This is a genomic window from Staphylococcus americanisciuri (assembly GCF_024814435.1).
Classification (GTDB): Bacteria; Bacillota; Bacilli; order Staphylococcales; family Staphylococcaceae; genus Staphylococcus; species Staphylococcus americanisciuri.
On the sequence record NZ_JANUXY010000001.1, the window covers coordinates 230,686 to 288,356 of the forward strand.

At 36.4% G+C, this 57,671-nt stretch carries 62 protein-coding genes and 1 riboswitch (2 of these 63 only partly in view); of the genes, 11 read left to right on the top strand and 51 right to left on the bottom strand.

The window, feature by feature from the left end; all coding sequences use genetic code 11:
* Positions 1-340, bottom strand: the 5' portion of a protein-coding gene (gene fur, locus NXS11_RS01090; protein ID WP_259197912.1) for a ferric iron uptake transcriptional regulator. 119 nt of this gene lie to the left of the window's left edge; only the first 340 of its 459 coding nucleotides appear in the window; its start codon is at positions 338-340; the stop codon falls past the left edge of the window.
* A 96-nt stretch (positions 341-436) separates the two neighbouring features.
* Positions 437-979, bottom strand: coding sequence for an NUDIX domain-containing protein (locus NXS11_RS01095; protein ID WP_259197914.1), 543 nt, complete (start codon positions 977-979; stop codon positions 437-439).
* A 76-nt stretch (positions 980-1,055) separates the two neighbouring features.
* Between NXS11_RS01095 and NXS11_RS01100 the strand changes: the two genes are divergently transcribed.
* Complete coding sequence (locus tag NXS11_RS01100; protein WP_259197916.1) at positions 1,056-1,964, top strand: aldo/keto reductase; 909 nt, start codon at positions 1,056-1,058, stop codon at positions 1,962-1,964.
* 346 nt (positions 1,965-2,310) lie between these two features.
* On the opposite strand, the gene NXS11_RS01105 is transcribed toward NXS11_RS01100, so the two are convergent.
* Positions 2,311-3,078 carry an SDR family NAD(P)-dependent oxidoreductase gene (locus NXS11_RS01105; protein WP_259197918.1) on the bottom strand — a complete coding sequence of 256 codons (768 nt, stop codon included), beginning with the start codon at positions 3,076-3,078 and terminating at the stop codon, positions 2,311-2,313.
* 83 nt (positions 3,079-3,161) lie between these two features.
* Here NXS11_RS01105 and proC point away from each other — a divergent pair, with 83 nt between their 5' ends.
* Positions 3,162-3,980, top strand: a complete 819-nt coding sequence (gene proC, locus NXS11_RS01110; RefSeq protein WP_259197920.1) for a pyrroline-5-carboxylate reductase — start codon at positions 3,162-3,164, stop codon at positions 3,978-3,980.
* Positions 3,981-4,037: 57 nt separating this feature from the next.
* Here the strand turns inward: proC and rnz are convergent, their stop codons facing one another.
* Positions 4,038-4,955: a ribonuclease Z gene (gene rnz, locus NXS11_RS01115; protein WP_259197922.1), complete on the bottom strand. Its 918-nt coding sequence runs from the start codon at positions 4,953-4,955 to the stop codon at positions 4,038-4,040.
* A gap of 160 nt (positions 4,956-5,115) precedes the next feature.
* On the opposite strand from rnz, the gene zwf reads away from it, so the two are divergent.
* Entirely contained in the window at positions 5,116-6,600 is a 1,485-nt protein-coding gene (zwf, locus tag NXS11_RS01120; RefSeq protein ID WP_259197923.1) for a glucose-6-phosphate dehydrogenase, read from the top strand.
* 131 nt (positions 6,601-6,731) lie between these two features.
* On the top strand, positions 6,732-7,586 hold the full coding sequence (locus tag NXS11_RS01125) for an AraC family transcriptional regulator (RefSeq protein ID WP_259197925.1): 855 nt from the start codon (positions 6,732-6,734) through the stop codon (positions 7,584-7,586).
* Between the two features lie 94 nt (positions 7,587-7,680).
* Here the strand turns inward: NXS11_RS01125 and gnd are convergent, their stop codons facing one another.
* Together gnd and NXS11_RS01135 are read right to left on the bottom strand one after the other, a co-directional pair.
* Entirely contained in the window at positions 7,681-9,084 is a 1,404-nt protein-coding gene (gene gnd, locus NXS11_RS01130; protein ID WP_259197927.1) for an NADP-dependent phosphogluconate dehydrogenase, read from the bottom strand.
* A gap of 80 nt (positions 9,085-9,164) precedes the next feature.
* The gene (locus tag NXS11_RS01135) at positions 9,165-10,274 is read right to left on the bottom strand and encodes a M20/M25/M40 family metallo-hydrolase (protein ID WP_259197929.1); all 1,110 of its coding nucleotides are present in this window, start codon (positions 10,272-10,274) and stop codon (positions 9,165-9,167) included.
* Positions 10,275-10,428: 154 nt separating this feature from the next.
* On the opposite strand from NXS11_RS01135, the gene prli42 reads away from it, so the two are divergent.
* Positions 10,429-10,536, top strand: coding sequence for a stressosome-associated protein Prli42 (gene prli42 / locus NXS11_RS01140; RefSeq protein WP_259197931.1), 108 nt, complete (start codon positions 10,429-10,431; stop codon positions 10,534-10,536).
* A 57-nt stretch (positions 10,537-10,593) separates the two neighbouring features.
* On the opposite strand, the gene NXS11_RS01145 is transcribed toward prli42, so the two are convergent.
* The 20 genes from NXS11_RS01145 to NXS11_RS01240 all read right to left on the bottom strand — a co-directional run bounded on the left by NXS11_RS01145 (position 10,594) and on the right by NXS11_RS01240 (position 30,219).
* Positions 10,594-11,574 (bottom strand): aromatic acid exporter family protein, encoded by a 981-nt coding sequence (locus tag NXS11_RS01145; RefSeq protein WP_259197933.1) that lies wholly within the window; start codon positions 11,572-11,574, stop codon positions 10,594-10,596.
* A gap of 12 nt (positions 11,575-11,586) precedes the next feature.
* Positions 11,587-12,024: a bacilliredoxin BrxB gene (gene brxB / locus NXS11_RS01150; RefSeq protein WP_259197935.1), complete on the bottom strand. Its 438-nt coding sequence runs from the start codon at positions 12,022-12,024 to the stop codon at positions 11,587-11,589.
* 183 nt (positions 12,025-12,207) lie between these two features.
* A complete protein-coding gene (locus tag NXS11_RS01155) occupies positions 12,208-13,485 on the bottom strand; it encodes a dihydrolipoamide acetyltransferase family protein (RefSeq protein WP_259197936.1) in 1,278 nt (425 codons plus the stop codon).
* Between the two features lie 12 nt (positions 13,486-13,497).
* The gene (locus NXS11_RS01160; protein ID WP_259197939.1) at positions 13,498-14,481 is read right to left on the bottom strand and encodes an alpha-ketoacid dehydrogenase subunit beta; all 984 of its coding nucleotides are present in this window, start codon (positions 14,479-14,481) and stop codon (positions 13,498-13,500) included.
* Positions 14,474-15,472 carry a thiamine pyrophosphate-dependent dehydrogenase E1 component subunit alpha gene (locus NXS11_RS01165; protein WP_259197941.1) on the bottom strand — a complete coding sequence of 333 codons (999 nt, stop codon included), beginning with the start codon at positions 15,470-15,472 and terminating at the stop codon, positions 14,474-14,476. The genes NXS11_RS01160 and NXS11_RS01165 overlap by 8 nt, the downstream gene beginning before the upstream one ends.
* Positions 15,473-15,491: 19 nt before the next feature.
* On the bottom strand, positions 15,492-16,910 hold the full coding sequence (gene lpdA / locus NXS11_RS01170) for a dihydrolipoyl dehydrogenase (RefSeq protein ID WP_259197942.1): 1,419 nt from the start codon (positions 16,908-16,910) through the stop codon (positions 15,492-15,494).
* A 12-nt stretch (positions 16,911-16,922) separates the two neighbouring features.
* Positions 16,923-17,981 (bottom strand): butyrate kinase, encoded by a 1,059-nt coding sequence (gene buk, locus NXS11_RS01175; protein WP_259197945.1) that lies wholly within the window; start codon positions 17,979-17,981, stop codon positions 16,923-16,925.
* Between the two features lie 56 nt (positions 17,982-18,037).
* Positions 18,038-18,937 carry a phosphate acyltransferase gene (locus tag NXS11_RS01180; RefSeq protein WP_259197946.1) on the bottom strand — a complete coding sequence of 300 codons (900 nt, stop codon included), beginning with the start codon at positions 18,935-18,937 and terminating at the stop codon, positions 18,038-18,040.
* A gap of 12 nt (positions 18,938-18,949) precedes the next feature.
* On the bottom strand, positions 18,950-20,632 hold the full coding sequence (gene recN, locus NXS11_RS01185; RefSeq protein ID WP_259197948.1) for a DNA repair protein RecN: 1,683 nt from the start codon (positions 20,630-20,632) through the stop codon (positions 18,950-18,952).
* Between the two features lie 13 nt (positions 20,633-20,645).
* A complete protein-coding gene (gene ahrC / locus NXS11_RS01190) occupies positions 20,646-21,098 on the bottom strand; it encodes a transcriptional regulator AhrC/ArgR (RefSeq protein ID WP_259197951.1) in 453 nt (150 codons plus the stop codon).
* A 238-nt stretch (positions 21,099-21,336) separates the two neighbouring features.
* The gene (gene dxs / locus NXS11_RS01195; protein ID WP_259197953.1) at positions 21,337-23,205 is read right to left on the bottom strand and encodes a 1-deoxy-D-xylulose-5-phosphate synthase; all 1,869 of its coding nucleotides are present in this window, start codon (positions 23,203-23,205) and stop codon (positions 21,337-21,339) included.
* 68 nt (positions 23,206-23,273) lie between these two features.
* Positions 23,274-24,155, bottom strand: a complete 882-nt coding sequence (locus NXS11_RS01200; RefSeq protein WP_259197955.1) for a polyprenyl synthetase family protein — start codon at positions 24,153-24,155, stop codon at positions 23,274-23,276.
* Complete coding sequence (locus tag NXS11_RS01205; protein WP_259197957.1) at positions 24,136-24,360, bottom strand: exodeoxyribonuclease VII small subunit; 225 nt, start codon at positions 24,358-24,360, stop codon at positions 24,136-24,138. Before NXS11_RS01205 ends, NXS11_RS01200 begins: the two co-directional genes overlap by 20 nt.
* A complete protein-coding gene (xseA, locus tag NXS11_RS01210) occupies positions 24,347-25,690 on the bottom strand; it encodes an exodeoxyribonuclease VII large subunit (RefSeq protein ID WP_259197959.1) in 1,344 nt (447 codons plus the stop codon). The genes NXS11_RS01205 and xseA overlap by 14 nt, the downstream gene beginning before the upstream one ends.
* 14 nt (positions 25,691-25,704) lie before the next feature.
* The gene (gene nusB / locus NXS11_RS01215; protein ID WP_259197961.1) at positions 25,705-26,091 is read right to left on the bottom strand and encodes a transcription antitermination factor NusB; all 387 of its coding nucleotides are present in this window, start codon (positions 26,089-26,091) and stop codon (positions 25,705-25,707) included.
* A 23-nt stretch (positions 26,092-26,114) separates the two neighbouring features.
* Positions 26,115-26,486 (bottom strand): Asp23/Gls24 family envelope stress response protein, encoded by a 372-nt coding sequence (locus NXS11_RS01220; RefSeq protein ID WP_259197964.1) that lies wholly within the window; start codon positions 26,484-26,486, stop codon positions 26,115-26,117.
* 22 nt (positions 26,487-26,508) lie between these two features.
* Complete coding sequence (gene accC, locus NXS11_RS01225) at positions 26,509-27,864, bottom strand: acetyl-CoA carboxylase biotin carboxylase subunit (protein ID WP_259197966.1); 1,356 nt, start codon at positions 27,862-27,864, stop codon at positions 26,509-26,511.
* Positions 27,865-27,866: 2 nt separating this feature from the next.
* Positions 27,867-28,325, bottom strand: coding sequence for an acetyl-CoA carboxylase biotin carboxyl carrier protein (gene accB / locus NXS11_RS01230; RefSeq protein ID WP_259197968.1), 459 nt, complete (start codon positions 28,323-28,325; stop codon positions 27,867-27,869).
* A 247-nt stretch (positions 28,326-28,572) separates the two neighbouring features.
* Entirely contained in the window at positions 28,573-29,130 is a 558-nt protein-coding gene (gene efp / locus NXS11_RS01235) for an elongation factor P (RefSeq protein WP_259197970.1), read from the bottom strand.
* 18 nt (positions 29,131-29,148) lie between these two features.
* A complete protein-coding gene (locus NXS11_RS01240; protein ID WP_259197972.1) occupies positions 29,149-30,219 on the bottom strand; it encodes a M24 family metallopeptidase in 1,071 nt (356 codons plus the stop codon).
* A 91-nt stretch (positions 30,220-30,310) separates the two neighbouring features.
* Here NXS11_RS01240 and NXS11_RS01245 point away from each other — a divergent pair, with 91 nt between their 5' ends.
* Together NXS11_RS01245 and NXS11_RS01250 are read left to right on the top strand one after the other, a co-directional pair.
* Positions 30,311-30,916 carry a hypothetical protein gene (locus tag NXS11_RS01245; protein WP_259197973.1) on the top strand — a complete coding sequence of 202 codons (606 nt, stop codon included), beginning with the start codon at positions 30,311-30,313 and terminating at the stop codon, positions 30,914-30,916.
* A gap of 15 nt (positions 30,917-30,931) precedes the next feature.
* A complete protein-coding gene (locus tag NXS11_RS01250; RefSeq protein ID WP_259197974.1) occupies positions 30,932-31,162 on the top strand; it encodes an SA1362 family protein in 231 nt (76 codons plus the stop codon).
* A gap of 103 nt (positions 31,163-31,265) precedes the next feature.
* Here the strand turns inward: NXS11_RS01250 and lipM are convergent, their stop codons facing one another.
* Positions 31,266-32,096, bottom strand: a complete 831-nt coding sequence (lipM, locus tag NXS11_RS01255; RefSeq protein WP_259197976.1) for an octanoyltransferase LipM — start codon at positions 32,094-32,096, stop codon at positions 31,266-31,268.
* A 127-nt stretch (positions 32,097-32,223) separates the two neighbouring features.
* On the opposite strand from lipM, the gene NXS11_RS01260 reads away from it, so the two are divergent.
* Positions 32,224-32,610 (top strand): rhodanese-like domain-containing protein, encoded by a 387-nt coding sequence (locus tag NXS11_RS01260; protein WP_259197979.1) that lies wholly within the window; start codon positions 32,224-32,226, stop codon positions 32,608-32,610.
* 246 nt (positions 32,611-32,856) lie between these two features.
* Here the strand turns inward: NXS11_RS01260 and gcvPB are convergent, their stop codons facing one another.
* The 18 genes from gcvPB to NXS11_RS01350 all read right to left on the bottom strand — a co-directional run bounded on the left by gcvPB (position 32,857) and on the right by NXS11_RS01350 (position 48,356).
* Complete coding sequence (gene gcvPB, locus NXS11_RS01265; protein WP_259197980.1) at positions 32,857-34,332, bottom strand: aminomethyl-transferring glycine dehydrogenase subunit GcvPB; 1,476 nt, start codon at positions 34,330-34,332, stop codon at positions 32,857-32,859.
* Positions 34,325-35,671 carry an aminomethyl-transferring glycine dehydrogenase subunit GcvPA gene (gene gcvPA / locus NXS11_RS01270; protein ID WP_259197981.1) on the bottom strand — a complete coding sequence of 449 codons (1,347 nt, stop codon included), beginning with the start codon at positions 35,669-35,671 and terminating at the stop codon, positions 34,325-34,327. Before gcvPA ends, gcvPB begins: the two co-directional genes overlap by 8 nt.
* A gap of 12 nt (positions 35,672-35,683) precedes the next feature.
* On the bottom strand, positions 35,684-36,775 hold the full coding sequence (gcvT, locus tag NXS11_RS01275) for a glycine cleavage system aminomethyltransferase GcvT (protein WP_259197982.1): 1,092 nt from the start codon (positions 36,773-36,775) through the stop codon (positions 35,684-35,686).
* 80 nt (positions 36,776-36,855) lie between these two features.
* A riboswitch (glycine riboswitch) is annotated at positions 36,856-36,952 on the bottom strand.
* Positions 36,939-37,463 carry a shikimate kinase gene (locus tag NXS11_RS01280; protein WP_259197983.1) on the bottom strand — a complete coding sequence of 175 codons (525 nt, stop codon included), beginning with the start codon at positions 37,461-37,463 and terminating at the stop codon, positions 36,939-36,941. Its footprint overlaps the riboswitch before it by 14 nt.
* A gap of 165 nt (positions 37,464-37,628) precedes the next feature.
* Positions 37,629-37,901, bottom strand: coding sequence for a competence type IV pilus minor pilin ComGF (locus NXS11_RS01285; protein ID WP_259197984.1), 273 nt, complete (start codon positions 37,899-37,901; stop codon positions 37,629-37,631).
* A 118-nt stretch (positions 37,902-38,019) separates the two neighbouring features.
* Positions 38,020-38,313, bottom strand: coding sequence for a hypothetical protein (locus NXS11_RS01290; RefSeq protein WP_259197985.1), 294 nt, complete (start codon positions 38,311-38,313; stop codon positions 38,020-38,022).
* The gene (gene comGD, locus NXS11_RS01295; protein ID WP_259197986.1) at positions 38,310-38,753 is read right to left on the bottom strand and encodes a competence type IV pilus minor pilin ComGD; all 444 of its coding nucleotides are present in this window, start codon (positions 38,751-38,753) and stop codon (positions 38,310-38,312) included. The genes NXS11_RS01290 and comGD overlap by 4 nt, the downstream gene beginning before the upstream one ends.
* Positions 38,731-39,051: a competence type IV pilus major pilin ComGC gene (comGC, locus tag NXS11_RS01300; protein WP_259197987.1), complete on the bottom strand. Its 321-nt coding sequence runs from the start codon at positions 39,049-39,051 to the stop codon at positions 38,731-38,733. Before comGC ends, comGD begins: the two co-directional genes overlap by 23 nt.
* Positions 39,052-39,063: 12 nt before the next feature.
* Positions 39,064-40,110 (bottom strand): competence type IV pilus assembly protein ComGB, encoded by a 1,047-nt coding sequence (comGB, locus tag NXS11_RS01305; protein ID WP_259197988.1) that lies wholly within the window; start codon positions 40,108-40,110, stop codon positions 39,064-39,066.
* The gene (gene comGA, locus NXS11_RS01310; RefSeq protein WP_259197989.1) at positions 40,100-41,074 is read right to left on the bottom strand and encodes a competence type IV pilus ATPase ComGA; all 975 of its coding nucleotides are present in this window, start codon (positions 41,072-41,074) and stop codon (positions 40,100-40,102) included. Before comGA ends, comGB begins: the two co-directional genes overlap by 11 nt.
* A gap of 251 nt (positions 41,075-41,325) precedes the next feature.
* Entirely contained in the window at positions 41,326-41,946 is a 621-nt protein-coding gene (locus NXS11_RS01315; protein WP_259197990.1) for an MBL fold metallo-hydrolase, read from the bottom strand.
* A 25-nt stretch (positions 41,947-41,971) separates the two neighbouring features.
* Positions 41,972-42,283: an MTH1187 family thiamine-binding protein gene (locus tag NXS11_RS01320; protein ID WP_103357705.1), complete on the bottom strand. Its 312-nt coding sequence runs from the start codon at positions 42,281-42,283 to the stop codon at positions 41,972-41,974.
* A gap of 7 nt (positions 42,284-42,290) precedes the next feature.
* Positions 42,291-43,271: an ROK family glucokinase gene (locus NXS11_RS01325; RefSeq protein ID WP_259197991.1), complete on the bottom strand. Its 981-nt coding sequence runs from the start codon at positions 43,269-43,271 to the stop codon at positions 42,291-42,293.
* Complete coding sequence (locus NXS11_RS01330; RefSeq protein WP_259197992.1) at positions 43,268-43,471, bottom strand: YqgQ family protein; 204 nt, start codon at positions 43,469-43,471, stop codon at positions 43,268-43,270. The genes NXS11_RS01325 and NXS11_RS01330 overlap by 4 nt, the downstream gene beginning before the upstream one ends.
* Before the next feature lies 1 nt (position 43,472).
* Complete coding sequence (locus NXS11_RS01335; protein WP_259197993.1) at positions 43,473-44,912, bottom strand: rhomboid family protein; 1,440 nt, start codon at positions 44,910-44,912, stop codon at positions 43,473-43,475.
* Between the two features lies 1 nt (position 44,913).
* A complete protein-coding gene (locus NXS11_RS01340) occupies positions 44,914-45,468 on the bottom strand; it encodes a 5-formyltetrahydrofolate cyclo-ligase (RefSeq protein ID WP_259197994.1) in 555 nt (184 codons plus the stop codon).
* 533 nt (positions 45,469-46,001) lie between these two features.
* Positions 46,002-46,151, bottom strand: coding sequence for a 50S ribosomal protein L33 (gene rpmG, locus NXS11_RS01345; protein ID WP_044358954.1), 150 nt, complete (start codon positions 46,149-46,151; stop codon positions 46,002-46,004).
* A gap of 168 nt (positions 46,152-46,319) precedes the next feature.
* Complete coding sequence (locus tag NXS11_RS01350; RefSeq protein WP_259197996.1) at positions 46,320-48,356, bottom strand: peptidoglycan D,D-transpeptidase FtsI family protein; 2,037 nt, start codon at positions 48,354-48,356, stop codon at positions 46,320-46,322.
* 386 nt (positions 48,357-48,742) lie between these two features.
* Here NXS11_RS01350 and NXS11_RS01355 point away from each other — a divergent pair, with 386 nt between their 5' ends.
* Positions 48,743-48,952: a hypothetical protein gene (locus tag NXS11_RS01355; RefSeq protein WP_259197997.1), complete on the top strand. Its 210-nt coding sequence runs from the start codon at positions 48,743-48,745 to the stop codon at positions 48,950-48,952.
* A 1,271-nt stretch (positions 48,953-50,223) separates the two neighbouring features.
* On the opposite strand, the gene NXS11_RS01360 is transcribed toward NXS11_RS01355, so the two are convergent.
* Positions 50,224-50,823 (bottom strand): superoxide dismutase, encoded by a 600-nt coding sequence (locus NXS11_RS01360; protein ID WP_259197998.1) that lies wholly within the window; start codon positions 50,821-50,823, stop codon positions 50,224-50,226.
* Between the two features lie 273 nt (positions 50,824-51,096).
* On the opposite strand from NXS11_RS01360, the gene ispG reads away from it, so the two are divergent.
* Positions 51,097-52,197 carry a flavodoxin-dependent (E)-4-hydroxy-3-methylbut-2-enyl-diphosphate synthase gene (ispG, locus tag NXS11_RS01365; protein ID WP_263009875.1) on the top strand — a complete coding sequence of 367 codons (1,101 nt, stop codon included), beginning with the start codon at positions 51,097-51,099 and terminating at the stop codon, positions 52,195-52,197.
* Between the two features lie 231 nt (positions 52,198-52,428).
* Here the strand turns inward: ispG and NXS11_RS01370 are convergent, their stop codons facing one another.
* From NXS11_RS01370 to NXS11_RS01390, 5 genes are all read right to left on the bottom strand, one after another.
* Positions 52,429-52,836 carry a Fur family transcriptional regulator gene (locus NXS11_RS01370; RefSeq protein ID WP_259198000.1) on the bottom strand — a complete coding sequence of 136 codons (408 nt, stop codon included), beginning with the start codon at positions 52,834-52,836 and terminating at the stop codon, positions 52,429-52,431.
* Entirely contained in the window at positions 52,826-53,686 is an 861-nt protein-coding gene (locus tag NXS11_RS01375; RefSeq protein WP_259198002.1) for a metal ABC transporter permease, read from the bottom strand. The genes NXS11_RS01370 and NXS11_RS01375 overlap by 11 nt, the downstream gene beginning before the upstream one ends.
* Positions 53,683-54,450: a metal ABC transporter ATP-binding protein gene (locus NXS11_RS01380; RefSeq protein WP_259198004.1), complete on the bottom strand. Its 768-nt coding sequence runs from the start codon at positions 54,448-54,450 to the stop codon at positions 53,683-53,685. The genes NXS11_RS01375 and NXS11_RS01380 overlap by 4 nt, the downstream gene beginning before the upstream one ends.
* A gap of 123 nt (positions 54,451-54,573) precedes the next feature.
* Positions 54,574-55,464 carry a deoxyribonuclease IV gene (locus NXS11_RS01385; protein WP_259198006.1) on the bottom strand — a complete coding sequence of 297 codons (891 nt, stop codon included), beginning with the start codon at positions 55,462-55,464 and terminating at the stop codon, positions 54,574-54,576.
* 15 nt (positions 55,465-55,479) lie between these two features.
* On the bottom strand, positions 55,480-56,820 hold the full coding sequence (locus NXS11_RS01390; RefSeq protein WP_259198010.1) for a DEAD/DEAH box helicase: 1,341 nt from the start codon (positions 56,818-56,820) through the stop codon (positions 55,480-55,482).
* Between the two features lie 458 nt (positions 56,821-57,278).
* Here NXS11_RS01390 and NXS11_RS01395 point away from each other — a divergent pair, with 458 nt between their 5' ends.
* Positions 57,279-57,671, top strand: partial view of a 4-hydroxy-3-methylbut-2-enyl diphosphate reductase gene (locus NXS11_RS01395; protein ID WP_259198012.1) — the start only. Its footprint extends 576 nt past the window's final position; the window shows 393 of its 969 coding nt (coding positions 1-393); its start codon is at positions 57,279-57,281; the stop codon falls past the right edge of the window.

Below are 57,671 nucleotides of genomic sequence, written 5' to 3' on the forward strand. Positions count from 1 at the left end.
ACAGGTCTTCATCAATCTCATCCACACGTCCACATTCCATACATACTAGGTGATGGTGAAAATGCTTAGATCCCTCTTTGCGCAAATCGAAACGAGATACGCCGTCACCAAAACTTACCTTATCAACGACCTTAATATCTGCTAACAGCTCTAGTGTACGATAAACAGTTGCTAGCCCGATTTCAGGTGCTTTCTCTTTTACTTTTAAATAGACATCTTCTGCACTGAGGTGGTCTGCCTCATTCTCGATAAGAACACGTACCGTTGCTTCGCGTTGAGGTGTTAATTTATATGATGCTTGCTGTAATTGTTGTTTTACGCGATTAAGTCGTTCTTCCACGGCAGCTTCACTCCTCTACTGATAATTAAAATTAGTCTTGTTTATATGTCATTAAAATACCAGTAATTGAGAAAAAAAGCAATCATTTCCACCTGATTATTTAGAATGATTATAAAATAATAATAGGTGCTGGAAGGCTATCAGTGTTTTAGCATCATTAATTTCTCTGTTTTTTACAGCTTGTTCTACATCTGATAAAGAGTAGAGAACTGTTTTAACAAACTCATCTTCATCTAAGTTAACATCCCCTTTTTCGAGATCATTTGTAAAATAAATAGAGATAAGTTCGTTCGAAAACCCAGGCGTGCCATATACATCGCCAATATGCTGCATCGTCTTAGCACGATAACCTGTTTCTTCTTCCAGCTCACGTCTTGCAGCAGCTTCACGGTCTTCACCCACTTCCAACTTACCAGCCGGAATCTCTAATAAAGCATGTTCTAATGGCTTGCGAAACTGTTTCACAAGAATGACTTGCCCTTCAGGATTCATTGCACAAACTGCAACAGCACCGTTATGTTTGACAACTTCTCGATACGCTGTCTTACCATTTGGAAGGGATACGAGATGTTTTTCGACATCAATGATACGTCCATGATATATCGTTTCTTTCTCAACGGTTGGTTCTTTGAAATTCATAAAAGCCACTCCTTTTATTTTGTACAAACTGTTTGATATGATTACACATATAAAGTTTATCGGAAGGAGTCTTATCATGCAAAAAAATATTTTAAAAAGTGGTATTGAGCTATCAGAATTAGGTTTGGGCTGCATGAGTCTGGGAACTGATGTACAACAAGCGCAGAAGATTATCGAAACAGCTCTTGAAGCGGGGATTACTTATTTTGATACAGCAGATATTTATGATAAAGGCGTTAATGAAGAGATTGTTGGCAAAATATTGCATCAATATCAACAAAGAGAGGATATTGTCATTGGTACCAAGGTTGGTAATCAGTTGCAACCGAATGGTGATATGGTATGGAATCCATCAAAGCGTTATATCAAAGACAATATTAAACATTCTTTACGACGTTTAGGATTAGAACAACTGGACTTATACATGCTACATGGTGGTACGATTGAAGATCCATTAGATGAAACAATCAGTGCGTTCGAGGAATTGAAACAGGAAGGCCTTGTGAAAGCATACGGCTTATCTTCAATCAGACCTAACGTCATAAGATATTATTTAGAAAACAGCCAAATTGAAGTGTTGATGTCACAATTCAATTTGATTGATAATCGCCCTGAGATGTTACTGAATGAAGTTCGTGAACATGGTGTAAAATTATTGGCACGTGGTCCCGTATTTAAGGGGTTGTTAACTAAAAATTATGAACAAGCACTCGCGCAAAAATTTGCAAAAGGTATTTTTGATTATGATGCTGCTTCATTAAAAGATACCGTATCTGCATTACATGATATAGAACCAGAATTAACAGCACTCAGCTTTAGTTATTTGAGATCATTTGATGTTTTAGGTTCTATTATTGTAGGTGCAAGTTCAGTTCAACAGCTACAAGAGAATGTTGCACAATATAACAAAGAGATTGATTCAATAAATATTAACAAAGCACGATCAATTGTAAAAGACTTAAACTATACGCAACATCTTAAATAAGTATATTGGTTTATAGTGGCGTGGATAAAATATTTATGTCTGACTTTGGCAACGATGACTCAGCGTGAACAAGCTTATAAAAGTACATTGTCACGCCAGTCACCTGCTGGGCTTAGCTTCTAAATGATTAGATTTTGAATATGTCTTCTAGCCTCTTTGTCGATGTTTTGTTTATATCTTTTATGGTGGGATGGTAAGATGAGCCATTCTGCCTTTTCTTTTTGAGCGCACAATCACCATAGACTGTACGCTAAATGACAATAGCTATTTTAATGATAATATGAATAAAACGGGGTACTTATTATTGTCTTTACTCCACAGAAGCTGAACATCTTTATCTTATTATTTATTGCATTTTGCTCATAAAGAATGTCTTTCCGAGCTTTTCAAACAATCTCGGTGCGAGTTGATAGATTCTAAGCGCTCCAGCCATCCATTTCGGCGCATAAAATTCTTGTTTCTTTTGGTACATGGCTTGAATAATCTTTGCGGCGAGTGGTTGAGGTTGCAACATAATACGTGACATTTTTTGTTGGTATTGTCCTGTTGGATCAGCATGTATGTGAAAAGGCGTTGCAATAGGTCCCGTCATAACATTCAAGATATGATAAGAGGGTTCTTCAAAGCGTAATGCATTCAATATATGATTAAATGCAGCTTTGCTCGCTGCATAATGTGCTCCGTGAGGTTGTGTCGCCATAGCGGCTTGACTACTAATTCCTACAATTGTTGCATCATGTGTTAAATATGGTTTCAGTTGCTTGAGAAGTAATACAAAGTGAAGTGTATTAACTTGATATGTCTGAATCATCTCAGTATGTGTGTGGTTGGTAATAGATTTAAAATAACCAAGACCTGCGCTATGAATCAAGCCATGATATCGTTTGCCTTGCATAGAGAATTGGTCAGATAGTGCTATGATATCGTCGGCACTCGTCATATCACAGGCTATCCACGTGATATTGGGATAATCTAACTTAGGAAATAAGCGTTCTGCTTTCTCAACATCTCGGACTATCAACGTGAGATATATATTATGTTGATACAATTGTTTGGTGATCTCATAGCCCAGTCCACTGGTAGCACCTGTGATGATATAATGCTGTGTTGACATAAAACCCCTCCTTTTTCATATTTTATACAATATATATGTTACTATAGTGGATAGAAGAATACACATGAGGAAGTGAAAACTGTATGAAAATTGTATTTTATGGGGCAGGCAACATGGCACACGCAATATTTACAGGCATAATTAACTCTAAAGTGTTATTACCAGAGAATATTTATTTAACAAATCGTTCTAATGAAGCAGCGCTACAGCAATATCAGTCAGACCTTGGAATTAATTATAGCTATGATGATGCAAGTCTGTTAAAAGATGCAGATTATGTATTTATAGGCTCTAAACCACATGATTTTGACGATTTAGCTGTACGCATAAGACCACACGTGGATAGTAAAAACAAATTTATCTCAATCATGGCTGGATTAACTATCTCGTATATTCGAGAAGCATTGGATATCACGAATCCAATTGCACGCATTATGCCGAATACGAATGCACATGTAGGACACTCAGTGACGGGTCTTAGTTTTTCGGCGAATTTTGATCCTATGTCAAAAGATGAAGTGTTGGAAGTTATCAATGCTTTTGGTTCAGCCATTGAAGTAAAAGAAGATCATTTGCATCAAGTGACAGCAATTACAGGAAGTGGTCCTGCATTCTTATATCATGTGTTCGAAAAGTATGTCGATGCCGGAACTAAGCTTGGGCTTGATAAATCACAGGTAGAAGAATCGATTCGTGAATTGATTATTGGAACAAGTAAGATGATTGAACGCTCTGATTTAAGCATGGAACAATTGCGCAAAAATATCACATCTAAAGGTGGTACAACACAAGCAGGTCTTAACGCTTTGGCGAATTATGATATTGAAGGCATTTTTGTTGATTGTTTAAATGCGGCTGTAGAGCGCAGTGTGGAATTATCTGAACAAGAGGAAAGCGATTAAATATAACTAGGCGGAGAACCAAAAAATGGAGTGTCTCCGCCTGTTTGTTTAATCATATTAAAAGCGATAAGCATCAAAGTCTTGAACAAATTGAAAAGATTGGCTGTGCGATGATTTAAGTTGCTGTTCAATGGTTTTGATGTCGTCCTTTGTATATCGGTTACTAAGATGTGTGAGTAAAGCATGCTGAGTCTGCGCATGTTCAATCAATTGTAGGACATCCTCGATATGACTATGGTGATAATCATTTGCCAGTTGTTTGTCCCCATCTATATATGTCGCTTCATGAACCATTACATCGGCATTTTGTGCCAGAGCTTTTTCGTTGTCACATGGTTTTGTATCTCCAAAAATAGCAACGATGGGTCCTTTTTTATCAGGTGCTTTAAAATCGTGCGCATTATAGACGATCCCTTCATATACAAAAGTATCTTGGTTTTTCACTTGCTGATACATCGGTCCTGGTTCCATACCAATGGCTTTTAATTTGGCAACGTCTAGTGTACCAGGTGTACTTGGTGCGGTAACACGATAGCCATAACAAGGCACACCATGGTTGAGCGGGCGTGCTTGAACTTGGAAGCCATCAATAGTGAGATCCAGTTGTTGATCAATTTCAATAATTTGAAGCGGATAATTGAGGTGTACATGTGTCAATGATAAGCTTGTTTCAACAAAAGCTTTAATGCCTTTAGGACCAACAATTGTCAAAGCTTTACCTTCCCCACCCTGAAATGAACGGCTTGTCAGTACTCCAGGTAAACCATATACATGATCGCCATGCATATGTGTAATAAAAATATGGCTAACCTTCCCCAGTTTAATGGTGTGATGTAAAATCTGATGTTGTGTAGCTTCTCCTACGTCAAATAACCATATATTTGTTTGATAAGGTTCTAATTTGAGTGCAATTGATTGTGTGTGGCGGTCTTTGGTAGGTAGCCCTGCGCTCGTTCCGAAAAAAATGATTTCCATTGTTACGCCTCCTTAGCACTTATCCTATCATAGATTATAGTTGAACCGCGCCCAAAAATATAGCATGATATAATTATAATAAAGCAGAATATATGACCATATAGCGCTCTTGTTTTATAATGAGAACGTAAAACACTACGAAGAATTGAGGTTTTGAATCTTGAATAAGACACATAATCATATTCCAGCGCTTATTACAATTTTTGGTGCGACCGGTGATTTAAGCCACCGTAAACTATTTCCATCGCTATTCCATTTATTTCAACAAGATAATCTAGATGACAGAATTGCGATTGTAGGTATTGGTCGTCGTCAATTATCAATTGATGATTTTAGAGCACAAGTCAAAGCATCAATTCAAGCGCATGTCCATGATACGAAACATTTAGACCAGTTCATGCAACATGTTTTTTATCAACGATTAGATGTTAACAATGAAGAAAGCTATCAAGAATTGCTTACATTGAGCAATCAATTAGATAGACAGTTTTCTCTTGATGGCAATCGCCTATTTTATCTGGCAATGGCACCACAGTTCTTTGGGGTTGTGACAGATTATCTGAAAGCTTCAGGGTTAACAGACACAACCGGTTTCAAGCGTCTAGTGATTGAAAAGCCATTCGGTACGGATTTGAAATCTGCCGAAGCACTTAACGAACAAATAAGACGTTCATTCAAAGAAGAAGAAATCTTTCGTATCGACCATTATTTAGGAAAAGATATGGTACAGAACATTGAAGTTTTACGCTTTAGTAATGCGATGTTCGAGCCATTATGGAACAACAAATATATTTCTAATATTCAAGTAACCTCATCTGAAGTTTTAGGTGTAGAGGATCGTGGTGGCTACTATGAATCGAGCGGTGCGTTAAAAGATATGGTACAAAACCATATGTTACAAATGGTCGCATTGTTAGCAATGGAGCCTCCTATTAGCTTGCATAGTGATGACATTCGTTCAGAAAAAGTTAAAGTCTTAAAATCATTAAACATTTTAGAACCTGAAGAAGTGAGACATAACTTTGTACGTGGTCAATATGATGCTGGTGAGATAGAAGGTCAAAGTGTTGTTGGATATAGACAGGAAGACAAAGTGGCTGAGGATTCTACTACCCCTACATTTGTTGCCGGTAAAGTCATGATCAATAATTTCCGCTGGGCAGGTGTCCCATTCTATATTCGTACGGGTAAACGTATGAAACGTAAATGCATTCAAGTCGTTGTAGAATTTAAAGAAGTACCAATGAACTTGTATTATGATAAGGATCAGCATTTGGACTCAAACTTACTTGTTATCAATATTCAACCAAATGAAGGTGTATCGATACATCTTAACGGTAAAAAATATGTGCAAGGTATTGAGACAGAGCCTGTACAATTATCTTATTCAATGAGTGCACAAGATAAAATGAATACAGTCGATGCTTACGAAAATCTTTTGTACGATTGCCTTAAAGGAGATGCGACAAACTTTACACATTGGGAAGAGTTAAAATCAACTTGGAAGTTTGTTGATGTGATTCAAGACGCATGGAACAAGTTTGAACCAGAGTTCCCAAATTATACATCAGGCACAAATGGCCCGTTAGATAGTCACCTGTTATTAAGTAGAGATGGCTTTAAATGGTGGGAAGACATTCAATAATACGTATTAAAATTGGCTAAGTTACATAATTCTTCGTGTAACTTAGTCTTTTTTGATTTATAATGGTTTATATGACTGGTTATTAGAATTATACATATTCTAATTAACTTATTAAGTAAGGAGGGACAAATTTGGACGTCATCAAACATGTACAACAAGCTATTGTATATATTGAAGATCATCTTCTTGATGCATTCGATTTTCAAACATTGAGTGATTACGTTGGGATTTCTCCTTATCATTTGGAACAATCGTTTACAATGATTGTTGGATATACCCCTTTTGAATATTGTCGTGCGAGACGTTTATCATTGGCAGCAAAAGATTTAATTCATGGGGCGAATCGACTCATTGATTTGGCAAAGCGTTATCGATATCCGGATGCTAATGCGTTTGCACATGATTTTAGCGATTATCATGGTGTGTCACCTTTACAGACCAAAACAAAGCAAGAACAGTTAAAAATACAAGATCGTTTATATTTAAAGCTGACAACAACATCTAATCCACCGTATCCATATCGCTTGGAACAAATTGGTGATTTTTCATTAGTTGGTCATTCACGTTTTATACCGACTGCGCAGTTAGATAATCATTTTATTATTCCAGATTTTCTTGAAGACTTACAATCTGACGGGCGTTTGCAGGACTTGATACGGTATAACGATCGCAGTCCGCATGAACTTTTCGTCGTTAGTTGCCCGCTTGATCAAGGATTGGAAGTATTTGTAGGTGTCCCAAGTGAACGTTTCCCAGCACATCTTGAAGATCGTTACTTATCTGAACAACAATTTGCGGTGTTTAATTTGCAAGGAGAGATTGACTTTGCGACGAGTGAGGCATGGCATTATATTGAAACAAGTTTGCAACTGACCTTGCCGTATGAGAGAAACAGACTTTATCTTGAGGTCTATCCGCTTCAGATTTCATTTGAAGATGCATTTACAAAGATACAATTGTGTGTGCCAGTTAATGTTGATGAATAGAAGTCAACAATAGTTGAGTACGAGGCGAAACAACCTAAAAAAGCTGCATGTTATTAAAGTAATACTTTATAACACGCAGCTTTTTACTATTTATTTAATTTGTCCATTGTGTATGGAATGTGCCTTCTTTGTCTTTACGTTGATACGTATGTGCACCAAAATAGTCACGTTGTGCTTGAATTAAGTTTGCTGGTAGGTCTGCACTTCTATAGCTATCATAGTAGTTAATACTTGCAGCAAATCCTGGAATTGCGACCCCATTTTGCACACCCATTGCAACAACATCACGAAGCGCTTGTTGGTAATCTGTGACAATCTCTTTGAAATAGTCATCAAGGAGTAAGTTTTGCAAATTCGCATCTTTGTCATAAGCGTCTTTAATTTTTTGTAAGAACTGTGCACGAATGATACAACCTTCACGCCAAATCATCGCTAATTCGCCTAATTGTAAGTTCCAGTTGTTTTCTTCACTTGCCGCTTTCATCTGGTCGAAACCTTGTGCATATGAGCAGATTTTACTCATGTATAATGCGCGGCGAATCTTTTCTAAAAATGCATCTTTATCCCCTGTAAAAGCAGCTTCTGGTCCATTTAATAATGTTGATGCATGCACACGTTGATCTTTAAGTGATGAAATAAAGCGCGCGAATACAGACTCAGTAATAATTGTAAGTGGTGCACCAAGTTCTAAAGCGTTAATTGATGTCCATTTACCTGTTCCTTTTTGTCCAGCTTTATCCATGATTTTTTCAACAAGTGGTTCGCCATTTTCATCAAGTTTTGTGAAAATGTCTCCTGTAATTTCGATCAGATAACTTTCAAGTTCACCAGTATTCCACTCTTTGAAAGTTGCTGAAATTTCTTCATGATTCATACCGAGTAAATTTTTCATCATATTGTAGCTTTCAGCAATGAGTTGCATATCCGCATATTCAATACCGTTGTGTACCATTTTTACATAGTGACCTGCGCCGTTTGGACCGATGTAAGTGACACATGGTGTGCCGTCTGCCGCTTTAGCAGAAATAGATGCTAAAATATCTGCAACTTTTTCATAGGCTTCTTTTTGACCACCTGGCATCATAGAAGGACCAGTTAATGCGCCAACTTCTCCACCAGACACGCCTGTACCAATGAAATTAATACCACTTTCAGCAAGCGCTTTGTTACGTCGGATTGTATCTTGATAATTTGTATTACCGCCATCGATGAGGATATCATCTTTATCTAATAATGGTAATAATGTGTCGATTGTTTTATCTGTTGCTTCGCCAGCTTTAACCATTAATAAAATCTTACGTGGTTTTTCGAGGGATTGAACAAATTCTTCAATAGAATATGTTGGAACGATATTTTTTCCTTCTGATTCTTTGACCATGAGATCTGTTTTGTCAGCAGAACGATTATATACAGAAACACTATATCCACGTGACTCAATATTCCATGCCAAATTTTTTCCCATAACCGCTAAGCCGATTACACCAATTTGTTGTGTCATATGCTACTTACCTCTCTTATTATAAAGTACGGGTTAATTGTATCATATATTGTGTTTTCAAACACTTATACTGCGCAATATTATGCAATCTCAATAAGTTTTAATACATAGGCCACAAGATCTATCATCGATTGAATGGCAATGCGTTCACTCGTTGTATGAATTGCTTCATAGCCAACGCCTAAAATAACAGTTGGGATACCGAACTGACTAATGATATTACCGTCTGAACCACCGCCACCGATTGTTGCTGCACCACTTAAACCTAAAGACTTAGCGGCAGTTTGTGCTTTTTGATAAACAACCTCATCTTCACCTACAAGGAATCCTGGATATGATAGCTCTGTTGTGACATCAGCATGACAACCGAAAGATTGAGCCGTCTCTTTGAATGTTTGTGCCATATGCTCAGTCTGTGCATAAATCTTTTCCTCAGAATGCGAACGTGCTTCAGCCCATATATTGACTAAATCAGTGACAATATTGGTTGGTCCCCCACCTTCAAACTTACCGATATTTGCTGTTGTTTCATAATCAATCTGACCCAACTTCATGCGACTAATAGCTTTGGCCGCCATATTGATAGCACTGATTCCCTTATCAGGCGTGCTTGCATGTGCTTTTTTACCATGAATTGTTGCTTGAATCTGCATTTGATAAGGTGCACCAATCGTGAAATCTCCAACTGGCACTGACGAATCAATAGCAAATCCATAGGCTGCATCAATCATTTCTTTGTCTAAGGCTTTCGCTCCAATTAAGCCAGATTCTTCACCCACTGTAATGATGAACTGAAGTTGTCCATGTGGTAGTTTTTGCTCTTGAATAATATGTAAAGCTTCAAATATTACAGCAAGTCCTGCTTTATCATCTGCGCCTAAGATTGTAGTCCCATCAGAACTAATAATGCCATCTTTAATAATCGGCTGGATATTTTTACCAGGTACTACTGTATCCATGTGACTGGTAAAATAGATTTTTTCTTTTGATTCGTCTATAGCAGGTAAAGTACAAATTAAATTATTTGCACCGAAACCTGTTTTGTTTTTGGCATCATCTTCTTGCACTTGAAGACCTAGTGCTTCGAATTTTTCTTTTAAAATCGGTTGGATATTCCCTTCTTGACCAGTTTCCGAGTCAATCTTGACTAACTCGATAAAAGTATTGACTAAACGTTCTTGATGAATCATATATAAGCCCCCTTTTTATTACATAACTAGTGTATCGAACTTCGTCATATTTGCAAAATGAATGCTTCTATCACCACTTGTGTATCGCATTTTGGTAATGTTATAATTTATTTTAATCATGAATTGACAATAAATTCAAATCAATGGGAGGCATATGAACGTGCAGAGTAAGAAGATAAGAAAAGTACTATTAATTGTTATGTTAGTTGCGATTGTTGTATCTCTAATACTTACAGGTGTTGCTCCTTTATTGAACACGTAATATCGAAAATGGTAAAAAGGATGTCCACGATTCATTGGGTGGGCATCCTTTTTAATATTAGGTCACTTGATGATACAGTTTCAATGAACCGAACTTAGACTTGATGTGTAAGTACTCTTCCGTATCATATAAAATCTGGATGATACTAGAACGGGTATATAGTTCATCATGTGTTTGTGGCAATGGGAGGTCATCTATTTGTAGACGAATCTCATACAGCAGATGTAAACGCATTGCGGTATAGTTGTTTTCATTTACATTGTCTGCCATTTCTTTAAACAATGTTGCTAGCTTTGGCAGTAAGGGATCATCGACTGTTATGAGCTGTAAGCTATGATGGATACGCTGCAAAATCTCAACTTGATCTTGGCGCATATCAAAGTAATGATAGTAGCTATTCTCATTGCGGACGAAATGATTTTTAACATCTCTAAAAGCAATCGATTTGGCTTGTTGAATGGAGAGTAATAATTGATTGAACGACAGGTCTGCTTGCTGGATATTTTTAATGCACATGGTACTGTATGTTTCAAAAATGTGACGAATTTGTGTTTCGATATTATTTTGATAGTCTGTCAATGCTTTTTCGAAACTTGGCATAATCGTATTCATAATAAAAGCGATTGATAGGCCGACAACGAGTAACATCACTTCATTTAACATCAGACTCACGTCAATGACATCAGCATTAAAAAAGTGAAGCAAGATAACAATACTTGTAACGACGCCTTCTTGTGTGTTGATTGTGACGGTCAAAGGAATAAATAACAGTACGATAAGCCCGAGGACCCATGCATGTTGACCGAGCAGTGGGAAAATGGTTGCACCAAATCCAATGGCGATTAGACATGAAACAAAACGAGAGAATATGGCATGGACAGAATGCATTTTAGTATCTTTAATACATAAGACTACTAAAATAGCACTAGATGCATAATTATCCAGTCCAAGAAGTTTGGTGATAATTACACCTAGTGCCATGCCGACTGCGGTTTTAATCGTTCGCCACCCAATTCGGTATGGATTCAAGCGGAACATATGGTCAGCTCCTTACTCTGCGGCACAATATTTGTCAAATAAATGTTGTAATTGCGTGATAACGTCCATGGTATCGTGACCTTCGATTTGATGACGTTCAATCATCTCTGTGATTTTACCATCTTTCAATAAAGCGAATGATGGACTTGATGGTGCATAACCTTCGAAGTAATCACGTGCACGTTGAGTTGCTTCTTTGTCTTGACCGGCAAAAACAGTTACCAATCGATCTGGTAAGACATCATAGTGTAAGGCATGTGACGCTGCAGGTCTTGCCATTCCACCAGCACAGCCACATACTGAGTTAACCATCACCAGTGTCGTCCCCTCTTTTTTAAATACGCTGTCAACTTCTTCTGCTGTTGTTAATTCTGTATAGCCGGCACGTATCATTTCTTCACGTGCTTGTTTAACAACATTATTCATATATAAATCAAAACTCATATCCATTGGTATCTACCTCCGTCATTTGACTATTTCTATTCTACTAAACGTATACACACAATTCAATTTTCAAAACTGTGGAAGCGGGGCAGATACCTCATTTTCTAAAAAGATACCGTTTCCCGTCCCACACTCAGTTACTGCCTTCTACATCATTAATGGGTTTGCTGTTAGTACCCTAAGTATCAATTAATAAATAGATGTACTGTCCAAAGTATATGACTCAATGCGTTTTTTAATGTCGTTCAAGAATTGACCGGCTTGTAATCCATCAAGAATACGATGGTCAATAGAAAGACACAAATTAACCATGTGACGAATAGCAAGCATATCATTGATAACGACTGGGCGCTTAACAATCGATTCTACTTGTAAGATGGCGGCTTGTGGATGATTGATAATGCCCATCGAACTAATAGAACCAAACGTACCCGTATTGTTAACAGTAAAAGTTCCCCCAGTCATATCCTCAGTTGTCAGCTGATTTTGACGGGCTTTTTGAGCCAACGTATGAACTTCTTTGGCAATGCCTTTAATTGATTTATCATCTGCATTGTGAATCACTGGGACGAATAATTTGTCTTCGTGCGCAACAGCTATGGACAGGTTGATAGTGTCATTTACGATAATTTCATCATTTTGCCATGAGCTATTAAGCATTGGATATTTTTTCAATGCTTCAGCAACAGCTTTCACAAAAAAGGCGAAATATGTCAAGTTGTAGCCTTCCTGTGTTTTAAATGAAGATTTGTAATGATTTCGTGTTGCAACAAGTTCCGTTGCATCAACTTCCACTGTCATCCAAGCATGTGGAATTTCTTGGACGCTTTGTACCATTTTATTAGCTATCTGTCGACGGACGCCATTAACGGGTATTGACTGACCTTGAAGTTGTTGAGAAGAAACGGCTGGTACTGCTGGTTGCTGTATCGTTGTTTCTGTCACTTGGTCATGTGCCACTGGTTGATGTTGTTGTCCACTTTGGAGATATAATTCGATATCTTTTTTCGTGACACGTCCCTCAAAGCCTGTTCCTATTACTTGTGATAAATCAACATGATTCTCTGAGGCAATACGGAATACAACTGGTGAATAACGACCATTATTTTTTGGATGGTCTGTTGCTTGTGTATGCTTTGATGGTGTAAGTGTTTGAGCCTTTTTAGTGATTTCAACATCTTCAGTTGCTGCTGTGTTCTCTGTTGCTTCAGTTGTAGCAGTTGCTATATTTTCGTTATCACTGTCTAATGAGCAAATAACAGTTCCTATTGCTACCGTGTCTCCTGGCTCAACATGTAACGCCGTGATGACACCAGCATAAGAAGACGGCACTTCTGCTGTTACTTTATCAGTGATGACTTCGCACAATGCGTCATATTCTTCTACACGATCGCCTACTTTGACGAGCCATTGTTCCAGTGTTCCTTCATGTACACTTTCACCCAGTTTAGGCATTTTAATATCCATGGTATGACCTCCTTAAAATTCTGCAAGTTCTCTCATTTTCATTTTAATCTTTGTTGGATTAATCATAAATTCATCTTCTAAAGGTGGAGAGAATGGCATTGCTGGTACGTCAGGTCCTGTTAAACGCATGATTGGTGCATCTAAATCAAACAAACAGTTCTCAGCGATAATCGCTGCAACTTCTGACATTACACTACCTTCTTTATTATCTTCTGTTACAAGCAGACATTTACCTGTTTGTTTTGCACGATCAATTATAGTTTCTTTGTCTAGTGGATATACGGTACGCAAATCAACCACTTCAACACTTATACCTTCTTCTTGTAATAAGTCAGCTGCTTGAATGCAAAAATTAACAGCTAAACCATAACTAAATACAGTTATGTCCGTTCCTTCACGTTTAACATCTGCTTTGCCTAAAGGAACTGTATAGAAACCTTCAGGAACATCTTCTTTTAATAAGCGATATGCCTTTTTATGTTCAAAATATAACACTGGATCATTTGAAGCGATTGAACTTAATAATAATCCTTTAGCATCATATGGATTAGATGGAATAACCACTGTTAAACCAGGTGTTGAAGAAAATACACTTTCAATACTTTGAGAATGATACAATGCGCCATGAATGCCACCACCAAAAGGCGCGCGAATTGTTAAGGGAACTTGCCAATCATTGTTAGAACGATAACGCATTTTGGCTGCTTCACTCATAATTTGGTTTGTTGCAGGTAAAATATACTCTGCAAATTGAATCTCAGCAATAGGGCGTTTCCCCATCATTGCAGCGCCAATAGCAGAACCTACAATGTTGGATTCAGCAAGCGGTGTATCTAACACGCGGTATGCGCCATACTTCGCTTGTAAGCCTGCAGTAACACCGAAGACACCGCCTTTTTTACCAACATCTTCTCCTAATATAAATGTTTGTGAATCTTGTTCTAAAGCAATATCTAACGCATCCTTAATCGCATCTAAATAAGATATTTTAGGCATTGAAAGGACCTCCTTGTTCATAGACATGGGTATATGTTTCGTCTACATCTGGATATGGTGCAGCTTCTGCTTGTTTTGTTGCTTCATTGATGATGGTTTTATGTTGTTGTTCAATTTCTTCTAACCATGCCTCATCGACTATTTCATTTGTTAATAAATATTGTCGGAATAATTTGTTGCAATCAGATGCTTTATCGGCTGTTTTAACCTCATCACTTCGATAGCGATCGTCATCATCTGATGAATGGGCTGTGAGTCGCGTACACATTGCTTCTATGAGTGTTCCACCTTCTCCATTTAGTGCACGAGTACGCGCTTCTTTGACAGCTTGGTATACGGCGATGGGGTCATTTCCATCGATTGTGACACCATGCATGCCATAACCTTTTGCACGATCGGATAAGCGTTCCGCACCATATTGCAAATCTTTGGATACAGAAATTGCATACTGATTGTTTTCGATAATACAGATAAACGGTAGCTTATGTACACCGACAAAGTTCAAGCCTTCATGGAAATCACCTTGGTTAGAGCTACCTTCACCAAGTGTTGATAAAGCAACTTGGTCTTTACCATCCATTTTAAAAGTAAGTGCAGCCCCAATTGCATGCAATAATTGGGTTGCAACAGATGAACCCTGTGACATAATGCCGATTTCTTTTTTACTGAAGTGTGACGGCATTTGTTTGCCACCTGAACTGATATCATCACGTTTACCAAATACGGAATACATTGTCTCTAATGGTGTCATTCCTAGATGGGTAACAAGAGCCAAATCACGATAATACGGTGCCGTTATATCCCCTTTTTCTAGCGCATATGCTGCGCCTACTTGTGTTGCTTCTTGTCCTTGACAACTGATGACAAAGGGAATCTTTCCTGCTCTATTTAATAGCCACATACGCTCGTCTATCTTTCTACCTAAGTCCATGCTTTTGTATATTGCTTTTAAATCTTCTATATCAAGTTGTGCACTTTGATAATCTATCATCGTGTATCCCTCCTAGTGTTTATAGATGAATTGCTTGTTTCTCATAAAGTAAACCAAGTTCCATCAATAGTTCCGACATTGATGGATGTGCATGTGTAGCCATACCTAGTTCGAGTGCAGAACCATTTAAAAATTGTAAAACACTTAATTCATTAATGTGTTCAGTGACATTCGAACCGACGAGATTGGCACCTAGAACAGAGCCACTCTCTTTGTCAATTACCAGTTCTGCAAAGCCATCAGGCGTACCGGGCGACATAATCATTGCTTTCCCATTTGTTTGAAATGCTGCTTTGACAGTTTTTACATGATAGCCTTGTGATTTTGCAGCTTCAGCAGACAGCCCGATTGCTGCGACTTCGGGCGTAGTATAAATACATCTTGGCATCACGTTATAATCAATCGCAATCGGATTTTGTTGGAACATATGTTCAACAGCAATGATGCCTTCTTTTGCACCAACATGTGCGAGTTGTAGGTGACCAATCACATCTCCAGAAGCATAAATATGAGGTGCTTTTGTCTGCATATATTCGTTAGTTTCGATGGTTTGTTGTTCTGTTATAACAACATCAGTATTTGATAGACCGATGTCTGAAATGTTTGCACGTCGACCGATTGCAACTAAAGCGATATCCGTTTGAATAGTTGTGCCCAAGTTAAAAGCTACTTGGTTCTCTAATACAGTAACGTTGTCTTCACTTAACTTAACACCTGTATGGAATTTGACGCCACGTTTAGATAGTGCATTTTGTAATTGTTGGCTTACCACATCGCTATCATTAAGATAAATCTTATCAGCAGCTTCTATTACATGGACTTCTACACCGACTTGGCTAAAGAATGATGCAAATTCCAAACCAATGACACCTGCTCCGATAATGGCAATGCTACTAGGTAATGATGACATAGCCAAAAGGTCGTCACTTGTTACAATGCGTTCATGATCAATCTCTAAGAATGGTAATGTCATAGGTGATGAACCTGTAGCAATTAAGACATAGTCGTTCGTCAACAACTCAGACGTACCATCTTCATATGTTACAGATACAGTGCCACTCTGTGGGGAAAAAATAGATGCCCCCAATAAGCGACCTGTCCCGTTAAAAACATCTATTTTCTTTTGACGAATTAACATTTGCAGACCTGAATACATAGATTCAACGATACGTTGCTTACGGGCTTGTACTTTTGGAAAATTGAAAGTAGGTGTGGAAGTAGTGATGCCATAATCTTCGGCATGCTGGATTAGTTGATAGGTATCAGCTGATTTTAAGAAGGATTTTGTTGGGATACAGCCTTTATGTAAGCATGTACCACCGAGAAGGGATTTTTCTACAATTGCGACGCGTTTATTTAATTGTGCGGCACGTATGGCTGCTGAATATCCGCTAATGCCACCGCCGAGGACAACTAAATCATATTTTTCTTGTACCATAATCCATCTCTCCTAACGATATGTATTGATTGAAATTTGTTGATGATATGCGAGATAGGCTTGTTCGGCTAAAGTCGTCATTTCATATTCGCCAGCGTATATAGTGATAGGTGCAATCCATTCGATATAATCTTGAATCAATGATATGAATTGCTGATTATAACTAATGCCACCTGTAAAGATAATTTGGTCGACTTGACCTTTTAAGAGTGCAGCACGCTCACCAATCGCTTTGGCAATTTGAATCGCTAATGCATCAATAAGTTGTTTAATTGTTGAATCTGTATTGTATTGATTCATTAGTGCTTTAAAGTCTGTTGTGCCAGTATACGCCTTGATACCAGATTGGCGTGTTAAATAATCTTTCATATCTGTCACAGTATAGTTGGAATCCTGTGCAAACTGTAGTAACAAGTCATTAGGTATACTACCAGCACGTGTTAATGCCATAGGACCTTCACCATACAATGCTTCATTCACATCAATGACTCGACCTTGGCGATGTGCAGCAATACTGATGCCCCCACCCATGTGTGCGACGATAACATTTACATCTTCATAGTTCTTATGGCTATTTTTCGCATAGCACCTTGCTACAGCTTTATGATTCAATGCATGAAAGATGCTTTTGCGTGAAACATCTGGTAAGCCGGTATATCGAACTTCATCTATTAATTCATCAATTACAACTGGATCTGTTGTATATACTGGGATTTTATAAAGCTTCCCTAGCTGGTAACCAATCATACCACTTAAATTCGATGCATGCAGTCCATAACGACCGTTTTCTAAATCAGTATACATTTTATCGTTTACGGCATATGTTCCCCCAACAATGGGTTTAAGTAAGCCACCTCTACATGCAATGGCGTTAATGGCTGTTAAGTAAATCTGATGTTGTTCGAGTGTCTGTTCAATGCACTTCTGGCGCAACGGTGCCTGTTGTGCTAGTGGTTGACTTAAAAGGAACATGTCATGGACAATGCATTCTTCAAATAAACATTCATTATCTTGATAAATCGCAATTTTACTTGAGGTGCTTCCTAAGTTGAGCACTAAAATTTGGGTCATAAGCACACCTGCTTTCCATCAAAATTTTGATTGTTTTAAGTATATGTCTTTAAAATTTATTTTACAAGAATTTTCATTGCAAGCAAAACTGAGTTTACTTTATTATCCAATGAATCAGCACGAGAAGTCAAAATAATTGGATAGTTTGCCCCTAAAACGGTACTAGCGATACGTGCATGACCAAAATAAGTCAGTGATTTGTATAGAACATTGCCAACATCGAGTTGTGGCACAATAATAGCGTCTGCATCACCTGCTACTGATGAGTGAATCCCTTTTTGGATAGCACTCTTTTTATCAATTACGTTATCGAGTGCGAGCGGACCATCAATGTCGACTGATATGTCTGCATTGTCTGCTACAAATGTTTCTTTAACGCTAGCCGCTTTGACTGAAGAAGTTACTTTTGTTTGGACGTGTTCAGTAGATGACAATAGTGCCACTTTTAAGCTTTGATAACCAAGCTTTGTGGCAAAGATGATGATGTTGCGAATTATTTTCTGCATCGCCTTTTCATCGGGTTCGATGTTCAAGGCGACATCAGAAATAAATAAAGGTTTATGATATGTTGGAATATCACAAAGCGCAACATGGTTCAAAAAGTGATTTCCGTGTGTTCGATTATGTTTTAGAACTGCAGAAAGTAGATGTGCAGTTGGAATATGTCCTTTCATCAATATGTCTGCTACTTGTGCGTCTAAATCTTCTAAACAATGCTTCAATGCGTCGGTCTCTGTTTCAAAGTTGTGCAAAGTGATTCTTGTAAGTATGTCTGGTGATAAATCAAAGGAACGAATGAGCTCTGTGACATCTTGATGGTTATAGAAAGTGAATGTCGCAGAAGTTGTTTCAAGTATACGCTTGACAACGTGAATTGTCGCTTCATTATGTGCACTAACTATTGCGATATTCGGTTGGTGCATCATGTCTTGTGCTAACAACTGATTAAATGACATAGTTATCCCACCTTATGCATTAAATGTTTGATTTTGTTCAATCATTTCATGGGCGCTCTGCTTTGTGAGTTCTGTGACTGTTGCACCAGAAATCATACGTGCAACTTCTTCTACTCGAGCCTCACCTGTTAATTCTTGTACAAATGTTGTCGTTCTATCATCTTTTTGTCGTTTGGAAATGTACAAATGATGGTCTGACATCGAAGCAACTTGAGGCAAGTGAGAGATACAGATGACTTGTATGACATTGGCAATTTGCTTCATCTTTTCTGCCATTTTCTGTGCCGCTTGACCGGATACACCCGAATCGACCTCGTCGAACAAAATAGCAGTTTGTCCACGTGAACGAACAAAAATGCTTTTTAGAGCTAACATAATTCTAGATAGTTCACCGCCACTTGCAATTTTATTTAAGCTTTTTAACGGCTCTCCTTTATTTGGACTGATCAAAAACTCGATATGTTCAATGCCATCTTTTTGTGGCTTATCGTAGGCTCTAAAAGAGATTTCTAAATTCGCATCTTTCATTTGTAAGTTTTGAATTTCTTGAACAATATGATCACGTAATGTTCGCGCTACTTTACGTCGTTCTACAGATAGTTTCTTTCCATCTTGTAGAAGTTTTTCTGATAATTGTTCGATATCTGCACGCAATTGCGCTGTGCTTTCCTCGTAGTTTTCGATTTTATTGATTTCGTCCTCCAGCTTTGTTTGATAACGAATTAAGTCAACGATGTCTTTGCCATACTTGCGTTTTAAATTGTTCAGCAAGTTCATACGTGATTCCAATGCATTCAACATTTGTTCATCGAATTCATTTTGATTCATTTCATCATACAATTGGTGTTTGGCATCTTCAAGTGTATAGTAGAACTGATCAACTTGTTCTTTCAATGATGCGTAGGTATCTGGTAAAATCTGATCAATATGTTGTAGCTGCGTACTTAATTCATGCAAACGATCCGTAATTGCATGTTCATCTGTCAACGTAATATAGGCATTATTCAGAGCCAAACTTAGCTGTTCTGAGTTTTGTATACGTTTAATATCGATTTCGAGCTGTGGTACTTCATCTTCTTGTAGCTTAGCTTCTTTTAACTCTTCTAATTGAAATTTCATCAAGTCTAGTCGTTGTAACAAAGCTTGATCTGCAGATTCCAATTCAGCTAGTTCCGTTAACTTTGCTTGATGTGTAGCATACGTATTCTGATATGTTGTTAATGCAGTATCATAGGCACCATCTGCATAACGATCCAGTAATTCTACATGATACTTTTGTTTTAATAATGACTGTGTTTCGTGTTGACCGTGAATATCCAGTAGCTCCTGCATGACTTGTCGTAAATCATGTAGGGTGACGGTCTGGTTATTAATACGGCAAATACTTTTACCAGAATTAAAAATTTCACGTTTTACGATAAGGAAATCTTCATTTATGTCAATACCTAGCATACTCAGCATACGGATAGCTTCTTGTGCATTATCGATATCAAAGAGCCCTTCGATAATCGCTTTTTTCTCACCATGACGTACAAAGTCAGATGATGCGCGCATACCAATAAGCTGACCTATCGCATCAATGATGATAGATTTACCAGCACCTGTTTCACCACTTAAAACAGTCAAACCATCAGAAAATTGAATATCAAGTTCATCAATAATCGCAAATTGTTTAATTGATAGACTTTGTAACATCTTTATCGCTTCCTTATAACATATTGAATATTTGCGTCTTAATTATGTCTGCGTCATCTTTACTTCGACAAATAATTAAGCATGTATCATCTCCACAAATCGTACCCAAGACTTCTTCCCAATCTATCTGGTCTAAGATTGCGCCGATAGATTGAGCATTGCCTGGTAGTGTCTTTAAGACGAGTAAATTTTCTGTACCATCGATGTTAACGAATGAGTCCATGAGATAACGACCTAATTTCTCTAATGGATGATAGCGTCTATCATTCGGCAGACTATAAATATATTGACCGGACGGTGTTGGTACTTTTATCAATTGCAATTCTTTAATATCACGAGAGACGGTTGCTTGTGTGACATTCATATCAAAATGATTGAGGCGTCTCACGAGTTCGTCTTGTGTTTCGATTTGTTCGTTGGAAATTATTTCTCTGATTTTTATATGTCTTACAGATTTTTTAGGCATATTTTGCACCCCATAACGAATATTTATACATCGATTTTAGCATAAGTTCTTTGATTATCCTACTATCATTCATGTCTGCAAAGATTTTGTTATCTTATCCACGGCAAACCTCGAGCGAAATTGTAGAAGAAGCGGTTAAAGATTGAGCCTTTCTATTAATCCAGCGCTCAGCACTAAAAAGAGAGGTTGGACATTAATTTAATGTCGCAACCTCCATCATATATAAGGCATTTATAGTTTACTGTAAATGTTGTTTCACTGTTTGTTCGATAGATGCTGCATCTAAACCAATATCAGCTAAGATGTGTTCAACATCACCATGTTCAATATAGATATCATCAATACCTAGGCGTTTAATCTTATTATGGTAGTTATTATCTGTTATAAAATTACCAATCTGAGCGCCAAGACCACCGTTCAGCATATTTTCTTCAACTGTAACAATTGGTATTTCAGAAGCACCAAGTTCGTGCAACATGAGGTCATCCATTGGTTTAAGATAACGTGCATTTATCACTGTTGCATTAATACCTTGTTCTGTCAGTGATTTTGCTACTTGTTGAATAGTTGCTACAGTCGGACCATATGCAACTAATGCGACATCTTCACCGTTAGAAAGACGCTCCCAACGACCAATTGGCAACTGTTGACGCTGAGGTGCTATTTCTACACCTAAACCGTTGCCACGTGGATATCTGATGGCAATAGGTCCACGTTCATAATGCATGGCTGTGTAGACCATATCCTTAGCTTCATTTTCATCTTTAGGCATCATCACGATCATATTTGGGAATTGAGTAAGGAAGCCAATATCGTAAATACCTTGATGTGTTTCACCGTCTGCACCAACAAGCCCAGCACGATCAATACCGAATATGACATTTAGATTTTGACGATCAACATCGTGTAATACTTGGTCATAGGCACGCTGTAAAAATGTAGAATAGATGGCAACATATGGTTTCATACCTTCTATTGCAAGACCTGCAGCCATCGTTACAGCATGTTGTTCAGCAATACCTACATCGAAAAATTGTTCAGGTAGTTCTGCTTGAAACTTAGTCAATTTAGAACCAACAGGCATTGCAGGTGTAATAGCTACAACACGTTTGTCATTACGTGCATAGCTCAAAACTTCATCAGACATTAGTTGACTCCATGCTACGCCCTTTGGTTGTCCTTTGATTTGTTCACCTGTGTCTAATTTGTATGGTCCAAGTCCATGCCATGTCCCGATTTTATCATTTTCAGCGGGATGATAACCTTTTCCTTTTTTAGTGACGACATGTATAACAACGGGTTTGTTAATCAAGTCTGCCGTTTTAAGTGCATTTTCAAGCTCTTCAAAATTATGTCCATCAACAGGACCAATATATCGAATACCGAGTTCCTCGAAAAAAACACCGTCAACAACAAGATATTTCAAACTATCTTTAATGCGATCTGCTGATTCACGTATGCGACTTCCTCCTGGCAAGCGACTTAGTACAGTTTCAGCGTCTCCCTTGAGTTTGTTATATCCTTGATTCATACGTATACGACCTAGCATATTATGCATTGCGCCAACATTTGGTGCAATGCTCATTTCATTATCATTTAAAATAATCGTCATGTTAGTACGATCATGTCCAATATTATTTAATGCTTCTAAAGCCATTCCACCAGTTAGTGCCCCATCACCAATTACTGGTACGATTTGATTGTTTTGACCTAATATATCACGAGCTTTTGCCATACCCATGGCAGCAGATAGAGAAGTTGAACTATGCCCAGCTTCCCATACATCATGCTCGGATTCTTTCAATTTTGGGAATCCACATAATCCTTTATATTGTCTTAATGTATCAAATTGATTTGCGCGACCAGTCAAAATTTTGTGAGTATAGCTTTGATGACCAACATCCCAGATGATTTTATCTTTCGGACTGTTATAATGTTTATGCAAAGCAATTGTAAGTTCTACAACGCCCAGATTGGCTCCGATATGCCCACCTGTAACCGCGCAAGTTTCTATTAAAAATTGACGTATATTTTGACTGAGTGATTCAAGTTGTTGCACAGAAAGACTTTTTAAAAATGATGGATCCTGAATCGTACGAATATCCATTTTTTATATCACCCTTTATCTTTATCTCCTACGATTATACCCCATTTATCCAGCGAGATATAGACAAATTAATTTTGACGTTGATAAAAAAGTTTTAACAAATAAGCAAGGTCATCTGTGTTATATGCTTCAGATAAAGATGCTAAAATGCGTTCTGCTTCTTCAACGTGTGTTGCTAAAATATGTTCTGCTTGTGTGTAACCTAATAGCGTAGCATAGGTAGACTTTTCATTGGCATCATCACTACCTGTTTGCTTACCGAGTGCTTCTGTTGTTCCAAAAAGATCGAGTAAATCATCTTTAATCTGAAAAATAATACCCAAATGATTTGCAAATTTGATGAGTTGCTGTTGTGTTTCATTGTCAACATTTGCAATGATTATTGCAGCTTCAATGGCAAAGCGAATAAGTGCACCAGTTTTGTGTAAATGAATCTGTTCTAAAATAGGCAATTCAACGGCTTGTGATTCACTTTGCATATCAAGTGCTTGTCCACCAACCATACCTTGATGCCCACTTGCCTGACTCAAAGCAGTAATGAGTTTAACACGTACTTCCGCTGAGAGTGACGCATCATTACTAATGTATTCAAAAGCCTTAGTTAATAAAGCATCTCCAGCCAAAATAGCCAGCCATTCGCCATATACTTTATGATTTGTTGGTTTGCCTCGACGTAAGTCATCATTATCCATGGCAGGTAAATCATCGTGAATCAGTGAATAGGTGTGAACCATTTCTAATGCAACAGCTGTTTTTAGTCCTTCATGATATTTGTTCGGCTGTAACATATGAAGTGTTGCTAGCAATAATAGAGGACGGACGCGTTTCCCTCCAGCTTGTAATGAATATCGCATGCTTTCTTCAAGCTGTGTATGAAGGGGTGTTTGTTCAATGCTCTGATCAAGTATGTGATTAAATGTAGATAATAACTTATTCAGACTTTGATTCATCAGTTTTCTCAGCCTCTTCTTCAATTAATTTCGACACTTTTTGTTCAGCTTCTTTTAATGTTTTCTCACAAGCTGTTGATAGTGCCATCCCTTTCTGATAGAGTGCTAATGATTCTTCAAGTGACACTGTGTCGTTATCCAATTGTTTCACTATTTCTTCCAATTCATGCATCATCGTTTCAAATGATTGATTATCTGTCGTCATCTTTACACCTTACCTTTTCAATTATTGCATCAACCGTGCCATCTTTCATCGTCACTTTTATGTAATCTCCCTTATGCAAATCATGACTGCTTGTTACAACATCATCATCTTTTTTTACAATGGAATAACCGCGTAGCATTGTTTTCGTCGGACTGAGCGTATCTAGCGCAGTCACTTGCTGTACGAGTGATTGTTTTTTTAGAGCAAGAATTCGGCTGATTTGCTTTTCTAACTGTTCATAAGTTTGCTGAACAGTTAGTTGATTTCTTTTAACTTCATCGTAAAAATAACGCAAACGAAAGCGCTGTTGAATAAGTTCTAACCGTTGTTGCTTTTTCTGAATAATATCTTCCATCGCTGAGTGTAAAAGCCTATCCAAATCATCGCGTTTTTGAATATGTTGTTCATAGAGGAGCGTTGGTTGTTTGAACTTATAATAATCTTGATAACGTGTCAACGCCTGGCGTGCATGCTTTATATATTGCATGATATAACGATTCAAGTAGTTTTGACTTTTACTTAACAATTGATAAAGTTCTTGTTGATCTGGTGTCGCAATCATCGCTGCTTGAGTCGGTGTCGCAGCGCGCACATCTGCAACATAATCACTGAGTGTTGTATCCGTTTCATGACCTACAGCTGAGATGATGGGCGTTTGGCATTCATAAATCGCTTTAACAACTGCTTCCTCATTAAAGCTCCACAAGTCTTCAATCGATCCACCCCCACGACCAACGATAATCGTATCAACACCTAGTGTATCGGCATATTTCAATTTTTCGATGATATCTCCAGCTGCTTGCTGCCCTTGAACTAGCGTACTGATTTTAACAGGCTCAACCAATGGATAGCGGCTTTGTAATGTGTTTAAAATATCACGAATTGCAGCGCCTGTACTTGCCGTGATAATCGCTATCTTTTGAGGATACTTTGGAATCGCCTTTTTGTGGGACGCTTCAAAATAGCCCTCTTTTGTTAACTGTCTCTTTAATTGTTCGAACTTCTGATAAAGATTGCCAACACCATCAAGCTGCATTTTATTGACATAAATTTGATAGCTACCACGACGTTCATAAACAGACACACGCGCTTCCACAATGACTTGATCACCTTCTTTAGGCTGGAAATCAAGTTGGTTTGCTGCTGTTTTAAACATCATGGCATTAATAACGCTATTTTCATCTTTTAATGCAAAATAGAGATGCCCACTACTATGATGCTTAAAGTTGGAAAGCTCTCCTTTGATTAAAACAGATTGAAGATGTGGATCTTGATCAAATTTATATTTAATATATTTGGTTAAAGCTGAGACTGTTAAATATTTTTCCATATTATCACTCTATCTTAGTTAATATTACTCAATACACCGTTAATAAAACGATAATGATCGTCATCAGAGAATTGCTTTGCTAGTTCTACCGCTTCATTAATAATCACTTTTTCTGGTGTATCACTATGCAATAATTCAAAAGTTGCCATTCTTAAAATAATGCGATCTGATTTTAACAATCTTGGAATTGTCCAACCATTAAGGTGTGGCGCAATGGTTGCATCTAATACGGGTTCATGATCTTTGACACCGGAAACAAGCCATTGAATAAAGCCGAAATCTAAATCGGGATAATCATCTTTGATAAAACTGATTGCTTCTTCAATTGTTAATTCAGAGTTTTTCATTTCTAATTGAAATAAAGTTTGAAACGCTTGGCTTCTTGCTTGTTTTCTACTCATTTTCGTGCTCCATTCTGTAAATATTAGCCTTTAGGTTTGCCCATATCGATATGCGTAATATGAACATTAACTTGTTTTGGGGTTAAAGCAGTCATTGTATTAATGGCGCTATGAATAGATTCTTGTACTTTTAATGCTGTATCAGAAATTTTCACGCCATATTTTAGTGAACAAAAGACATTAATAATAATTTCGTTATCTTTTGTTTCAATCTTTACGCCTTTACTCAAACTTTTACGACTAAGACGCTCTAAAGTTGAATTTTTTTTGTCAGAAAACATGCCTTGCACACCTTTGACTTCTGACGCTGCGATACTCGCAATGACAGAAATAACTTCAGGTACAATTTCGACGTTTCCCAAGTTAGGGTTATAATTTTCGATAGATTTTGTCATTATGATTGCCCCTCCGATTTGATTAATTTTCTTCATTCATGACATCATGTAATTCTAAGAACTTAGTATTGAAATAGCCTTGTTGGAAGATGGGATGGTGTAATAAACGAATATGGAATGGAATCGTTGTGTCTATACCCATCACGACAAATTCATTTAAAGCACGTAAACTTGTCATAATTACTTCATCACGAGTGCTACCATGAATGATTAGTTTTGCAACCATTGAATCGTAATGTGGTGGTATGGCGTAATTCATATAACAAGCCGAGTCAATACGAACACCAAATCCACCTGGTGTAAGATATTGCGTAATCATGCCTGGTGAGGGCATAAAGTTTTTATATGGGTTTTCAGCATTAATACGAAACTCCATTGCATGTCCGTTGATGCGAATATCTTCTTGTTTATATGGCAGTTCTTCACCCATAGCAACCTTGAGCTGAAGCTTTAACAAATCTACGCCGGTTACCATTTCTGTGACGGGATGTTCTACTTGGATACGCGTATTCATCTCCATAAAGTAGAAAGCATCATCATCTAAATCATAGATAAATTCAATTGTTCCTGCATTATAATAACCTACAGCTTTGGCAGCACGTACAGCAGCATCGCCCATTTCTTTGCGCATATCAGCGGTCAAAATAGGTGAAGGTGCTTCTTCAACTAACTTTTGCATACGGCGTTGAATCGTACAATCTCGTTCACCCAGATGAATGACATTGCCGTGTTCATCCCCTATGATTTGTATTTCAATATGTCGGAAATTCTCTATATATTTTTCTAAATACAGACCGCCATTGCCAAATGCTGTTTCAGCTTCTTGTTGTGTCATTTTATAACCGTTGATTAAGGCTTCTTCATCACGTGCTATTCGAATGCCTTTTCCACCACCGCCAGCAGTTGCTTTGATAATGACTGGGTAACCAATCTTATTCGCTGTTTCAATAGCATGTTCGATACTAGTTACAAGCCCATCGCTTCCTGGTACAACAGGAACATTTGCACGTTTCATCTCTTCTTTTGCAATATCTTTAATGCCCATTTTTTGGATAGATTGATAGCTTGGGCCAATAAATTTTAGCTGTACGGCTTCACAGAGTTCAGCAAAATCACCATTTTCAGCTAAAAATCCATATCCTGGATGTATGCCATCACAACCAGTAGAAGTTGCAATAGATAAGATGTTCGGAATGTTTAAATAAGAGTCTTTTGATTGCTTAGGTCCAACGCAATACGCTTCATCGGCTAGTTGAGTATGGAGTGCATCTTTATCGCCTTCAGAATAGATCGCTACTGTTTGGATACCTAATTCGTGGCATGCACGTATAATACGCACTGCAATCTCACCACGATTCGCGATTAATACTTTTTTCATCGTTACTTCACCTTAAACAAGGCTTGGCCATACTCAACCATTTGGCCATCTTCAACAAGAATTTCGACAATTTCGCCATTGACTTCAGCTTGAATCTCATTGAATAGCTTCATTGCTTCTAAGATACATACCGTAGTATCAGCAGTCACTTTATCGCCCACTTTCACGTATGGGCTTTCTTCAGGTGATGGCGCTTTGTAGAACGTACCAACCATTGGCGCATTGATAGTTTTTAGATTATCCGTATCAGTAGCTGTATCATTTGTATCAGCAGCTGCAGTTACGCCAGATACGGGACTCGCTTGTGGTACAGGTTGGACAGATGCAGCTGTAACCTGTTGTGTAATAATTTCTTTTTCTTTTTTTAAAGTTATTTTTGACCCTTTATTTTCAATATTAATTTCAGTTAAGCTGGATTGATCAAGAATACTAATTAATTCTTTAATCTCTTTAAAATTCATATTAGTTGCTCCCTCATAAATGATTTCTATCCTATCATTTTACTTGAGGCATAGGGTCAATTCAAGCAAAGTTATAATTGATAGGTGTTAACCAATTGCGGAATGAAGCGATTTTCGAGGGCTTTCCCTGCGTAAATGATTAACGATATATCAATCATTATTGGAGACTTTATAGCTTAATACATCCTATCGTTAACTGCAAAAAATGGGAAAACCAAATAAATATTTGACTCTCCCAGATTCGTAATTATGCACGAGATACGTAACTACCATCAGAAGTATTGATGACTAATACGTCTCCTTCATTAACAAATAATGGTACGTTTAAAGAATAGCCTGTTTCAACTGTTGCAGATTTTGTCGCACCAGTCGCAGTATCCCCTTTAATTCCAGGTTCTGTTTCCGTTACTTCAAGTTCAACTGTTTTCGGTAATTCAACACCGATTGTTTCACCTTCGTATGTTTGAATGTGTACGTCCATATTCGCTTTTAAGAATTTTAATTCATATTCTAAGTATGAAGTTGATAATTCTGTTTGTTCGAATGTTTCGTTGTCCATGAAAATATGGCTATCACCATCAGCGTACAAATATTGCATACGGCGATTTTCAATCATCGCTGGTTCTACTTTTTCACCGGCACGAAATGTTTTTTCTTGAATTGCGCCTGTACGTAAGTTACGTAATTTTGATCTAACAAATGCAGACCCTTTACCTGGTTTTACATGTTGGAATTCTAGAACTTTCCAAATAGCATTGTCTACTGAAATTGTTAATCCTGTTTTAAAATCATTTACAGAAATCATTAAGTTTCCTCCTCAGAATCACTCTTCTTTTAAAATAATAAGGTCTTTTGTTGAATTAGTAAAGCATTGACCGCCATTTTCTTGAATTAAAATATCATCTTCTATGCGGACACCGCCCAGACCATTAACATAGATACCAGGTTCAATGGTTACGATGTGATTAGGTTCTAAAGTATAGGTTGATTTTGGAGAAAGCATTGGTAATTCATGAATATCTAAGCCGATGCCATGTCCCAATGAATGACCAAAGTAATCACCATAGCCCGCTTCAGCAATAATGTCTCGCGCAATCTGATCAATTTCTTTACCAGTCATACCGGCTTGGATACTTGCGACAGCAGTCTTTTGTGCTTTTAGAACAGTCTCGTAAATATGAATCATTTCGTCTGAAGGTTGTCCTACCGCAAATGTTCGCGTGATATCTGAAGCATAACCTTGATAATATGCGCCAAAATCAAGCGTTACCATATCACCAGATTCAATAACCTTATCTGAAGCGACACCATGTGGTAAAGCGCCGCGCTTACCGGAAGCCACAATAGTATCAAATGATGTATCATCTGCTCCTAGGTGCAGCATCTTACTTTCTAAGTGTGCTTTAAGTTCTTTTTCTGTCATACCTGCTTTAGCAACTGTTAATATATATTGATATGCTTCATCGACGATATTTGCAGCTTTTTGAATGGCTGCAATTTCATCTTGATCTTTTACCATTCTGATATGTTCAATCGCTTGGCCAATTGGCTTGAGTGTATGTGAGCCTTGATTTAACGTTACAAAGGTGTCATATGAAACGATATGACCTTCAAAACCAAGTGTAGTCAAGCTGTTTTGTTTGATATATTTCAGCATTGTGTCATATAGGTCCCCTTGTTGCTGAATAATCTCATAGTGTTGTGCTTGCGCTGAGGCTTGTTCAACATAACGAAAATCCGTGAAAAGATATTGTTTTGATGTTGTGATAAGCAATGCCCCGCTAGTTCCCGTGAATCCAGATAAATAGCGGCGATTAAAGTCCGTGAGAACGAGTAACGCATCCAGTTGTTGATCTTTTAAAATTTGTCTAGCCTTTTCAATACGATGTTTCAAAAAAATCCCCTCCTAGAATATTTGTACTTATCTATATGATACCTTAAAATAGTATCTTGTATAGCGTAAAACATCAAAACAGGAGTTTAAAATGAAAAGATTATTATTTTTAAGTTTTGGGTCAGTCATGCTTCTAACAGCTTGTGGTAGTCAAAACTTGTTGCCGTTAGAAGAGCAGAGTACAGAGTTGCAAGAAAAAAACCACGAATTAAAGTTGGAGAATCAATCGTTAAAAAATGAAAATGCTAAAAAAGAAAAACAGTTAGCTGGGTTAGAAAAGGATGCTAAAAACACGAAACAAGCGAATACGAATCATAAGATTGCGAGTTATTATGATGCGTCATCTGAATACTTCAGCACTGTGACGAGTATTATTAATGCCTATCAATCTTTAGATAAAGATATTGTTCAAAATAAAAAAAATAAAGAACTATTAGGCAAACTCGACGCAGTAATTGATGATCACGATGTAGCGGTTGATCAATATCAAGATGCGATTGCAGGATTGGATGTTGTCAAAAAAGATGATAATGTAAAAAAACAACATAAGGAAGTTCAGGGCGTGCAACAAAAAATACACAAATCATTAGAAACGATTAGAAAAGGTTATGCAAATAAAGATGCCACAATGATTAATAAAGGGCGTCATGAACTTGTAAGCATTAAAGTCAAATCCGACGCAGAAACAGATAAATAATGGAGGCTGTTGTTAATGAGTACTTTTCAAAAAATAATATTTACTTTAATCGCACTTGTTGCGTTAATTGGGTTCTTAATGAATCTAGATGCATTTTTGTTTAGTATTATGAATACTATTATCACAATGTTTGTCGTTGTGGGTGTCATCTATCTCATCTATTTCTTTTTCTTTCTTACTGAAGATCAAAGAAAATATAAAAAAGCTGTTTGGAAAAACAAATGGAAATATCGTCGTCGTAAATAAACCAAAAAAAGACAGTACTTGATTAAGAGGAGTGAAACAGGAATCTCATTTGATAAACCTATCCCCACTTCCTAATTGGCGTACTGTCTTTTGTATTTAAATCTTATTTACGATATAAAAATTCGGTTGAACGGTATTTTTCTTCTAATTGTTTGACTTCTGCGAGCTGTGCTTCTGTAAGTTCTAATGGCTTAAAGTCAATATTTAAACCTCGTTGAAATCCTTTTTTAAAAGCAACTTCCATTTGCTCTAACGTGATATATTTATCAGATAAGTCATTAATTGCAATAGCCTTCTCTACAAAAGCTGCTTTCATTTTATCTTTCAAGCGATCATTTTTAAAAATAAACATATCAAACAAGTCATCAATATCCACGTCTTGAAGAATTGAGCCATGTTGTAAAATAACGCCCTTTTGTCGTGTTTGAGCACTCCCAGCAATCTTTTTGCCTTCTACAACAAGTTCGTACCAGCTCGGCGCATCAAAACAAACAGAACTACGTGGTTGTTTGAGTTTTTCGCGTTCTTCTTTAGAGCGTGGAATCGCAAAATATGCATCAAATCCTAATGCTTTGAACCCTTCCAACAGACCAGATGAAATGACACGGTATGCTTCTGTAACAGTTGTCGGCATGTCTGGATGTGACTCTGGCACGATAACGCTGTATGTAAGTTCTTTATCATGTAGAACGCCACGCCCGCCAGTTTGTCTTCTGACTAGGCCATAGCCTTTTTCTTTGACTTTATCAATATCTATTTCTTTCGTTAAGCGCTGAAAATAGCCTATAGAGAGTGTTGGGGGGGACCAAGTGTAGAAGCGGACAACTGGATCGATCTCCCCTCTTGAGACGAAATTGAGCAACGCTTCATCTAACGCCATATTATAGTATGGATCATGACTGCCTGTATGTATAAAATGCCAAGTTTCTGTCACAATAATTGCCTCCAAATTCATTTGAAAAAATTATCAGTTTTACAGTTGTTATCTTAACATAAAAATTTTGATAATTTATCTTATCAGTCTTATAATAATAATATCGGTATTTGAGGGAGGATGCAAGATGAGTCATACAGCAGTAACAATATTAATTATATTAGCTGCACTAATTATTTGGATGGTCATTCAATATATTCTAAATAAACGAGCAGTTAAGGAATTAAACCAAGATGAATTTCAACAAGGATTGCGTAAGGCGCAGGTTATTGATTTACGTGAAAAGGCAGACTATGATTATGGGCATATTATAGGTGCAAGAAATATTCCAATGACTGTTTTTCGCCAACGCTATCAAGGGTTGAGAAAAGATCAACCTATCTATTTGGTCGATGCAAACGGTATCGCAAGCTATAGAGCAGCGAGAACGCTCAAGCGTAAAGGTTACAGTGAGTTATTTATGCTTAAAGGTGGCTATAAAAAATGGACAGGTAAAGTGAAGTCCAAAAAATAAAAGTTTTACATTTTTATGGTGGGATGACGTAATGAGTCATTCTGCCTTTTTTAGTATTTGAAAAGACCATAATCACTATGGACTGCGCGCAAAATGAAGGCGGCCATTTCAACTAGCTGGAACTACTTATAAATGAAACTAGACATCTATCTTTATCTTTCCACCATAGAAGTTGTACAGCCATAAAAAACCTAACGTGTCAGCTTTATTGCTGCTAATACGTTAGGTTTTTGTTCATATCACTAATTATTCTTTTTCAGCTTTTAATCCTTCAAATTTTAAGACAGGTTTACGTGCGGCTGTAGTTTCATCTAAGCGGTCAATGACTGTTGTATGTGGTGCTTCAAGGACGATATCTGGATTTTCTTCTGCTTCTTTAGCGATTTGGATTAATGCGTCGCAGAAATAATCTAACGTTTCTTTAGATTCTGTTTCTGTCGGCTCAATCATCATACCTTCTTCAACAATAAGTGGGAAGTATACAGTTGGTGGATGTACGCCAAAGTCTAACAGGCGCTTAGCCATATCAAGTGTACGCACACCTAATTTTTTCTGCTTTGTACCACTTAATACAAACTCATGCTTACAATATTGATCAAATGGGATGACGAATGTTTCTTTCAAACGCGCTTTCATATAGTTCGCATTAAGTACAGCTGCTTCCGATACTTCTTTCAGACCTTCATAGCCCATTGAACGAATGTATGTGTAGGCACGTAAGTAAATACCAAAGTTACCGTAGAATGGTTTTACGCGCCCAATAGAGTTTTCTATTGAATTATCATATTCAAATGTATCGCCATTTTTAATTACAAGTGGTTTTGGTAAAAATTCGCGTAATGCTTTTTTTACACCAATAGGACCTGAACCTGGGCCACCACCACCATGAGGTCCTGTGAATGTTTTGTGCAAGTTTAAATGAACGGCATCGAATCCCATATCGCCAGGACGTACTTTATCCATAATCGCATTTAAATTTGCGCCATCATAGTATAAGAGACCACCAGCTTCATGAACGATATCACGAATTTCCATAATATTTGTTTCAAAAATACCTAATGTATTCGGGTTTGTTAGCATGATTGCAGCTGTTTTGTCACTCACTAATTCTTTCAAGTGATCGATGTCTACTTCGCCTTTTTCATTAGATTTTACTGTAACGACATTGAAACCAGCAAACACCGCAGACGCAGGGTTTGTACCGTGCGCTGAGTCTGGCACGATAACCTCATTACGTTGTGTATCGCCATTTTTAATATGATATGCTTTGAAAATCATTAATGCAGTCCATTCCCCGTGTGCGCCGGCAGCAGGTTGCAATGAGATTTCATCCATACCAGTAATTTCTTTAAGTTCTTCTTGTAATGAGTAGATAATTTCTAAAGAACCTTGTGCTTGATCCACTTCTTGTAAAGGATGAGATTCAGTAAATCCGGCAATACGTGCTACTTTCTCATTGATTTTAGGATTGTATTTCATCGTACAAGAGCCGAGTGGATAGAAACCAGAGTCCACACCAAAGTTTTTATTCGAAAGCTCTGTATAATGTCTTACAAGATCAAGCTCTGATACTTCAGGGAATTCAGCTTTATTTTTACGGATAAACTTATCATCGAGTAATTTTTGTGCAACGCCATTGTTAATTTCTTTTTTAGGTAATGAATAGGCATAGCGACCAGCTTTTGAACGTTCAAAAATTAATGGGCTTGATTTACTAACCATTAAGTTCACCTGCTTTCTCTACAAAATAATCAATTTCTGCTTTCGTACGTAATTCTGTTACAGCAACGAGCATGTGATTCTCAAATGATGCATCAACGACACTCAAATCAAAACCACCAATGATGTTGAACGCTAGTAACTGCTTATTGATATCAGAAATAGGTTGATTGAACTTTACGACGAACTCATTGTATGAAATACCGTCTAAGACTTCGAATCCACGTGCTTTAAATTGATCTTTTGCATAGTTGGCATTTTCCATATTTTGTTCAGCGATTTCTTGCAGGCCTTGTTTACCTAACGCAGACATAGCGATAGATGAAGCGAGTGCATTTAACGCTTGGTTTGAACAAATGTTTGATGTTGCTGTTTCACGACGGATATGTTGTTCGCGAGCTTGTAACGTTAATACGAAGCCTCGGTTGCCTTCATCATCTTGTGTTTGACCGACAAGGCGACCTGGTACTTTACGCATTAATTTTTTCGTTGTTGCGAAATAACCGCAGTGAGGACCGCCAAATTGTGACGGAATACCAAAGACTTGTGTATCCCCGACAACGATATCTGCACCAAATTCTCCAGGTGGCGTTAATAAGCCAAGTGCGAGTGGGTTAGCGTATACAATGAATAATGCTTTTGTTCCTTCAATATAAGATTTAATTTTCTCTAAATCTTCAATAGAACCGAAGAAGTTAGGATACTGTACAGCCACTGCAGCAGTATCATCATCGATTGCTGCTTGTAACTTTTCTAAGTCAGTAATCGTGCCATCAAGGTCTACCTCTACAACTTCGTATTGCTCACGTATGTTTGAGTACGTATGTAGTACTTGTAATGCTTGATAATGTAGCCCTTTTGAAACAACAATTTTATTCTTTTTCGTTTTACCCCACGCTAATAAACACGCTTCAGCAAAACTTGTCATACCATCATACATTGATGAGTTTGCGACATCCATACCAGTTAATTCACAAATCATTGTTTGGAATTCAAAAATAGCTTGTAACTCCCCTTGTGAAATTTCTGGTTGATATGGTGTATAGGCTGTATAAAATTCTGAACGAGAAATCATGGCATCAACTACTGAAGGTGCATAGTGATCATATACCCCTGCGCCTAAAAAACTTGTGTGAGTTTCCTTTGTAATATTTTTACTTGCAACTTGATTTAAACGCTTTAATAATTGAGTTTCTGATTCCGCATCAGCGATATCTAAATTTCGGTCTAACAAGACATTTTGAGGAACATCACTGAATAACTCTTGTATAGAATCGACACCAATTGTTTCTAACATTTGTTTTTCATCTTTTTCAGTTAATGGAATATAACGATGACTCAATGCCTTCACCCCTTATTTTTCTATTTGATTTTTCTTAACAATTTGTGCTTTCACTTGACGTTTTCTAACTTGAATAACAACTTCTTTGCCCATTTCAAAAGCGTCACGTTGAATCAGACCTAAACCAATCGCATGACCTGTTGATGGTGATTGCGTACCTGAAGTGACAACCCCAATTTCATTGCCGTCAGTATCTAAAATTGGATAACCTGTGCGAGGAATGCCTTTGTCAATCATTCTAAGACCAACAGTTCGTCTAGGTGCGCCATTTTCTTTATGGTCTTTGAGTACAGCTTTTCCAATGAAGTCTGCATCGATTAGAGGTTTTGCTGCAAATGCAACGCCCCCTTCATATGGCGTAATGTCTTCAGATAAATCTTGACCGTGTAATGGTAAGCCGGCTTCTAATCTCAATGTGTCACGTGCGCCTAGACCACACGGTGTCACATCATGTTGTAAAAATGATTTCCAAAGTGCAACGACATCTTCACTTGCACAGTAGATTTCAAAGCCATCTTCACCTGTATATCCAGATTGAGATAAGATAACATTTTTACCAAATACAGTAACATCTTGTTTGAATTCAAACATACGCATTTCGCTTACGTCAACATCTGTACTTTCTTGAACAATTTTACGAGCCTCTGGACCTTGAATAGCCAATTGACCATATTCAGAAGATACATTCGTAACCTTAGCGTTGAAATTTGAAGTGTGTTCAACAATCCAATTAAAATCTTTTTCGGTATTCGCTGCATTCACAACGAGCAAGACTTTATGGTCATTTAGTTTGTATGCAACAAGGTCATCAATCACGCCACCTTGTTCGTTACATAGACATGTATACTGTGCTTTATCTTCCGTAAGTAAATCGGTATCATTTGAGAGTACATATTGAACTAATTCTAGTGCTTGCTCCCCTTCAATTAGAATTTCACCCATATGACTGACATCAAATAAGCCTACTTTAGAACGTACTGCATTATGTTCTTCTTTAATACTTGAGAATTGTACAGGCATTGCCCAGCCACCAAACTCTACAATTTTTGCACCTGCATCAACATATTCTTGATACAATGGTGTTTGCTTTAATTCTTGTGTCATAACATACCCTCCTATAAATAATAAAACAGAGACGTATTCCGATTACAAAATACGTCCCTGTTGAAATCCCTTCAGGAATGCGTCACAATATTATCCTTTTGCCTGAGAGTTTCATAATGACAACATTATTTGCTCCTTCGGCGATGACACATAGCCATTCTCTCTAATATTGATCATTCGCAAACAATACATTTTCAATTTCACTAAGTGTCTGTGTAAGCGTTTCCTTTGTTGTTATCTTAATGAATGCGATTTCATTATATCGTGAAAGACGCGATGAATACAAGTGTTTTACTGCGCGCGCATCTTTACTTTTGACATTTGGTCGATTGCTATCATTTTTAATACGCTGATATAAATCTGGAAAGGGTGCATCTAACCATATAATATCAGCATCGACTGTTTTTAAGAAGTTAAATGTTTGATCAAAAGAAATGATACCGCCGCCGGTTGCGATAATATCATAGTTTTTCAAGGCTTGTTTTAAATATTGAAATTCATACAATCGAAATCCCAGTTCTCCATCTTGTTCGAATATTTCAGGGATAGTTCTCTTTTCACACTTGCTAATATACTGGTCTAAGTCAATAAAACTACACTGATTGCGCTTGCTCAGTGCTTGACCAACTGTAGACTTTCCAGCACCCATAAAGCCAATTAGTAGGACGGGGCGTTTTTTAATTTTCACTGTGTCACCTCTTTTGAAGATAGAGAAACTTCTATTTCATTTTGATAATAATCTGAAAGTGCATGTAATGTATTTAATTTTAAGCTATAAATGCTGATAAAGAAAGTGATGAATAAAATATATGCACTAAAAATGATAAATAGAAGTGGTAAAGTAAAAGCATTTTTAGACAATAAAACTTTTTTCAATCCATTTATCTCCTACCTTTACTAGAATATCTATTTTTATATTTTTGCGTCCAACTTTTGTAAAATTCACGTTTCTCACTTGATTTAATACCGTTATATTCCCTTTGTAATTGACCTGTTTAATTAGTTTTAAATTGCGAAGACGATAGGTATATACTGCATTATTTTGTCTGATTTCTAAGTAATGGTTTGTGACATTTACATTTCTGACACGTGAATCATGTAGTGTTGATCCAATTTCTTTCGCCATTAATTCTTGTATATATGTCTGGTCTTCTAAAAATGCATGACGAAAATTAGTTAACGATAGAATGAGAATGGGAAGCAATAATAAAATAAGAAGTTGGATATAAAGGGATAGTAGAGATTCAATCATGGTAAACCCGTGCTGATTGATGACAATATGTTTTGTTGTTTTGTATGTTCGTAATACAAATGTTTTGATGTGTGTGATTAATGACATAACGATCAAATTGCATTCGTCCTTCTAAAGTATTTTCTTTTAAATAAAAATACAATGTGCGCTTAAGATCTAATTCGTCTATATTGTCTTGATAGGTTAACGCTAGTTGATGTAAAAGTGGTAATGTTGAAAAACTGAGTAATGATACTAAGAAAAAAGCAAAAAGTGCTTCTAATAAAGTATAAGCAGAACGATTCATTGCTTTATGATACGATACCTCCCTTGTTCAATGTGAAATATAATTGAAAAATGCTGTGATCCGTATTTAAAATTGAGCTTTCCAAATTTCATAATCTCTCCTGTACGGTTAAAAGCGATGTAATTTAGATTGCTAGTTGGTTCTAGTTGCAAAGGATTGAGAGAAATAATACGGTTCTCCCGTTCGTTTTGTATCTCAATTCGCATTGTATTACTTCCAGAGCGAAATGCGATGAGCACAGTTTTCTTTTTCTTGATTGCTAACGCTTGATAATAATCAATTTTACTCGTTAAAAGCGTGATTTGATCATCGATATTTTGTGGTGTATAGAGCTTGATTGGGTTTGTGACTGTGATAAAGAGCATTATTGAAATAATAGCTAAAACGATCAACATTTCAACAAGTGTAAAACCGCTTCTATGATGCAACTGCTTCACCATTTCTTATCGTAATGGTTTCACCAGATTTACAATTTTTCTGGTTTTCTTTAATGTAACCTTCTGACACTAGATTATCGATGGAATCAGGCTTGTGATTGAATTTTAATGTATAAGCTTCGATTTGACTATCTACAAGACGTATTTGTGCTTTGCATCCCGTTTGTTGAATATAATCAGATTGCTTTGCGATATTAGGAATAATAAGAATCAATAAGACACTGATAATTAGTAAGACGAGTAACATTTCAATCAGTGTAAATGCCTTGTTTTGACGCAATTTGACTAATAATTGTTTCATTATGAATCACTCCTATTGTTGTATTGTCTGCATCATTTCGAATACAGGTAACATCATGACGAGATAAACGGACATAATTAATAAACCAATAACTGCAAACATAATAGGTTGAATTAATTTAATATGACGCTGAATGAATGATTGAATATGATCCATAATAAAATTACTGTAAACAATCAACTCAATGTCGAGTTTATCTCTTTTTTCACCTTGTTCAATATAGGTAATGAAATTTTGTTCAAAGCAATTTAAATTCATTAAGATATCAGAGAAGCGCTCCCCTTTTTGAATTTCGCTTTTTAAAGTTTCACCAATATAATTGAGAAAAAGGTTTTCGTCTTGTTGTAAATATATTTGAACAATGTCATTAAGTTTGATGCCATTTTTGAAAAAGAGTACAAACTGTTGAGACATTTGATATGTGATAAATAAACGAAAGTATCGTTTGAAGATGGGAATATGTGTAAGAATATAGATTTGTTTTTGCATAGGTTGCTTATTTAACCAACGTTGAAATAGATAAATGCTAAAAAGAGAAATAAGTGATGAAGTCAAAAATACAAGTGGAAAATTTGTGATAAATGCTTTTAAAAAAGTTTGCAAGAAAGACCCCTGTACATCCATAGTTGCATACATATGTTCAAATTCGGGAAGGACTGTTGCATTTAACGTCATAACAAGTAAAAGAAAAATAATGAGCAGAGTGATTGGATATTGTACAGCTTTAATGAATTGTAACTTCAATGCTTTATGTTTTTCGTAATAAGTATAACATTGCGTTAATGTAGCAGATAATTCGCTATATTTTTCGGCAAAGTATAACTGCATCAATATTGTTTGTGGATACCTCAATAATTTAAATATTTCATAGCAAGAAGCTCCCTTTTGTAAGGTCTCGGAAAATTTATCATTAAAGCGAGTATCAGTAATATTGAGTTGTTCATAAACGAATGTGATGGCCTCTAAGAACGTAAAGCCATGCTTTATTAATTGATTTGTCCGATCAATGATTAACAAATGATTCGCTTTAATACATGCAAGGGCCTTTCTACTTTTCATATTTTCGAACTGTTGCAGCATCAATCACGCCTTCTTTTTTTAATAAACTTAGTTTGTCCGCAAGTGTCGTAAATGTATCGGGCAATTGAAAATCATTGGACAAAAAATATTGAATATCATCATTGAGCATTGTTTCGTATACGAGTTGTCGTTGCTGGTTGGTTGTTGTAACGAGACGTTGATTGACGATTAAGTTGGTCGATTGCAATAAGTCTTGGTAAGAGATTCCCATTTCGATTAGCCTTAAGAGCACGCCTTGACAATCATTAGCATGAATCGTAGACAAGACAAGGTGACCGCTTAGGCTTGCTTGAATGACTTCGCGTGCAATCTTAGCATCTCGTATTTCACCGATTAAAATTACATCTGGATCGCAGCGTAATATGGCCTTTAACGACGCACTATAAGTAATATCAGCTTTTTCATTAACAGAAATTTGAGTTACACCATTCAATAATTGTTCCACGGGGTCTTCAATCGTGATAATATTAAGGTTTAGTTCTTGCTTGGCATACAGTACCATCTGATACATCAAAGTACTCTTACCAGCACCAGTAGGACCGCTAAATAAGATTAAACCTTGTTTTTTCTCCATCAGCTTAGAAATGTCTGCGGTACTCTTGAGTGAGATGTTTTGAAAATATTGTGGCGTAATTCGGATGACACAGCTTTCTGTTCCAAGGTTCAAAGGTAATGTAGATACACGTAAATAGTATAGGTCTTTGTAATGATAGATGTAACGACCACTCTGAGCTCTATGACGCGATGAAACGTCTAAGCCTGCTTGGAATTTTAGCAATGTCAATAAGCGCTGGTAAGTGTCTAAGTTTAATGTGTCATAACGTGTCAGTTGGTCCTTGATACGTAATTTCACCTCTACATGTTCAGGCGTTGGAATAAAATGAACGTCTGACGCGCTTTTGCATAAAGCATGTTGCAGCACAGTGTCCAGTAAAAACTGCATATAAATCACCTCTTACTCATATACACGCAAGAGGTGATGGAATTACTTGTTATGTGCAAAAAAAGTTCTATATCATTTTATGGTGAGATGACATGATAAACCATTCTGCCTTTTCAAATATGTAAAAAGCGCACAATCACTATGGACTGCGCGCTAAATGAAAACAGCTATGTCAACTTAACTGGAACGATAATAACAATAAAACTAGGTACGTATCGTTATCTTTTCGTCACAGAAGCTGAACAGCTAAATTAGGTTAAAAAAGGATTCATATATTCGTCTTCAACTGTTGTAGACGGACCATGACCGGGATATAGTGGTAATGTATCATCTAAGTCAAAAAGTTTGTCTTGAATTGAATCTATTAACGTCTCATAATCACCAAGGTATAAATCAGTACGTCCAATTCCGTTATTAAATAGTGTATCACCAACAATTGCGAAATCATCAAATACATAAGACAAGCTTCCTGGTGAATGACCAGGCGTATGCAATACTTTTATTTCGAATTTACCAAGTTGGAATGCACCTTCATTTAGGGTCTTAGGCTGTGCTTGGCTTGTAATGATTGGCAAACCATGTCCACTAAATTTAGCTGATCCATTTTTATGTGGATCGGTTAAAAAATCTACTTCTTCTGGATGTATATATACTGGTACGTTATATCGTGCCAGTATATCGTCAAGTGCTGCAATATGATCAAAATGGGCATGCGTTAATAAAATACCTATTAAAGTTTTATTAATTGACGTAATCTTATCTAAAATTCTATTCGCTTCACCGGCTGGATCCACAAGTAGTAATTCTGAGTCATTTTCAACAAAATAAGTATTTGTATCAACATAACCAAGCGTTAAATACGATAGCTTCATGATCATTCTCCTATCAAATGATTTGTTATTTCAAGTGTTTTTGTACAGATGCTAACTTATCATTCATTTCACGTTCTATATCACGTCGATCGTCAATACGGATGTTTGTGCATACGCGATCAAGTCCTTTGTTAAACGGTAATTCATGAATAGCTTGAATCACTTCAAACAAATCTTTTAAATCCCCTTCGATTAATGTATTCATAGGTGTAAGTTGATAATTGATTTTACCTTCTTGTTTAAAGCTTTCCAATTTCGTTTGAATTTCCGCAATATATTGACTGACGCTTGGTCCTTCTGTTCCTACTGGTATAACGACTACATCTACAATTGCCATTTGCTATCTACTCCTGTTCTATAATATAAGTTTTTATTAAGCCAGCCGCTCCAACAATACCTGCTTCGTTACCTAACAGGGCTAATACGATTTCTGTATTTTCTTGAGAGGGGGTAAAAGCGAACTGACTATAGGCTGTTTTGACATTTTCTAATAAAATGTGTCCGGCATCTGCCATACCGCCACCTAAAATAATGTATTTAGGGTTAGTTGTAACACTTAAAATACTGGCTAAATACCCTATATATTGTGCAATTTTTTCAACAATAAACAGGCTGAATATATCCCCTGATTTGGCTGCATCAAACACATCTTTTGCTGTGATTTCTTTGCTGCTAATCATTGGGCGTAACTGAGACTGTATCGTGAGCTTAGGATGATAGTGATATACAAGGTTTACCACACCAGTTGCTGAGGCGACTGTTTCAATACATCCAGCTTTACCGCAATTACAATCAAAGTGTTGTTCATGGTCTACTCGAATATGCCCTAATTCAGCACCAGATCCATTATGACCATGGACGATTTTCCCATTTGATATAATGCCACCGCCAACACCTGTACCTAAAGTGATGGCTACTACATCATTGGCATCTTGCCCTGCACCGAGATGTTTCTCGCCCAGGGCAGCTATATTTGCATCGTTATCAACAATGACTGGAAACTCGACCATCTCTTCCATTAGTGCCTTGACATTTACTTTGCTTTGCCAGTTTAGGTTTACCGCACCGTTTACCACACCCGCTTCAAAATCCACCGGTCCAGGTACGCCGATTCCCATACCGATGACATCCTCTAACTTATAATTTAACATGTCACATTCTGCGATGAAAGCATTGTAAACGCCTTTGAGTAATTGACGTCCAGTTGGATCTGACGTATCTGTTTTGATCGCCCAATTTTTGAGCCGCTTTAAGTTTTGATCAAAGATGCCCAATTTGCATGTTGTACCACCAATGTCAGCAGCAAATATTAAATTTTTAGTCATAAGCGGTTCAACCTTCTTTCATTCACAATATGGCGGGATTGTAGAAACTGATCTCTTGATATAAGTTGATGTTTAAATAGAGACATTAACTCTTGTTCAATCATTTCTAACATATCGGCTTTATCATCAAAATAAATAATAAAACCAAATTTTTTCAATAGTTGCTGTACATCATAAAATGTATTTAATCTTGTTTCCATTTTAAGCATCCAACTCTCGTTTTAAAATTTTAACATTTTCGTTTTGCGGTGCTAGTTTTGACGCTTTATTAATGAACTTTCGGGCACTTTTTTCGTCCCCCAGTGAACGATTTGTGATGGCCATAATATAGTTAAGTTGGACAGAATCTGGAAATATGCGTAGGCCTCGCTCCCATTCCGCTAATGCTTCTGCCTTGGAGTCTTGTGCAGCAGTAATCATACCTGATAAATAATATGTCATATCATCTGCATAATTATTGTCAATTGTTTGTTTGACCATATTCTTAGCTTCACTATAGTGATTGCTATTCATCTCATCCTGAATGATATGATTGTAAATATTTTCGTCGGGTGTCATAAATGTTTTAACTAATAACGAGACGATTAATACTATTGTTCCGGCCACTAACCAATAAAATCCTTTTCTGTACGTGTGATAGAAATGCGTGAGATAAACGATGATGATACCACCGATTAATCCACCTAAATGTGCTACGATATTAACATTGCGTACCAGTAAAGAAATAACGGCCATAAAAACAGCTGCTGCTAGTAATTGTAAGATCGTTTTCCGGTCATACAATTGGCTGATTGTTAACATTGCAATCAATGCACCTAACAGACCGAAAATAGCACCACTCGCTCCTACAGAAAAACTATTTGTAATAAAGGCAAGTGTTACTAGATTTCCCATTATACCGGTAAAAAAGTAAATGCCTATCGTTTTTAACGAACTTGTGTAGGATTCAATGAGCTTTCCAAAAATATAAAGCGACATCATATTTAAAATTAAATGCTCGATGTCTAAATGTAAAAACATTGAGGAGATTAAACGATACCATTCGCCATGAACGACATTGAAATGTGCAAGCGCGCCTAAATTAATAATCTCGATGTCTGAGCTGTGTGGTAAAAGCCACGTAATAATTATCCATATAAGAATATTGATTGAAATTAAGCTATAAGTGGCTGGCGTAAAATAATACATAGCATATTCAATCGGATTTTGATTTAAGACACGTTTTTTATACGTATGACTAGGTTTATTATCGTTAGTTAAAAGATGCCTTTTAGCGATGGGATTGGTCATTTTCTTAGTCAGCATTTGCATATTTTCAATCGCATAAAACTTAAGTTGTAAAGGTTCACGTTCGTTTAATGATACCGAATTAAAAGGTTTATCTGTGAAGAAATAGACATCATAGTGTGTAATCGTCATTTTTAAAAAATCATTAATATCATTTTGATGTTCTAAAATACGCTGTTTATCAAATGCGAGTGATTGTGATGTGTGTTCACCACTTTTAAATATTGCGATACGCTGTTTAGTTTTATTAGCTAGCCAGATTTCTTGCTTTTCTTTGTCATAATGAACACACCTGTAGCCATAGTAGCGCATCCATATATAACTCGCTTTCCAAATATCTTTTTTGTTTGTCATGTTATCCTCCATGTTTTGAAGTTTTTGCAATGATGAGTTTATCAACTGGATGGTCATGTGGTTCCACTGGGATATGCTTATTCAGCTGAAAGTCATAGATTAAACTGATTGTTCTTACATTGTATGTATTAAGATAGCGATCGAAATAGCCACCTCCGTAGCCAATGCGATACCCTTCATGGTTAAAAGCGACGCCAGGTACAATTACCAAATCTAATGCGTTAAGTGTTTGTGTATCCTCTGTTAGATAACGAATACCTTTTTCATCTAGCATAACTTTTGATAAGTCATCTAATTCTTGAAAATTCATAGACTTAGTAGTGTAATTCGTCACTGGTACATAAACTTGTTTGTTGTCACGTAACATTTGCTCAATAATTGGATCCGTTGTCACTTCATGCGACATGGATAAAAAAATACCGATATGATTTGCATTTTTATAGAAAGTGTGTGCAACTAATTGTTTTCGTAACCATTCATCAGCCCGTTCTTTGACATAAACATCCATTGTGCGCATGCGTTTCAAAGTTTGTTGTCGCAACTCTTTTTTTATCATAGTTCTAACCCCAATTCTATTTCTATTATAACGTGCCCAATTATATGTGTCATGAATATCGTAACATGTATATGATAAAAAAACCTATCAGCGTAAAACGAAAATCGTCTACACTGATAGGTAAAAAGATATTATTTTTTCTTAGTTGTATCTTTAGCAGTTCCTTTGATTTTGCCTTCAACTGTTTCAACAACACGACCTGAGATTGATCCTTTTTTCTCTGCCATAGTAATGACCATCCTTTCTATTTAATATTAGGACTGAGACATCATTAATTATGTGCTATGAATCTGGTAGATGTTTTTGTCCCAACCTCAAAACATATTATAAAACAAGCTAAATAATTTTTGAAGAAAAAGGTTATGGAATAGACTTTTATTTAACAAAAAGGCTATTCCCTCGATAATACGGGATTCTACATCGTCATTTGCTTTGGATAAGTGTTTCTATAAATGTTTCTGTCAAAGTTTAATGAATAACTAGAAAATATAATAAAAGACTAGAACACATTGATGCTCTAGCCCAAGATGACATTATTTTGTTTCACGGTGTAATGTTTGTTTGTTTTCACGTGCACAGAATTTTTTCATTTCGATACGTTCTGGGTTATTTCTTTTATTTTTAGTAGAGATATAATTACGGTCTCCACATTCTGTACATGCAAGCGTTACGTTTACGCGCATATTACCCCTCCTAATCTTTCTTCAAAATACGACTTTATTATCATATCATTTTCTTGTTAAATTGAAAAGTATTAATTTCATTTGATTCTGTAATCGGGTTATAGAATAAGAAAACGTGCAGCTATTATCTCATTTGACTGAGTTGCTACACGTTTAAACTGTCTAATACTAGTCGAAATAATAATTAATAATATCTCGCCCTAAATCACCACCGTTCAACCAAGGTTCTGGAACGGGTTGGTTTGTATAAACAATAGAGAAGGCTATTTTGGGATTATCTGCTGGTGCATAGCCAATATAGGTTGAGTTAACACGCGGTTCCCCATCTTGGAATACTTCAGCAGTCCCTGTTTTACCTGCAGAGCGTACTTTTGTTTTACTGAAGCTTTGGTAACCTGTACCTTGTGATTCATTGAATGCCATATCAAACCCTTGTTGAACTTGTTTTATTTGAGCGGGTGTGTTATTGACATGATTGAGTACTTTTCCTGTTATCTTATGTTTGACAGGTCCAATCTCATTATCGCGCGTTGCTTGACGAATCTCTTTACCAATATGTGGTTGTATACGATCTCCACCATTTGCAATCGTTGAAACATATTGTGCGAGTTGCAACGGTGTATAAGTATCATATTGACCAATTGCTAAGTCGAGATAGTTACCAGGGTTATCTTTTAAAGGTTCGATTTGACCTGTTACTTCGTTAGGCAGGTCAATCCCAGTCTTAACACCTAGTCCTACTTGGTTAAGCCCTTTACGTAACTTCTGTCCTGCGACTGTAATGTCTTCAGGTAGTGGCATACCTGGATAATATTCAATACCTGCAATTTTTAATGCTGTTTTAAACATATATACGTTAGATGAGTGCATTAATGCTTGCGTATCATCAATTTGACGACTTCCGTTTTTGTTGAAGTATGATCTCTTTGTTAAGCCACCTTGGAAAGTCAATGGTTCATCTACCATGACATCACCTGGTTTAATTGCATGATTTTGATAGCCTGCGAGTAAAGTTCCTCCTTTGACAGATGAACCAACAGCATATTGTGTTGTAAATGTACCGATATCAAAGTCGGTTAAGCTACCATCTCTATCAATTTGTTTACCAGCAAGTGCCAATATGTCACCATTATTTGGATCTTGCACAACAAGTAATGCAGAATCCATATTGACAGCACCTTCACTGCGCAATTTACTAATATGTTTTTCTAAGTATTCTTCAGCTTTTTGTTGTAGCTTCATGTCAATTGTGAGTACGAGATCATCGCCTCGAGATCCGTTGTTTACAACTTCTGAATCAATAATGGCGCCTGATTTGTCTGTTGTATAACGCATTTCTTTCTTCTTACCACGTAAAATACTTTCATATTGAAATTCAAGATAACCTTTACCAACACGGTCATTGCGTGAATATCCTTTAGATAAATAGTAATTCGTCAATTCTTTTGGCAAGCCCTCTTCTGGTGTTGAGACACTGCCCAAAATCCCTCTCAGTGAATTGCCATATGGATATTTACGATCCCAATCCATTGTGGTATTGACCCCGGGTAATTTAGAAAGCTGTTGTGATACGATCGCATACTCTTTATCAGAGACATTTTCATTTTTGATTGTTCTAGGACTGAGTGTACTACCTTGCATCATTTCTCGATAAATCGCTAATACTTGAAGATCATTTTTGCTTAATTTTTTAAGATCTTTCTCAGTAATCTTATCACGTAACTTTTGATCATAATCTTCTTGAGAAATATCTCCATTTTTGTATAACACGGCTTCCTTTTTCATACGCTTTTGAGCCTCATCTGGATGTGTAGTAATCCAAAAGTCTTTCTTGTCGCGCTCTGTTATTTTCTTTGTATCCATCTTGATGAGTTTTGCCAGACGTTTTGCAGTGTCTAATATTTCTTCTTGATTCGTCTTTTTGCCGCGGGTATACGTGATTGCTTTTTTAGAAGCATTGTCTACAATCACACGACCATTACGATCCAAGATGCGCCCCCTTGGTACAGATTCATTGACTGTAACATTCTCACTTTCGCGAATCATTTGACTATAATGTGAGCCTTGTGCAATTTGTAGATAGCCTAGCCTTAACACGATTGCAACAAAGGCAAATATAATTACGCCAAAGATAAAATTAATGCGCTGATTCATGCGAGTGCGCATTTTCTCATCATTCGTTTTTTCTTTTAAACGTTTTAACAACACAACCTACCTCTATTCGCACAGATTTCATAATAAAATGATATATGAAATTTGGCTATTTGGCTAATATTTTATTGAAAAACACCAAAGAAATTTCATCTATCATTACGAATAAATAAAATACTTTCTGGGATGACGAATTAAGCGTTGATGATTGGAAAGTTTAGGGGGTCAGCTGAGAAGCGCCATTCTTCAAGATCTGTCCCTGCTACAAATACAATGCGCATGATGATGTGTTTATCAGGTTAAAGACCGGATATAATGACTTAGAATTCAATGGTAATTATGAAATGAAAATCATATATCAATTTGTATTGTTGTAACATTTCACTGTTATATGTACAATTAAATTAGTAAATAACCAAATTAGTAAGTTAGGTGATATCATGCTAACAATCAAATTTGAAGACCAAACAAAATACATACAAGAAAATAAAGAAGTTGCTTTAAAAGTGACACAAGCCATTTTTAAAGATTTTGAACTTGGCAAAAGAAAATTTGATAAACCAAGAAAAAATCCTGATAAAGCTAGATTATTAGTTGAATTTGAAGAACGATTTAATTCTAGACGCAAAGAAACAATTAAATCTAATTAATCTCGATTTTAGTTTGACAGAAAACATGTATCGTGTCGCAGCAATTTTAACTCTGTTAATGGATAAATTAGATAATCATCCTCATAAAAGGAATAAGCCCATAGTTGTCGGAGGGCTATCTTTAGAATTTTATACCGATAGTAGTTATATAACTAGAGATATTGATTTTGTAACGTCTGCTAGTATTAGAATGAACTTTTATTAGAACTAGGATTTAACAAAGAGTCTAGAATATTCTTTCACGAACACACAGGAGTCGCAGTAGATATAGTTGATACGGCTTTAGAATTTAGTGAATCATATGAAAGATTACGAAAGATTGAATTAGAAGACCAATATTTTTACGTTATTAGTCCTGAAGATATTATTATAGATAGAATGTTAGATTTTCAATATGCGGATAATATTACTTACTGTGCGTATCTTATTTCAATGAACATGACAACATTATATTTAGATTATATACGACAAAATATTAAATGGGATAAAGACGCATTAAATGCGTTCAACAATTTAGTAAAAGAATTGAATAAATGATTATATTAAGAGGCTGAGACATAACTGCTCAGCTCCCTCAAAAACCTTGATTAGGTGTGTAAAACATTTAATCAAGGTTTTTTAAGGATATTGATTAAAAAAATAAAGCACTTCCCGTATAATTGTTAGTAACCACAAAAACAATAGATAGGAGTGCTTTATATATATTAAGAGTATAACATGTCTCAACTTACTTTGCTAATCGAAACAGAGTTTTCTTTCCCTGAAAATGATATAGCAGTCATTATAAACAAATTGTAAGCAGATTTATATTGTCGCAAGTACGCATTAACTGTAGACGGTTATAGACCAACAGATACTCCTGTGTTCCTCATTTTATTTTTGTAATATTGTCTACTGTGAATCAAATAGTCGACAAAGTCTTTTGCATCTTTTGGTGTCAGTTAAAAAGGGATTTACTCTACTTTCCAAATAATCTGCTAATACTTTAAATGCTTTTTCATACGAAGCAATAGTATTGATTGATAAGTTTTGTCTCTCCTTTTCTGCTATGGATTATTTCGTTAACCTTTTCAAACAATCTAAATCTACATATGTCTTGTTACGTCTTATTTTTTATTTTTCATATAAAAACACCTTTCCAATTATTGTAAAATAAATAGAAAGGTGTACTTTTGGCGTGTTTTTGTATATTCTTGAAGTTTCAATACTTAACATGTATTCATGACAAAGTTAGTTACGATTACATGTTATTAATTTCAAAGATAACAATATTATTTAGCTGATTGATATAATTCGTCTACTTTTTCCCAGTTGACAACATTCCAGAATGCATTGATGTAGTCTGGACGTTTATTTTGGTATTTAAGGTAGTATGCATGCTCCCATACATCAAGACCTAAAAGTGGTGTTTTACCATCAGTTACTGGGTTATCTTGGTTTGGTGTTGTTACAATTGCTAATTCGCCATTGTCTACAACTAACCATGCCCAACCAGAACCAAAACGTGCAGCTGCTTTGTCCGCAAATTCTTGTTTGAAGCTGTCTAAGCTACCCCATTTTTCAGTGATTTTTTCAACCACTTCACCTTTTTCTTCTGAGTTAGGTGTTAATAATTGCCAGAATAATGAGTGGTTTAAGTGTCCGCCCCCATTATTACGCACAGCAGTACGCTTATCTTCTGGTACGTCATTTAAGTTTGCAACAAGTTCTTCAACAGATTTATTTTCAAACTCAGTACCCTCAACAGCAGCATTTAACTTAGTAACATAAGTATTATGATGCTTTGTATGATGAATCTCCATTGTTTCTTTATCAAAGTGTGGTTCTAATGCGTCGTATGCATAAGGTAATTTTGGTAATTCGAATGCCATAATTAATCATCCTCCTAATTGTTGATTCCAATTACACTATAACAAGTCTTTCACAGGTGTTACAATCAATCTGCTTAAAAAAGGTGAATCTTTTACTCGGATTACTTACAATATTACACATTTCATATATTCATAAACATAAAAAGTCATGTAAAGGAATCATTGTTTTGAATATCGCCCTAACGATATTGTATAATGGATACAAACGTTGAAAAGATTAGCCTGAAAAAGTGCATTTTCAATTTATTAAATTGTTATAAAGGAGTTTCAAACATGTCTGAAATTACACATCGTAAAAATACACGACCTGTCAAAGTAGGTAATTTAACAATTGGTGGTTCTGATGAAGTTGTAATTCAAAGTATGACTACGACTAAAACCTATGATGTTGAAGCAACAGTGGCAGAGATTAAACGTCTTGAAGAAGCTGGTTGCCAAATAGTTCGTGTAGCATGTCCGAATGAAGAAGATGCACATGCCATTAAAGAGATAAAAGCAAAAATCAATATTCCACTTGTTGTAGATATTCATTTTAATTATAAATTAGCCTTAATCGCGATTGAAAATGGTGCTGATAAAATTCGTATTAATCCTGGTAATATTGGAAGACGTGAGAAAGTAGAGGCAGTTGTAGAAGCATGTAAAAAGAAAGGTATTCCAATTCGTATCGGTGTAAATGCAGGATCTCTTGAAAAACATATTCTTAAAAAATATGGCTACCCTACTGCAGACGGAATGGTTGAAAGTGCTTTACACCATATTAAAATTTTAGAAGATCTTGATTTCCATGACATTATCGTGTCTATGAAAGCAAGTGATGTGAATCTAGCAATTGAAGCATACACAAAAGCAGCAAAAGCATTCGATTATCCATTACACCTAGGTATTACTGAGAGTGGTACGCTCTTTAATGGTACTGTAAAATCATCTGCTGGATTGGGTGCAATATTAGCGCTAGGAATTGGTAATACTTGTAGAATTTCGCTATCTGCAGATCCTGTAGAGGAAGTCAAAGTTGCTAAATCGCTGTTAAAAGCATTTGGTCTTGCAAGTAACGCTGCAACATTAATTGCGTGCCCTACTTGTGGACGCATTGAAATTGATTTGATTTCAATTGCCAATGAAGTAGAAGACTATATTGAAAAACTACAAGTCCCTTTAAAAGTAGCTGTACTGGGTTGTGCGGTGAATGGCCCAGGTGAAGCGCGTGAAGCAGATATTGGTATCGCTGGTGCACGTGGTGAAGGCCTTTTATTTATGAAAGGTAAAACAGTGAGAAAAGTTCCTGAAGAAACAATGGTAGATGAATTAAAGATGGAAATAGATAAGTTAGCTGCAGAATGGGAAGTAAATCGTAGTACAACACAATCGTAATAAGTAAAGCCCTGTAGACGCAAAAGTAAAGTGTTTACAGGGCTTTTTTGTATTGATTCAACATAGTGATCAATTGGCGATGAAAGCTGGCTATAGACTTGATAGTAGGAATGATTTGATGCAAGGCAAAGATTATACATAAACATTCACACTGATATAGAGGAATATCAGAATCTAAAAAGGTGGAATGATTTAATCATACCATCCCACCATCAAGACAAAGGTCAATATTTAACGACAATTTTCGCAAATGCCATAGACTTCTAATTTGTGCATTTCAATCTTTACTTCTGGTAATGACTTCTTAATTTCAGTCATTGGGCAATAATCAATAACTTTTGTATCTCCACATGATTTACAAATAAAATGATGATGGTGATGATTTGTGCATGCAATTCTAAATTTCATCTCTCCATCTAACTCTGTACTTTCTATGATGCCTAATGTTTTAAATAAATGGAGGTTGCGGTAGATTGTATCGAATGAAATACCAGGATAAGTCTTATTCATTAGCTTTTGTACATGTTTTGCGTTGATATATTTATCTTCTTGAACAAATATATCAATCATGTCACGGCGTTTATCTGTATATTTATGACCCTCTTGCTTAAGTAATTGAATTGCTTCTTCAGTTTTCATCCGTTGTCACCCCCTTAACACGTTTTCCGATAATAGATTGATAAATCATGCTCAGAACTAGTAACAAGACAAGAATCACTACAATAATACCACCTGGTGAGATATTTAAATAAAATGCTGTAATTAGACCGGAAATTACAGAAAACTCACCAATTCCAATACTCATCATAATGAACTGTTTATATCCTTTTGTCCAGCGCATAGCAATGGCAACAGGTAATGTTATTAGTGCGCTGACTAATAATACACCAATAACGCGCATAGATGCCGAGATGACTAATGCGACAATGACAATAAATAGAAATTGAATCCATTTTGGGATACCAATGACTTGGCTATATTCTGCATCGAACGATAGAATAAACAATTCTTTATAAAATAACATGATGAATATTAAAACAAGCACTGTGATAATAACAATAGTTACGAGATCGCTTAATGATACAGCGCTAATTGATCCAAATAACAGGCCGACTAATTCTTGGTTAAAACCATCTGCTAGAGAAATAAATATAGCACTTAAACCAATCCCAGTGCTCATAATAATTGGAATTGCGATTTCTTGATAATTTTTGTAAGAATTGCGCAGTTTTTCAATTAACAGCGCCCCAATGATTGAAAAAAGAATTCCTGTCCATATTGGATTTAAATCAACAAATAGCGGAACTGCGGAGACTAAAAACATACCGAATGAAATGCCGCCTAATGTTACATGACTTAGGGCATCAGCTATTAACGATAATCTTCGGACAACGATAAAGGTTCCAATTAATGGTGCGATTAAACCAATGAGTATCCCACTAATAAATGAATATCGAATAAATTCAAAATTTAATAATGCATCTATCATAAACAACAATTCCTATCATGTTTATGGTCTACAAATTGAATGGGGTGACCATAAATTTTTGAAATTTCAACTTCATCAAGCGATTTAAATTCATGTGCTGTACCGTGAAAATGGAGGTGCTTGTTAATACATGCGACCTTTGTAGCTGTATCAGCCACCACTCCAATGTCGTGTGTGACAAGAATGATTGTTACACCTTCTTGTTTTAAGTTTTCTAGTGTTTCATAGAATTCGCCAACATGTTTTGCATCAATACCATTGGTTGGTTCGTCGAGAATTAACACAGTTGGATTACTTACCAATGCTCTCGCTATTAAGACTCTTTGCTGCTGTCCCCCTGATAGTTCAGCGATATTTTTATGCTTTAATTGCGTGATGTTAAGGCGCTCAAGGACACTATCGACTTTCTCCTGATCTTGTTTATTAAACCATTTAAATAATCTTTTCTGGCGTGTAAGCCCGCTGAGAATAACTTCATTCACCGTCGCAGGAAAGCCAGCCGTAACAGCAGATGCTTTTTGTGATACGTAACTTATTTTGTCTGTAGTCAGACTTTTGTGGTAAGCAATGCCATCTACAAAAATCTCTCCTTGTTGTATCGGCAAGAGTCCGAGAATCAGCTTGAGTAATGTTGACTTACCTGCACCATTCGGACCAACAATTGCTAAAAATTCCCCTTTGTTAATACGAATATTAATATTTTCGAGAACCTTTTTATTTTCAAAATAGAAGTCGATATCTTTCAATTCAAAAACCGGTTGCATATTCGTTCACCTCAACATTACTATATACGGCTAGTAATAAAATGTAAATAGTAATGCTTACGGAATGCTAAAAAGCTATACATAGCTAGGTTGGGATTGTATGTATAGCTCAGTATGTTTAACTTATTGCGCCAAAATTTTATCTTTCATTTCAGCATCGAATTGTTGCTTACGGAAAGCTTCAATTTCATATGCATATGGCGGCTTTTTATTCTTTTTATCTTCACCTACATAGGGTGTTTCTAAAATTTTGGGGATACCTTTAAATTGTTCATGATGCACAACATAATTTAAAGCATCAAATCCTATATGACCAAAGCCTATATTCTCATGGCGATCTTTATGTGCACCAACGGGATTTTTGCTATCGTTGACATGTACGACCTTGATTCTATCGACACCGACAATTTTATCAAATGTATTTAGTACGCCATCGAAGTCATTAACAACATCATAACCTGCATCATGAATATGACACGTATCCAAGCAAACTGATAATCGCTCATTATTGTGAACACCGTCGATAATTTGTGCAATTTCCTCAAATGTACGCCCGATTTCTGACCCTTTACCTGCCATTGTTTCTAGCGCGATACGGACGTTATTGTTGTTGCTGAGAACTTCATTAAGCCCTTCTATAATGCGTTTGATTCCTGCTTCAGCACCGGCACCGACATGTGCACCTGGATGCAAAACGATATCACGTGCACCGATTTGTTCTGTACGCTCAATTTCATTTTGTAAGAAATCGACCCCCAGCTGGAACACTTCTGGCTTATTAGTATTTGCAATATTAATAATGTAAGGCGCATGTACGATAATATTCGATAACCCATAATTTTTCATCGCTGCTTGACCGCTTGCAATATTGAGTTCTTCAATAGGCTTACGACGTGTGTTTTGAGGTGCCCCCGTATATATCATAAATGTCGATGCCCCATAGCTATGTGCTTCTTCTGCTGATCCTTGAAGCATTTTTTTACCACTCATTGATACGTGTGATCCAATTAACATCTTATCATCCTGCCTTTATTTTTTATTTTTACGATTTTGTCGGTTTTTACGACGACTAAATTGGCGCTTTTCTTGTCGCTTTAGATTTTCAAGTTCTTGATTAAACTTTTTCTTATAGCCTGGCTTCACTTTTTTCTTATTGTTGCATTTAACTTTATGTCTTACTTGCTGTGTGATGTGATCATCTTGTTTTTGGCGTAAGCGACGTGTGTTATGTGCTTTAATCGGAACGAGTTCACCATTTTTTACATCTACATTTTCAAAATGGTAGCCTTTGGTTTCAATTTGTTGAATTAAAGCTTCTTCGTCCGGTGTATATAGTGTGATCGCAATACCTTTATAATTACCGCGCCCCGTACGTCCAACGCGATGAGTGAAGAAGTCGATATCTTTTGGTACATCAAAGTTGATGACATGGCTAACGCCTTCTATATCAATACCACGTGATGCCAAGTCACTAGCAATAACATATTGAAAATCTAAGTTGCGGATACGTTTCATTTGTTGTTTACGTTCACGTGGCGATAAACCACCATGAATCATCCCTACTTGAATCCCCTCAGCTGTCAGTTGCTGTGCCAAGTGATCAGCATTTTCACGACTGTTACAGAAGATAATACCAAGATACGGGTTTAGTATGTGAATAAGTTCAATCGTTTTTTCAATTTTTGCTGCTCCACGTGTAGGAATAAGATAAAATTGAATGCTGCTTTTATTTTTTGATGTTGTCTTTACTTCAATAAATGTTGGGTTTTCTAAGTATTTATTGAGAAATGGATGTAACGATTTAGGAATTGTTGCGCTGAATACGGCCATTTTAGTATTATCATCGAGTCTTGCTGCGATTTGATCCACTTCTTGTATTAAGCCTAGATCAATCATCAAATCTGCTTCATCAACGACTAGATAATGTGCTAGATGAACATGCAAGGCACCAATTTTAGCTAAATCATTAATACGTGTAGGTGTCCCAATAACTAATTGAGGTTGAATCGTTGTTTTTTGCTTGTCTTTTTCAAAATCAGTACCACCAATAAATAAGCTTACTTTGACACCTTGTTTATGTTCTGCCAATTGCAGTGCCGCATGGTATAATTGTGTGGCTAACTCACGTGTGGGTGCCACGATAATTGCTTGTGGTTCAGAAATACTAGAATCTATTTGATGAAATAATGGGAGTAAGAAAGCATGTGACTTTCCTGTTCCTGTTTGTGATTGTCCAATAATATTAGTATATTTCATCATTTTCGGGATTACCCGTTGTTGTATATCAGTTGGTTGTTTAAAATTTAATGCGTCAATTGCTGCTAAAATATCTGAGTCAAAATTAAATTGCTCGAATGGATGCTTTGCCATTATTTGGCCTCCTTAAAGATTCATCTCTATATTATAAATGAAATATTGCGTAATGAAAATAAACAATACATGATTGTGCCATGAAAATACAATTTTTGTATTCATCTTATATATATATTTTAGAATGAACAGGAACCTCATTTTTCTAACAAAGATGCGTTTGTCCCTCCCCAGTAAAACTGCGTGCACTTCAGTCAATCACTGCCTTTTACAACATGTTCTCACTTTGGATAGTTTTCTCCATTAATGTACCAGTCTATGGTGGGTATCGTAAATTCTAACGGCTACGACTTTTATTTTATTTTAGCGCTTTTGCCAAAGTCCTAATTATTTTTGCCTTCAATATTCTCTCTTCTAGAGCTTAGACCCATATTTTATACTCATATGCTGTCCCCCTTTTCTTTTAATGGGAAACAGATGTTGGTATAATGAAAAGTCGAAGGAGGTTCGTGAAATCTATGGAAATTATAAAAATCACCCCACGTGGCTATTGTTATGGTGTTGTTGATGCAATGGTGATTGCACGCAATGCATCTTTAGATCCTAACCTACCACGTCCTATATATATCCTTGGAATGATTGTGCATAACAAACATGTAACAGATGCATTCGAATCAGATGGTATTATCACTTTAGATGGACCCAATAGACTTAAAATTTTAGAACAAATTGATAAAGGTACAGTTATTTTTACGGCACATGGTGTTTCACCTGAAGTTAAACAACGAGCAAGAGATAAAGGATTGACTTGTATTGATGCAACATGTCCAGACGTCGAAAATACTCACGAACTGATTAGGGAGAAGAAAGCGGCTGGCTATCATGTGGTGTACATTGGTAAGAAAGGTCAT

Excerpts from the sequence above, each read along its gene's own strand:
- gnd (WP_259197927.1), bottom strand. The coding sequence starts at position 9,084 with ATGACACAACAAATTGGTGTAATCGGCTTAGCGGTTATGGGAAAAAAT.
- NXS11_RS01095 (WP_259197914.1), bottom strand. The coding sequence starts at position 979 with ATGAATTTCAAAGAACCAACCGTTGAGAAAGAAACGATATATCATGGA.
- NXS11_RS01355 (WP_259197997.1), top strand. The coding sequence starts at position 48,743 with ATGCTAACAATCAAATTTGAAGACCAAACAAAATACATACAAGAAAAT.
- efp (WP_259197970.1), bottom strand. The coding sequence starts at position 29,130 with ATGATTTCTGTAAATGATTTTAAAACAGGATTAACAATTTCAGTAGAC.
- NXS11_RS01360 (WP_259197998.1), bottom strand. The coding sequence starts at position 50,823 with ATGGCATTCGAATTACCAAAATTACCTTATGCATACGACGCATTAGAA.
- comGB (WP_259197988.1), bottom strand. The coding sequence starts at position 40,110 with ATGAAAAGTAGAAAGGCCCTTGCATGTATTAAAGCGAATCATTTGTTA.
- lpdA (WP_259197942.1), bottom strand. The coding sequence starts at position 16,910 with ATGGTACAAGAAAAATATGATTTAGTTGTCCTCGGCGGTGGCATTAGC.
- NXS11_RS01135 (WP_259197929.1), bottom strand. The coding sequence starts at position 10,274 with ATGATTCATCAAGAACGTTTAGTCAATACTTTTATCGAGTTAGTCAAG.
- NXS11_RS01385 (WP_259198006.1), bottom strand. The coding sequence starts at position 55,464 with ATGTTAATTGGATCACACGTATCAATGAGTGGTAAAAAAATGCTTCAA.
- brxB (WP_259197935.1), bottom strand. The coding sequence starts at position 12,024 with ATGGATATGAGTTTTGATTTATATATGAATAATGTTGTTAAACAAGCA.
- accB (WP_259197968.1), bottom strand. The coding sequence starts at position 28,325 with ATGAATTTTAAAGAGATTAAAGAATTAATTAGTATTCTTGATCAATCC.
- comGD (WP_259197986.1), bottom strand. The coding sequence starts at position 38,753 with ATGGTGAAGCAGTTGCATCATAGAAGCGGTTTTACACTTGTTGAAATG.
- NXS11_RS01285 (WP_259197984.1), bottom strand. The coding sequence starts at position 37,901 with ATGGCGAAAGAAATTGGATCAACACTACATGATTCACGTGTCAGAAAT.
- NXS11_RS01260 (WP_259197979.1), top strand. The coding sequence starts at position 32,224 with ATGAGTCATACAGCAGTAACAATATTAATTATATTAGCTGCACTAATT.
- nusB (WP_259197961.1), bottom strand. The coding sequence starts at position 26,091 with ATGAGTAGAAAACAAGCAAGAAGCCAAGCGTTTCAAACTTTATTTCAA.
- dxs (WP_259197953.1), bottom strand. The coding sequence starts at position 23,205 with ATGGATATTCGTACGATTCAGGATCCATCATTTTTAAAAAGTCTTTCT.
- NXS11_RS01145 (WP_259197933.1), bottom strand. The coding sequence starts at position 11,574 with ATGTTCCGCTTGAATCCATACCGAATTGGGTGGCGAACGATTAAAACC.
- rpmG (WP_044358954.1), bottom strand. The coding sequence starts at position 46,151 with ATGCGCGTAAACGTAACGCTTGCATGTACAGAATGTGGAGACCGTAAT.
- NXS11_RS01200 (WP_259197955.1), bottom strand. The coding sequence starts at position 24,155 with ATGAATCAAAGTCTGAATAAGTTATTATCTACATTTAATCACATACTT.
- comGA (WP_259197989.1), bottom strand. The coding sequence starts at position 41,074 with ATGCAGTTTTTACTGGACACTGTGCTGCAACATGCTTTATGCAAAAGC.
- NXS11_RS01165 (WP_259197941.1), bottom strand. The coding sequence starts at position 15,472 with ATGATAGATTATCAAAGTGCACAACTTGATATAGAAGATTTAAAAGCA.
- NXS11_RS01180 (WP_259197946.1), bottom strand. The coding sequence starts at position 18,937 with ATGTCATTTAATCAGTTGTTAGCACAAGACATGATGCACCAACCGAAT.
- NXS11_RS01155 (WP_259197936.1), bottom strand. The coding sequence starts at position 13,485 with ATGGATATTAAAATGCCTAAACTGGGTGAAAGTGTACATGAAGGAACA.
- NXS11_RS01340 (WP_259197994.1), bottom strand. The coding sequence starts at position 45,468 with ATGATAAAAAAAGAGTTGCGACAACAAACTTTGAAACGCATGCGCACA.
- gcvPB (WP_259197980.1), bottom strand. The coding sequence starts at position 34,332 with ATGGTTAGTAAATCAAGCCCATTAATTTTTGAACGTTCAAAAGCTGGT.
- NXS11_RS01370 (WP_259198000.1), bottom strand. The coding sequence starts at position 52,836 with ATGAAAACTGAAGAAGCAATTCAATTACTTAAGCAAGAGGGTCATAAA.
- NXS11_RS01205 (WP_259197957.1), bottom strand. The coding sequence starts at position 24,360 with ATGACGACAGATAATCAATCATTTGAAACGATGATGCATGAATTGGAA.
- recN (WP_259197948.1), bottom strand. The coding sequence starts at position 20,632 with ATGTTACAAAGTCTATCAATTAAACAATTTGCGATTATTGATGAACTT.
- NXS11_RS01315 (WP_259197990.1), bottom strand. The coding sequence starts at position 41,946 with ATGAAGCTATCGTATTTAACGCTTGGTTATGTTGATACAAATACTTAT.
- NXS11_RS01250 (WP_259197974.1), top strand. The coding sequence starts at position 30,932 with ATGAGTACTTTTCAAAAAATAATATTTACTTTAATCGCACTTGTTGCG.
- ispG (WP_263009875.1), top strand. The coding sequence starts at position 51,097 with ATGTCTGAAATTACACATCGTAAAAATACACGACCTGTCAAAGTAGGT.
- NXS11_RS01325 (WP_259197991.1), bottom strand. The coding sequence starts at position 43,271 with ATGACTAAAAATTTAATATTTGCTGCTGACATTGGTGGTACAACATGC.
- NXS11_RS01390 (WP_259198010.1), bottom strand. The coding sequence starts at position 56,820 with ATGGCAAAGCATCCATTCGAGCAATTTAATTTTGACTCAGATATTTTA.
- buk (WP_259197945.1), bottom strand. The coding sequence starts at position 17,981 with ATGACCCAAATTTTAGTGCTCAACTTAGGAAGCACCTCAAGTAAAATT.
- NXS11_RS01375 (WP_259198002.1), bottom strand. The coding sequence starts at position 53,686 with ATGATAGATGCATTATTAAATTTTGAATTTATTCGATATTCATTTATT.
- proC (WP_259197920.1), top strand. The coding sequence starts at position 3,162 with ATGAAAATTGTATTTTATGGGGCAGGCAACATGGCACACGCAATATTT.
- NXS11_RS01330 (WP_259197992.1), bottom strand. The coding sequence starts at position 43,471 with ATGGAAACAAGATTAAATACATTTTATGATGTACAGCAACTATTGAAA.
- NXS11_RS01290 (WP_259197985.1), bottom strand. The coding sequence starts at position 38,313 with ATGAATCGTTCTGCTTATACTTTATTAGAAGCACTTTTTGCTTTTTTC.
- NXS11_RS01245 (WP_259197973.1), top strand. The coding sequence starts at position 30,311 with ATGAAAAGATTATTATTTTTAAGTTTTGGGTCAGTCATGCTTCTAACA.
- gcvT (WP_259197982.1), bottom strand. The coding sequence starts at position 36,775 with ATGACACAAGAATTAAAGCAAACACCATTGTATCAAGAATATGTTGAT.
- NXS11_RS01335 (WP_259197993.1), bottom strand. The coding sequence starts at position 44,912 with ATGACAAACAAAAAAGATATTTGGAAAGCGAGTTATATATGGATGCGC.
- NXS11_RS01320 (WP_103357705.1), bottom strand. The coding sequence starts at position 42,283 with ATGGCAATTGTAGATGTAGTCGTTATACCAGTAGGAACAGAAGGACCA.
- NXS11_RS01220 (WP_259197964.1), bottom strand. The coding sequence starts at position 26,486 with ATGACAAAATCTATCGAAAATTATAACCCTAACTTGGGAAACGTCGAA.
- accC (WP_259197966.1), bottom strand. The coding sequence starts at position 27,864 with ATGAAAAAAGTATTAATCGCGAATCGTGGTGAGATTGCAGTGCGTATT.
- NXS11_RS01105 (WP_259197918.1), bottom strand. The coding sequence starts at position 3,078 with ATGTCAACACAGCATTATATCATCACAGGTGCTACCAGTGGACTGGGC.
- NXS11_RS01100 (WP_259197916.1), top strand. The coding sequence starts at position 1,056 with ATGCAAAAAAATATTTTAAAAAGTGGTATTGAGCTATCAGAATTAGGT.
- ahrC (WP_259197951.1), bottom strand. The coding sequence starts at position 21,098 with ATGCCTAAAAAATCTGTAAGACATATAAAAATCAGAGAAATAATTTCC.
- rnz (WP_259197922.1), bottom strand. The coding sequence starts at position 4,955 with ATGGAAATCATTTTTTTCGGAACGAGCGCAGGGCTACCTACCAAAGAC.
- NXS11_RS01160 (WP_259197939.1), bottom strand. The coding sequence starts at position 14,481 with ATGCCTAAAATATCTTATTTAGATGCGATTAAGGATGCGTTAGATATT.
- NXS11_RS01380 (WP_259198004.1), bottom strand. The coding sequence starts at position 54,450 with ATGCAACCGGTTTTTGAATTGAAAGATATCGACTTCTATTTTGAAAAT.
- xseA (WP_259197959.1), bottom strand. The coding sequence starts at position 25,690 with ATGGAAAAATATTTAACAGTCTCAGCTTTAACCAAATATATTAAATAT.
- prli42 (WP_259197931.1), top strand. The coding sequence starts at position 10,429 with ATGAACGTGCAGAGTAAGAAGATAAGAAAAGTACTATTAATTGTTATG.
- comGC (WP_259197987.1), bottom strand. The coding sequence starts at position 39,051 with ATGAAACAATTATTAGTCAAATTGCGTCAAAACAAGGCATTTACACTG.